The 56,968-nt window shown below is 65.4% G+C and carries 49 protein-coding genes and 1 pseudogene (1 of these 50 cut by a window edge); 38 read left to right on the top strand and 12 right to left on the bottom strand.

Annotation, left to right across the window (positions count from 1 at the left end; all coding sequences use genetic code 11):
* The 3 genes in view from gspF to gspD are tightly spaced (at most 5 nt apart) and all read right to left on the bottom strand, a layout consistent with a single transcriptional unit that may run on beyond the window.
* A protein-coding gene (gspF, locus tag OEJ37_RS32255) for a type II secretion system inner membrane protein GspF (RefSeq protein ID WP_034183807.1) crosses the window boundary here: on the bottom strand, window positions 1-1,197 show its 5' portion. It extends 21 nt beyond the left edge of the window; the window shows 1,197 of its 1,218 coding nt (coding positions 1-1,197); it begins with the start codon at window positions 1,195-1,197; the stop codon falls past the left edge of the window.
* Between the two features lie 4 nt (window positions 1,198-1,201).
* On the bottom strand, window positions 1,202-2,692 hold the full coding sequence (gene gspE, locus OEJ37_RS32250; RefSeq protein WP_321574827.1) for a type II secretion system ATPase GspE: 1,491 nt from the start codon (window positions 2,690-2,692) through the stop codon (window positions 1,202-1,204).
* Window positions 2,693-2,697: 5 nt separating this feature from the next.
* Window positions 2,698-5,022, bottom strand: a complete 2,325-nt coding sequence (gene gspD / locus OEJ37_RS32245; RefSeq protein ID WP_263349024.1) for a type II secretion system secretin GspD — start codon at window positions 5,020-5,022, stop codon at window positions 2,698-2,700.
* Window positions 5,023-5,389: 367 nt separating this feature from the next.
* Between gspD and OEJ37_RS32240 the strand changes: the two genes are divergently transcribed.
* Complete coding sequence (locus OEJ37_RS32240; RefSeq protein ID WP_263349023.1) at window positions 5,390-5,839, top strand: lytic transglycosylase domain-containing protein; 450 nt, start codon at window positions 5,390-5,392, stop codon at window positions 5,837-5,839.
* A gap of 146 nt (window positions 5,840-5,985) precedes the next feature.
* Window positions 5,986-7,299, top strand: coding sequence for a GTP-binding protein (locus tag OEJ37_RS32235; protein ID WP_317891544.1), 1,314 nt, complete (start codon window positions 5,986-5,988; stop codon window positions 7,297-7,299).
* A gap of 129 nt (window positions 7,300-7,428) precedes the next feature.
* Here OEJ37_RS32235 and OEJ37_RS32230 read toward each other — a convergent pair whose 3' ends face one another.
* Complete coding sequence (locus OEJ37_RS32230) at window positions 7,429-7,707, bottom strand: HU family DNA-binding protein (RefSeq protein ID WP_006401505.1); 279 nt, start codon at window positions 7,705-7,707, stop codon at window positions 7,429-7,431.
* Between the two features lie 388 nt (window positions 7,708-8,095).
* On the opposite strand from OEJ37_RS32230, the gene mnmC reads away from it, so the two are divergent.
* The 7 genes from mnmC to OEJ37_RS32195 all read left to right on the top strand — a co-directional run bounded on the left by mnmC (window position 8,096) and on the right by OEJ37_RS32195 (window position 16,989).
* A complete protein-coding gene (mnmC, locus tag OEJ37_RS32225) occupies window positions 8,096-10,051 on the top strand; it encodes a bifunctional tRNA (5-methylaminomethyl-2-thiouridine)(34)-methyltransferase MnmD/FAD-dependent 5-carboxymethylaminomethyl-2-thiouridine(34) oxidoreductase MnmC (RefSeq protein ID WP_263349018.1) in 1,956 nt (651 codons plus the stop codon).
* 673 nt (window positions 10,052-10,724) lie between these two features.
* Window positions 10,725-11,939 (top strand): cation:proton antiporter, encoded by a 1,215-nt coding sequence (locus OEJ37_RS32220; protein ID WP_152860504.1) that lies wholly within the window; start codon window positions 10,725-10,727, stop codon window positions 11,937-11,939.
* Between the two features lie 14 nt (window positions 11,940-11,953).
* Window positions 11,954-13,069: a YbdK family carboxylate-amine ligase gene (locus OEJ37_RS32215; RefSeq protein WP_174418321.1), complete on the top strand. Its 1,116-nt coding sequence runs from the start codon at window positions 11,954-11,956 to the stop codon at window positions 13,067-13,069.
* Window positions 13,070-13,576: 507 nt separating this feature from the next.
* Entirely contained in the window at window positions 13,577-14,215 is a 639-nt protein-coding gene (locus OEJ37_RS32210) for a MarR family winged helix-turn-helix transcriptional regulator (RefSeq protein WP_027788730.1), read from the top strand.
* A gap of 28 nt (window positions 14,216-14,243) precedes the next feature.
* Entirely contained in the window at window positions 14,244-14,954 is a 711-nt protein-coding gene (locus tag OEJ37_RS32205) for a glutamine amidotransferase (protein ID WP_263349015.1), read from the top strand.
* 213 nt (window positions 14,955-15,167) lie between these two features.
* Window positions 15,168-16,280, top strand: coding sequence for an NADH:flavin oxidoreductase/NADH oxidase (locus tag OEJ37_RS32200; protein WP_152860510.1), 1,113 nt, complete (start codon window positions 15,168-15,170; stop codon window positions 16,278-16,280).
* Between the two features lie 178 nt (window positions 16,281-16,458).
* Window positions 16,459-16,989, top strand: coding sequence for an SET domain-containing protein (locus OEJ37_RS32195; RefSeq protein ID WP_152860512.1), 531 nt, complete (start codon window positions 16,459-16,461; stop codon window positions 16,987-16,989).
* Window positions 16,990-17,120: 131 nt separating this feature from the next.
* Here OEJ37_RS32195 and OEJ37_RS32190 read toward each other — a convergent pair whose 3' ends face one another.
* Together OEJ37_RS32190 and OEJ37_RS32185 are read right to left on the bottom strand one after the other, a co-directional pair.
* The gene (locus tag OEJ37_RS32190) at window positions 17,121-18,605 is read right to left on the bottom strand and encodes a sensor histidine kinase (RefSeq protein WP_174418319.1); all 1,485 of its coding nucleotides are present in this window, start codon (window positions 18,603-18,605) and stop codon (window positions 17,121-17,123) included.
* A gap of 116 nt (window positions 18,606-18,721) precedes the next feature.
* Complete coding sequence (locus OEJ37_RS32185) at window positions 18,722-19,414, bottom strand: response regulator transcription factor (protein WP_006401494.1); 693 nt, start codon at window positions 19,412-19,414, stop codon at window positions 18,722-18,724.
* Between the two features lie 122 nt (window positions 19,415-19,536).
* Between OEJ37_RS32185 and OEJ37_RS32180 the strand changes: the two genes are divergently transcribed.
* A complete protein-coding gene (locus OEJ37_RS32180; protein ID WP_034183818.1) occupies window positions 19,537-19,767 on the top strand; it encodes a DUF3717 domain-containing protein in 231 nt (76 codons plus the stop codon).
* A gap of 92 nt (window positions 19,768-19,859) precedes the next feature.
* Here the strand turns inward: OEJ37_RS32180 and OEJ37_RS32175 are convergent, their stop codons facing one another.
* Both OEJ37_RS32175 and phhA read right to left on the bottom strand, forming a co-directional pair.
* Window positions 19,860-20,237 carry a 4a-hydroxytetrahydrobiopterin dehydratase gene (locus OEJ37_RS32175; protein WP_263349006.1) on the bottom strand — a complete coding sequence of 126 codons (378 nt, stop codon included), beginning with the start codon at window positions 20,235-20,237 and terminating at the stop codon, window positions 19,860-19,862.
* A gap of 65 nt (window positions 20,238-20,302) precedes the next feature.
* Window positions 20,303-21,229, bottom strand: a complete 927-nt coding sequence (gene phhA / locus OEJ37_RS32170) for a phenylalanine 4-monooxygenase (protein ID WP_263349005.1) — start codon at window positions 21,227-21,229, stop codon at window positions 20,303-20,305.
* 106 nt (window positions 21,230-21,335) lie between these two features.
* Here phhA and OEJ37_RS32165 point away from each other — a divergent pair, with 106 nt between their 5' ends.
* The gene (locus tag OEJ37_RS32165; RefSeq protein WP_006408082.1) at window positions 21,336-21,821 is read left to right on the top strand and encodes an Lrp/AsnC family transcriptional regulator; all 486 of its coding nucleotides are present in this window, start codon (window positions 21,336-21,338) and stop codon (window positions 21,819-21,821) included.
* 85 nt (window positions 21,822-21,906) lie between these two features.
* Here the strand turns inward: OEJ37_RS32165 and OEJ37_RS32160 are convergent, their stop codons facing one another.
* The gene (locus OEJ37_RS32160; RefSeq protein ID WP_175920661.1) at window positions 21,907-22,440 is read right to left on the bottom strand and encodes a class IV adenylate cyclase; all 534 of its coding nucleotides are present in this window, start codon (window positions 22,438-22,440) and stop codon (window positions 21,907-21,909) included.
* 159 nt (window positions 22,441-22,599) lie between these two features.
* The gene (locus OEJ37_RS32155) at window positions 22,600-23,499 is read right to left on the bottom strand and encodes a LysR family transcriptional regulator (RefSeq protein ID WP_174418316.1); all 900 of its coding nucleotides are present in this window, start codon (window positions 23,497-23,499) and stop codon (window positions 22,600-22,602) included.
* Between the two features lie 567 nt (window positions 23,500-24,066).
* Here OEJ37_RS32155 and OEJ37_RS32150 point away from each other — a divergent pair.
* The 6 genes from OEJ37_RS32150 to OEJ37_RS32125 all read left to right on the top strand — a co-directional run bounded on the left by OEJ37_RS32150 (window position 24,067) and on the right by OEJ37_RS32125 (window position 31,008).
* Window positions 24,067-25,752, top strand: a complete 1,686-nt coding sequence (locus OEJ37_RS32150) for a GMC family oxidoreductase (protein WP_263349002.1) — start codon at window positions 24,067-24,069, stop codon at window positions 25,750-25,752.
* 441 nt (window positions 25,753-26,193) lie between these two features.
* A complete protein-coding gene (locus tag OEJ37_RS32145) occupies window positions 26,194-26,973 on the top strand; it encodes an ABC transporter ATP-binding protein (RefSeq protein WP_006477266.1) in 780 nt (259 codons plus the stop codon).
* The gene (locus OEJ37_RS32140) at window positions 26,970-27,725 is read left to right on the top strand and encodes an ABC transporter ATP-binding protein (protein WP_263349000.1); all 756 of its coding nucleotides are present in this window, start codon (window positions 26,970-26,972) and stop codon (window positions 27,723-27,725) included. Before OEJ37_RS32145 ends, OEJ37_RS32140 begins: the two co-directional genes overlap by 4 nt.
* A 77-nt stretch (window positions 27,726-27,802) precedes the next feature.
* A complete protein-coding gene (locus OEJ37_RS32135) occupies window positions 27,803-29,002 on the top strand; it encodes an ABC transporter substrate-binding protein (protein ID WP_174418312.1) in 1,200 nt (399 codons plus the stop codon).
* Between the two features lie 147 nt (window positions 29,003-29,149).
* The gene (locus OEJ37_RS32130) at window positions 29,150-30,034 is read left to right on the top strand and encodes a branched-chain amino acid ABC transporter permease (RefSeq protein WP_175920665.1); all 885 of its coding nucleotides are present in this window, start codon (window positions 29,150-29,152) and stop codon (window positions 30,032-30,034) included.
* Window positions 30,034-31,008, top strand: coding sequence for a branched-chain amino acid ABC transporter permease (locus tag OEJ37_RS32125; protein WP_174418363.1), 975 nt, complete (start codon window positions 30,034-30,036; stop codon window positions 31,006-31,008). Before OEJ37_RS32130 ends, OEJ37_RS32125 begins: the two co-directional genes overlap by 1 nt.
* A gap of 491 nt (window positions 31,009-31,499) precedes the next feature.
* Here the strand turns inward: OEJ37_RS32125 and OEJ37_RS32120 are convergent, their stop codons facing one another.
* Window positions 31,500-31,898: a hypothetical protein gene (locus OEJ37_RS32120; protein WP_263348993.1), complete on the bottom strand. Its 399-nt coding sequence runs from the start codon at window positions 31,896-31,898 to the stop codon at window positions 31,500-31,502.
* 224 nt (window positions 31,899-32,122) lie between these two features.
* On the opposite strand from OEJ37_RS32120, the gene OEJ37_RS32115 reads away from it, so the two are divergent.
* The 19 genes from OEJ37_RS32115 to OEJ37_RS32025 all read left to right on the top strand — a co-directional run bounded on the left by OEJ37_RS32115 (window position 32,123) and on the right by OEJ37_RS32025 (window position 53,345).
* Entirely contained in the window at window positions 32,123-33,280 is a 1,158-nt protein-coding gene (locus tag OEJ37_RS32115) for an ABC transporter substrate-binding protein (protein WP_263348991.1), read from the top strand.
* Window positions 33,281-33,480: 200 nt separating this feature from the next.
* Complete coding sequence (locus tag OEJ37_RS32110; RefSeq protein WP_174418310.1) at window positions 33,481-34,536, top strand: branched-chain amino acid ABC transporter permease; 1,056 nt, start codon at window positions 33,481-33,483, stop codon at window positions 34,534-34,536.
* A gap of 4 nt (window positions 34,537-34,540) precedes the next feature.
* Window positions 34,541-36,325 (top strand): ABC transporter permease subunit, encoded by a 1,785-nt coding sequence (locus OEJ37_RS32105; RefSeq protein WP_174418309.1) that lies wholly within the window; start codon window positions 34,541-34,543, stop codon window positions 36,323-36,325.
* Complete coding sequence (locus tag OEJ37_RS32100) at window positions 36,325-37,080, top strand: ABC transporter ATP-binding protein (RefSeq protein ID WP_174418308.1); 756 nt, start codon at window positions 36,325-36,327, stop codon at window positions 37,078-37,080. Before OEJ37_RS32105 ends, OEJ37_RS32100 begins: the two co-directional genes overlap by 1 nt.
* A 623-nt stretch (window positions 37,081-37,703) precedes the next feature.
* Window positions 37,704-39,674: a tRNA uridine-5-carboxymethylaminomethyl(34) synthesis enzyme MnmG gene (gene mnmG, locus OEJ37_RS32095; protein ID WP_175920670.1), complete on the top strand. Its 1,971-nt coding sequence runs from the start codon at window positions 37,704-37,706 to the stop codon at window positions 39,672-39,674.
* Window positions 39,671-40,357, top strand: coding sequence for a 16S rRNA (guanine(527)-N(7))-methyltransferase RsmG (gene rsmG, locus OEJ37_RS32090; RefSeq protein ID WP_175920672.1), 687 nt, complete (start codon window positions 39,671-39,673; stop codon window positions 40,355-40,357). Before mnmG ends, rsmG begins: the two co-directional genes overlap by 4 nt.
* 50 nt (window positions 40,358-40,407) lie before the next feature.
* Window positions 40,408-41,187 (top strand): ParA family protein, encoded by a 780-nt coding sequence (locus OEJ37_RS32085; protein ID WP_152860542.1) that lies wholly within the window; start codon window positions 40,408-40,410, stop codon window positions 41,185-41,187.
* 31 nt (window positions 41,188-41,218) lie between these two features.
* Complete coding sequence (locus OEJ37_RS32080; RefSeq protein ID WP_174418305.1) at window positions 41,219-42,112, top strand: ParB/RepB/Spo0J family partition protein; 894 nt, start codon at window positions 41,219-41,221, stop codon at window positions 42,110-42,112.
* Window positions 42,113-42,122: 10 nt separating this feature from the next.
* Window positions 42,123-43,253: an SLC13 family permease gene (locus tag OEJ37_RS32075; RefSeq protein WP_174418304.1), complete on the top strand. Its 1,131-nt coding sequence runs from the start codon at window positions 42,123-42,125 to the stop codon at window positions 43,251-43,253.
* A 569-nt stretch (window positions 43,254-43,822) separates the two neighbouring features.
* A complete protein-coding gene (locus OEJ37_RS32070; RefSeq protein ID WP_034183833.1) occupies window positions 43,823-44,347 on the top strand; it encodes an ATP synthase subunit I in 525 nt (174 codons plus the stop codon).
* 109 nt (window positions 44,348-44,456) lie between these two features.
* On the top strand, window positions 44,457-45,308 hold the full coding sequence (gene atpB / locus OEJ37_RS32065; protein ID WP_039351439.1) for a F0F1 ATP synthase subunit A: 852 nt from the start codon (window positions 44,457-44,459) through the stop codon (window positions 45,306-45,308).
* Between the two features lie 75 nt (window positions 45,309-45,383).
* The gene (gene atpE, locus OEJ37_RS32060) at window positions 45,384-45,656 is read left to right on the top strand and encodes a F0F1 ATP synthase subunit C (RefSeq protein WP_021160442.1); all 273 of its coding nucleotides are present in this window, start codon (window positions 45,384-45,386) and stop codon (window positions 45,654-45,656) included.
* 129 nt (window positions 45,657-45,785) lie between these two features.
* Complete coding sequence (locus OEJ37_RS32055) at window positions 45,786-46,256, top strand: F0F1 ATP synthase subunit B (protein ID WP_006751767.1); 471 nt, start codon at window positions 45,786-45,788, stop codon at window positions 46,254-46,256.
* A 2-nt stretch (window positions 46,257-46,258) separates the two neighbouring features.
* On the top strand, window positions 46,259-46,798 hold the full coding sequence (locus OEJ37_RS32050) for a F0F1 ATP synthase subunit delta (RefSeq protein WP_034183835.1): 540 nt from the start codon (window positions 46,259-46,261) through the stop codon (window positions 46,796-46,798).
* Between the two features lie 44 nt (window positions 46,799-46,842).
* Complete coding sequence (atpA, locus tag OEJ37_RS32045; protein ID WP_034183836.1) at window positions 46,843-48,384, top strand: F0F1 ATP synthase subunit alpha; 1,542 nt, start codon at window positions 46,843-46,845, stop codon at window positions 48,382-48,384.
* Window positions 48,385-48,453: 69 nt separating this feature from the next.
* Complete coding sequence (gene atpG / locus OEJ37_RS32040; protein ID WP_034183837.1) at window positions 48,454-49,329, top strand: F0F1 ATP synthase subunit gamma; 876 nt, start codon at window positions 48,454-48,456, stop codon at window positions 49,327-49,329.
* A gap of 65 nt (window positions 49,330-49,394) precedes the next feature.
* Complete coding sequence (gene atpD / locus OEJ37_RS32035; protein ID WP_047899458.1) at window positions 49,395-50,789, top strand: F0F1 ATP synthase subunit beta; 1,395 nt, start codon at window positions 49,395-49,397, stop codon at window positions 50,787-50,789.
* A 161-nt stretch (window positions 50,790-50,950) separates the two neighbouring features.
* Complete coding sequence (locus tag OEJ37_RS32030) at window positions 50,951-51,376, top strand: F0F1 ATP synthase subunit epsilon (protein WP_006477288.1); 426 nt, start codon at window positions 50,951-50,953, stop codon at window positions 51,374-51,376.
* 241 nt (window positions 51,377-51,617) lie between these two features.
* Window positions 51,618-53,345, top strand: a complete 1,728-nt coding sequence (locus OEJ37_RS32025; protein WP_263348969.1) for an AMP-binding protein — start codon at window positions 51,618-51,620, stop codon at window positions 53,343-53,345.
* Between the two features lie 729 nt (window positions 53,346-54,074).
* On the opposite strand, the gene OEJ37_RS32020 is transcribed toward OEJ37_RS32025, so the two are convergent.
* Window positions 54,075-54,875, bottom strand: a complete 801-nt coding sequence (locus OEJ37_RS32020) for a transporter substrate-binding domain-containing protein (RefSeq protein ID WP_174418302.1) — start codon at window positions 54,873-54,875, stop codon at window positions 54,075-54,077.
* A 149-nt stretch (window positions 54,876-55,024) separates the two neighbouring features.
* On the opposite strand from OEJ37_RS32020, the gene hemE reads away from it, so the two are divergent.
* A complete protein-coding gene (gene hemE, locus OEJ37_RS32015) occupies window positions 55,025-56,119 on the top strand; it encodes a uroporphyrinogen decarboxylase (RefSeq protein ID WP_231944009.1) in 1,095 nt (364 codons plus the stop codon).
* Between the two features lie 448 nt (window positions 56,120-56,567).
* A pseudogene (locus tag OEJ37_RS32010) lies at window positions 56,568-56,968 on the top strand (primosomal protein N'); the annotation flags it as partial.

Genomic DNA, 56,968 nt, shown 5'->3' with positions numbered 1-56,968 from the left:
CTCGATGATCGGCAGCATCACGGCCAGCACGATCACGAGCACGATGCCGCCCATCGCCAGGATCAGCAGCGGCTCGAGCAGGCTCGTCAGGAACATCGTGCGGCGTTCGAGCTCGCGCGCTTCGCCTTCGGCCGCGCGATCCAGCATCGTCGTCACGTCGCCCGTCGCTTCGCCGGAACGGATCAGGTGCACGAGCACCGGCGGAAACGTCTTCACGTTGTTCAGCGCGCGCGACAGCGCGGAGCCTTCGCGCACGCGCACGATCGCGTCGTCGATGTTCGCGCGCATCGCGCGGTTCGACAGCGTCTCGCCAGCCGCCTGCAACGCGCGCAGGATCGGCACGCCGGCCGCAGTCAGGATGCCGAGCGTGCTCGCGAAGCGCACCGTGTTGTAGCCGCGCACGAGCTTGCCCGCGAGCGGCGCGGTCAGCACCCAGCGGTCGAACGCGAGCCGCGGCCCGTCGCGCGACAACGTCGCCTTCACGAACCACACGATCAGCGCGACCGCGATCAGGATCGCCCACCACCAGTGCCGCACGAATTCCGACAGCGCCATCATCACGACCGTGAGGATCGGCAACTGCTGCTTCGTGCTCGCAAACACGTTGACGACCTGCGGCACCACGTAGCTCAGCAGGAACGTCACGATGCCGAACGCGATCAGCGTGACGATGCCCGGATACGTGAAGGCCAGCAGGATCTTCTGCTTCAGCGCGTTGCTCTGCTCGATGTAGTCGGCCAGGCGCGACAGCACGATGCCGAGCTTGCCCGTATGCTCGCCCGCCGCGACGAGCGCGCGGTAGATTTCCGGAAAATCGCGCGGATGCTGGCCCAGCGCATTCGCGAGCGAATGGCCGCCGAGCACCTCGGCGCGGATCGCGGCCATCAGTTCGCGGATGTAGTCGCGTTCGGCCTGCTCGGTCAGCACGCCGAGCGCCTCGTCGAGCGGCAGCCCCGCGATCAGCAGGCTCGCGAGCTGGCGCGTGAGGATCGCCTGTTCGCGCTGCGACAGCTTGCGGCCGAACGCGAGCCGCTGCGTACGCGCGCCGCGCGTCGCGCTGGCGGCCGGCTCGACGACGAGCGGCGTGAGCCCCTGCGTGCGCAACTGGCCGCGCGCGGCACGCGCGCTGTCGGCATCGATGACGCCTTTCTGCGCGTGTCCCGCCGCATCGATCGCTTCGAAACGGAATGCCGGCATCGCGCTACGCGCCTCCCGTCACGCGCAGCACTTCCTCGAGCGACGTCGCGCCGGCGGCAAGCCAGCGCTCGGCGTCGTCGCGCAGCGTGCGCATCCCTTCCGCGCGGCCGGTGGCCAGGATCTCGGCATCGGCCGCGTTGCGATGGATCAGCGAGCGGATCGAATCGTCGACCAGCAGCAGTTCGTATACGCCGCGCCGGCCCGCGTAGCCCGAATGCCCGCACTTGTCGCAGCCGACCGGATGCCACAGCGTGCGGCCATCCTCGTGCCGCTCCTCCTTGCAGACGGGGCAGAGCTGCCGCACCAGGCGCTGCGCGAGCACGCCCAGCAGCGACGATGCGAGCAGGTACGGCTCGACGCCCATGTCGGTCAGACGCGTGACGGCCGATGCCGCATCGTTCGTGTGCAGCGTCGCGAGCACGAGGTGGCCCGTCAGCGACGCCTGCACCGCGATCTGCGCGGTTTCGAGGTCGCGGATTTCGCCGATCATGATCACGTCCGGATCCTGGCGCAGGATCGAGCGCAGCGCGCGGGCAAAGGTCATCCCGATCCGCTCGTTCACCTGCGTCTGGCCGATGCCGCCGAGGTCGTATTCGATCGGGTCCTCGACGGTCATGATGTTGGTCGTCGCGGTTTCGAGCCGCGACATCGACGCGTACAGCGTCGTCGTCTTGCCCGAGCCCGTCGGGCCCGTGACGAGCACGATGCCGTGCGGTCGCGCGATCAGCTTGTCGAACTGGACGAGCGTGTCGCGGCCCATCCCGAGCGCTTCGAGATTCAGGCGCTTCGCATCCTTTTCCAGCAGACGCAGCACCGCGCGCTCGCCGTGCCCGGTGGGCAGCGTCGACACGCGCACATCGACCGGCCGGCCGCCGACGCGCAGCGTGATGCGGCCGTCCTGCGGCAGCCGTTTCTCCGCGATGTCGAGCTGCGCCATGATCTTGATCCGCGAGATCAATGCGCCGTGCAGCGCCTTCTTCGGGCGCACGACGTCGCGCAGCGTGCCGTCGACGCGAAAACGCACGACGGACGAATTCTCGAACGGCTCGATGTGAATGTCCGACGCCTGTTCGCGCGCCGCTTGCGTGAGCAGCGCGTTGATCATCCGGATGATCGGCGCGTCGTCTTCCGACTCGAGCAGATCCTCGACTTCGGGGATGTCCTGCATCAGCCGCGACAGGTCGACTTCGCCTTCGACCTCGCCGACCACCTGCGCGGCGCTGCCGTCCTGGCGCGCGTATGCCTGGTTGATCGCCTGCGCGAGCTCGTCGGCCGGCACGCGGTGCACGGAAATCGAGCCGAAGTTGCGCGCGATCTCCGCAAGCGCGGCGTCGCTCGTGCGTTCGCTGATCCACACCTCGAGCGTGTCGTCGAGCTGGTGCGCGATCAGCACCTGGCCGCTCTTCGCGAAGCCGTACGGCAACAAGCGCGCGGCGAGCGGCGACGGCGGCTGCCGTTCGCCCGGCGCGCCGTCGTGGGCGGAAGACGCGAGCACGTCGCTCACTGCGAGGCTCCCGGGGCCGTCAGCGGCTGTTGCGGCACCGCCTGCTGCGGCACGCTTTGCGGCTGCGCGGGCGTCGCCTCCGGCAACGGCTGGGCCGGAACCGGCGCCACCTGGCGCTGCATCTGCTGGCGGCGCATCTTGTCGAGATCGAACAGGTTCCCGGCCGGCGTGCCGCCCTGGCTCGGGCCGAGCGGCATCGGCGGGACGATCGGGTCGTCCTTGTCGCGAATCACGTTGTTGTCCGACTTGTACGCGCCCGTCACGCCCTGGATGTAGTCGTAGCGGTTGGCCGTGACTTCCTGCGCGGTACTGCGGTCGGAGATGATCACGGGCCGCAGGAACACCATCAGGTTGGTTTTCGCGCGCTGCTTCGATTCCGAACGGAACAGCTGGCCGATCCACGGGATGTCGCCGAGCAGCGGCACCTTGCTGTTCGACACCTGATAGTTGTCCTGCATCAAGCCGCCGAGCACGATGATCTCGCCGTTGTCCGCGAGGATCGTCGACTGGATCGAGCGCTTCGTGAAGGTCGGGCCGGTCTGTGCGCTCGTGGTGCCGGCGACGACCGCCGAATCCTCGGTATAGAGCTGCAGCTTCAGGATCCCGCCGTCGGTGATCTGCGGCTTCACGTGCAGCGTCAGGCCGACGTCGCGCCGGTCGTAGGTATTGAACGCATTGCTCGTCGTGCCGCTTGTCAGGTTCGAATACGAACCGGTCGCGATCGGCACGTTCTGGCCGACGACGATCTTCGCTTCCTCGTTGTCGAGCGTGATCAGGTTCGGCGTCGACAGCACGTTCGCGTCGCTCACGCCCGCGAAATACTGCAGCAGCGCGCCGAGCCCCTGCACGCCGAACATGTTGTGCAGCCAGCCGATGTTGAGGCCCTGGGTCAGCGTCGAGAGGTTGGCCGCCAGCCCGGTGGTGGCTGCCGTGCCGCCGGTCGTCAGGTTGACGATGCTGTTGCCCAAACCTTGCGTGGGGTTCAGGTTCGTGCCGCCGAGAAACTGGCCGCTCGCCACCTGCCACTGGATGCCGAGGTTGCCTTGCGTCGTCGAATTCAGCTCGACGATCAGCGCTTCGATATAGACCTGCGCACGCCGCGCGTCGAGCTGGTCGATCACCGAGCGCAGGTTCCGGTAAACCGGATCGGACGCGGTGATGATCAGCGAGTTGGTCGCCGCATCGGCCTGGATCATCCCGCCCGGCTGGTTGTCGTCGCCCTTGTCCTTGTCGCCGCCGAGCAGGCCGGCGCTGCCGAGACCGCCGCCGCTGCCCGACGAGCCGCCATACCCCGACGACGAGGACGACGAACCGCCGAGGCCGCCCGACGGCAGCGGCGGGGTGCCGGACGACCCGGTCGAGAAGTTGCCGCTCGACGACGAGCCGCCGCTCTGGTTGAAGCTGTTCGCATCGTTGGACGACGCCGACGAGCCGCTGTCGCTGCCGCTCTTGCCGAGCATCCCGCGCAGCGTCTTCGCGAGCTTCACCGCATCGGCGTTGCGCAGCGGCACGACGTGCATGTTGCCGGGCACCGCGCTCGGTGCGTCGAGCTGCTGCACGAGACGCTTCGCGGCCGCGAGGCGCGATGCGCTCGACGCACGCAGCATCAGCGAGTTGGTGCGCGGGTCCGCCGTGACCGACACCTTCAGCGTTGCATCGCTGTTGCCGATCGCGCCCGGATCGAGCATTTTCTGCAACTGTGCGGCGAGGTCGATCGCGTTCGCGTTGCGCAGCGGAACGACCTGCACCTGCGCGCCCGCGGCGCTGTCGACGCCCGCGATGATCTGCGCGATGCGGCGCACGTTGTCCGCATAGTCGGTCACGACGATCGTGTTGTTCGCCGGGTAGGCCGTCACCGTGTTGTTCGGCGAGATCAGCGGCCGCAGCACGGGCAGCAGGTTGTTCGCCGATTCATTGTGCAGCTCGAACACCTGCGTGATCACCTGGTCGCCGCGCGCCTGCGGCGCGTTGCCGACATAGGTCGGCACGCCCTGCAGCTTCGCGTCGGCCTCGGGCACGACCTTCAGCACGCCGTGATCCTGCACGAGCGCGAAGCCCTGCATGCGCAGCGCCGACTGCAGCGTCTTCAGCGCCTGGTCTTCCGGCACCGGACGTTCGGCAACGAGGTTGAGCTGCCCCTTCACGCGGGGGTCGACGATGATGGTCTTGCCGGTTGCGGCGCCGATCGCCTTCGCGACCTGGTCGATATCCGCGTTCACGAAGTTGAGCGTGACCTGAGCGTAGGCGGCCTGCGAGACGATGATGCCGGCGACGACGAGGGTCGTGGCAATGCGCCGCATAACGAAGCGATTTCTTGTCATGGATGAATGGGTCGATGCCGGCTCAGGCCGCTTCCGGCGGTAGTGCTGGGATCCAAGTCCGAAAAAGGCGACATTAGCAGTTTTTCATGTCCGAAATATCACATTGATCCGAAGACTGTCTCACATACGACATGTATCGGGCGAGTCGTATGTGATATGTAAGATTCGGTGCTATACCGGCATGCCGGCCATCGCCCCCGTTTCGCGATGAATCGACACGGAAATGCGGTATAACCCGGCTGTCGTATTTCCGCATGTCGCAACCTGACGGACTGTCGGTATGATACGTGCGACGGGTTTCTCGCCGCACGAATAACAGGCACGGGTTTTCCCGACCTTCGCGCAATTCCTTTTCCTTTTTCGCACCATGAACAGACGGTTCGCTTCGGTTGCGTGGATCGCCGCCGGCGTGTGGTTCGCCAGCGCAAACGCTCGCGCGGATTGTTTCGATGAGGCCGCCAGATACCAGCAGGTCAATCCGCTGATCCTGCGCGCGATCGCATGGCAGGAATCGCGTAACCGGCCCGGCGCGCTGAACAAGAACACGAACGGCTCGATCGACTACGGCCTGATGCAGATCAACTCGGTCCACCTGTCGACGCTGTCGCGCTACGGGATCGACCGCGGCACGCTGATGGAGCCGTGCAAGAACGTCTACGTCGCCGCGTGGCATCTGAAGCAAAAGATGAACCGCTACGGCAACACGTGGCAGGCCGTCGGCGCTTACCATTCCGAAACGCCGTCGCAGCGCGACAAGTACGCGCGGCAGATCGCCGGCATCCTGACGCAGTGGAAGCTGCTGCCGCCCGCGCAATGACATCGCGCCGCATCGCGGCCTGACGCAGTGCCGGCCGGCCGGCGCGCGTTTGATGCACAATGCGGGCTCACGCCGCAGGTTCGCCCGCCCGCGGGCCGATCGCGCCCCGGAAGGGGGCGGCGGCCGCTTTTTCATCTTTTCCGTTGGTGTGTACCGCAATGAACCAGCCGTTGCCCGTCACCGTGCTGTCCGGCTTCCTTGGCGCCGGCAAGACCACGCTGCTCAATCACATCCTCGCAAACCGTGCGGGCCTGAAAGTCGCCGTGATCGTCAACGATCTCGCGGCGGTCAACATCGACGCGTCGCTCGTGCGCGACGCGCAAGCGCTGTCGCACGTCGAGGAACGCCTCGTCGAAATGTCGAACGGCTGCATCTGCTGCACGCTGCGCGACGACCTGCTCGTCGAGATCCGCAACCTCGCGTCCGAAGGACGCTTCGACGCGATCATGATCGAATCGACCGGTATCGCGGAGCCGATGCCGATCGCCGAAACCTTCACGTTCGTCGACGACGACGGCGAGTCGCTGTCGAAAATCGCGCGGCTCGACACGCTCGTCACCGTGGTCGACGCGTACAACTTCCTGCGCGACTACGGCTCCGACGACGCACTCGCGACGCGCGGCATCGCCGCGTCGGAAGAAGACGACCGCACGCTCGTCGAGCTGCTGATCGAGCAGATCGAATTCTGCGACGTGCTGGTGATCAACAAGGCCGACCTCGTCGGCGCGAACGAACTCGCTCGCCTGCAGCACATCCTCGCGCGGCTCAATCCGCGCGCGCACCAGGTCGTGTCGACGTTCGGCGACGTGCCGCTCGACGAAGTGCTGAACACGGGCCGCTTCGATTTCGACGAGGCCGCGAATGCACCGGGCTGGCTCGCGTCGCTCGATCACGATCACACGCATTGCGACGATCCCGACTGCCATGACGAACATCATGCGCACGTGCACGGCGAAGCCGACGAATTCGGGATCGGCAATTTTGTTTACCGCGCGCGCCGGCCGTTCCATCCGGCACGACTCTGGGCGCTGCTGCACCAGGAGTGGCCGGGCGTGCTGCGCAGCAAGGGCTTCTTCTGGCTCGCGACGCGCAACGACATCGCGGGCTCGCTGTCGCAGGCGGGCGGCGTATGCCGGCATGGCCCGGCAGGCCTCTGGTGGGCCGCGCAGGACCGCGCGGAATGGCCGGACGACGACGAGCTGCTCGATGAAATCCGTGCCGAATGGCACGGCGATCTCGACGATCGCACGGTCGGCGATCGCCGCCAGGAACTCGTGCTGATCGGCATCGCGCTCGACGCCGATGCATGGTGCGAGAAACTCGACGCGTGCCTGCTGACCGATGCGGAATTCGCCGTCGGCGCGGCGGGATGGAGCGCGTTCGACGATCCGTTCCCGGCGTGGGATGTCGATTCGCACGACGACGACGATCACGGCGACACGCAAATCGTGCATGCCTGACAGCGCGGTAACGGCTTGTAAAAACAACCGTTAAATCTTGCAAGAGCGGTGCGGACTGTGGCGAAAACGCCGCGCGCGCCCAACAAAAAACCCGCCGAAAGGCGGGTTTTTCCTGGAACAGGCGCTGGTTTAACGCTTGTTGACGGCGTCCTTGAACGCCTTGCCAGCCGTGAACTTGACCGTCTTGGCTGCCGGGATCTTGATGGTTTCGCCGGTCTTCGGGTTGCGGCCCGTACGTGCTGCGCGCTTGCCCGAACCGAAGCTGCCGAAGCCGATCAGCTGAACCGCATCACCCTTCGACACGGCCTTCTTGATGACTTCGAGCAGCGTGTCCAGCGTTTCGCCGGTTTGAGCCTTGCTGGCGCCCGTTTGGGCGGCGACGGCGTCGATCAGTTCCTGTTTGTTCATTAAGGTTCCTTTATCAGGTTAGGTTGACACGAACAGCGCGAACGCGCCGATTATACGTGCGCGAACCGTGCCGTCGAGAGTCAGACTCCGACGGCACAGCGCCGAATCCTGGCCCGCGCGACGCGCCCTCCGGCTTGCCGGCGGCCACCCCGCGGTACGGCGTTGCTATGATAGCGCAGCGCAAACCCAATAACGACAAGGGTTTCAAAGATTTTCATCGGTATTTCGCCGAATGAATCGTCGATTACCTGTTTTTTGACCTGCGCCAACCGAACAGGATACGCAGCGCGGTCCGCCCATGCGCCGCCCCGTTGGCTTTTTCCAACGGCCGGTCGGACGGCCCCGCGCAATCCCTTGCCAGGCTTGGCTGCCACGTTTTTTGTTTCGCATGCCCGACCGACTTGTTCCCGCCACACTCGCGCTTCGCGACGATGGCACGCTCGTTTCGCCCGAGTACGGCGACCTCCATCGCAGCGCATCAGGTGCGCTTGCGCATCACGTGTGCGTCTCCGGCAACGGGCTGCCGGCGCGCTGGCAAGGCCGCCGCACGTTCACGATCGTCGCGACGGGATTCGGCGCGGGCAGCCACTTCCTCGCGACATGGGCCGCGTGGCGCGACGATCCGGCGCGCTGCGAGCGGCTGCATTTCGTCGCAGTCGAGCCGCATCCGTTCTCGCGCGACGACCTGCGCCGCGCGGTTTCGCATATCGTTGCGAACACAACCATATCGGCCGACGTATGCGCACTGGTCGACGCATGGCCGATGCTCGTGCCGGGCCTGCACCGGCTCGAATTCGACGAAGGGCGCGTGGTGCTCACGCTCGCGTTCGGCGATGCAGTCGACATGCTGACGAAGCTCGTCGCGCGCGCCGATGCGTTTTATCTCGATGGCTTCACATCGACGGGCGACGCGGATCTCCGCGCGACGGACGTGGTTCGTGCGCTTGCGAAAATCGCCGGCGAAGGCGCGACGTTTGCAACGCATGCGAATTCCGGCGCCGCGAAACACGCACTCGGCGAATCGGGTTTCACGTATCGCGAAGTCGACGATTCGCTCGTCGGAGAATATGCGCCACGCTGGCGCGCGCGCCGGCACGAGCCACCGCGCGCACTGCCCGTTGCGGCACGCCGCGCAATCGTGATCGGCGCGGGCCTGGCCGGCTGCGCGGTCGTCGAACGCCTGGCCGCGCGCGGTTGGGACGTCACGCTGATCGAGCGGCACGAACGGATCGCGAGCGAAGCATCAGGCAATCCGGCCGGCGTATTCCATCCGCTGATGACACGCGACGACAACGTCGCAAGCCGACTCACGCGCAGCGGTTTCCTGCACGCGATCGCACGCTGGCGCGCACTCGAACGCGCGGGCCATGCGTTCGCGCGCAGCACGCACGGCATGATTCATCTCGCCGAATCGGCCGACGACTTCGCGCGGATGCGCGATGCATTCGATGCGTTCGGCGCGCCGTCCGACTATGTATCGCTGCTCGATACCGATGCCGCGCGCGCGCATCTGAACCTGCCGGTCGCGCATGGCGGCCTGCTGTTTCCGCACGGCGGCGCCGTCTGGCCGGCCGGGCTGTGCGCGGCGCAATGCGCGGCGGCCGGCGAACGCGTGCGCTTGCTCGCGTCCACCGGCGTCGCGCGGCTCGAGCGGCTCGAGCGGCGGGGCGACACATGGCATGCGCTCGATGCGGCGGGCGGCACGCTGGCCGAAGCGCCCGTCGTCGTGCTTGCGAACGCGGGCGATGCCGTGCGTCTCGCGGGGCTGCAGCATGTCGTGCTGCAGCCGGTGCGCGGCCAGCTCACGCTGCTGCCGCCGGGCAGTACGGCACCGCTGCCGTGCCCGGCGATCGGCGACGGTTACGCGGTGCCGCTCGACGACGGCACGCTGCTGATCGGCGCGACGTTCGAACCCGACGACGTCGATCCCGCGATGCGCGCGGCCGGCCACGTCGAAAACCTCGACCGCGTGCGGCACCTGCTGCCGGGCCTGATCGGCGACGTGCCGGATCTCGACACGCTGCGCGGCCGCGTTGCATTCCGCTGGGTCGTCGGCGATCGCCTGCCGCTGATCGGACCGCTCGCGGACGAAGCGCAGGCCGTCGCGAACGCACGCGCGCTGAGCGGCGCAAAGGCGCGCGATCTGCCGCGCACGCCCGGCCTCTACGGCGCATTCGGCTTTGGCTCGCGCGGCCTCGTGTGGGCCGCGCTCGGCGCCGAACTGATCGCATCGCAGCTCGAAGGCGAGCCGTGGCCGCTCGAGCGCGAACTCGCCGAAGCCGTCGATCCCGCCCGCTTCCTGATCCGCGCGCTGCGCGCGCGCCGCGTCGGCTCGGCCGGCTGATCGGCCAGGCCAATCGCTCACAGTTTCCCGATTTCCCCGCGCAAGGTTATCCACTCGACGTTGTGGATAACCTTGCGGAATCCGCGCGCGCTTCGTGTGTAATCACAGTGGACGTAAACTGGGTAACTCGGCACAGCTGTGAGGTGGCCCCAAAGTTGCTCATCTCAAACTACTGTGCACGAACAGCCTGTGCAACGGGTTATGGTTTCGCCAAGGTATTGATCTGTCGGCGTAAACCGAAGTTATCCACAGAACTGTGCGTCCTTTGTTAACTTCTACTACGTATATATACAGGTAAACCTTTGAAACCAAAGACCTGCGGTGCCGCACAGCGCCGCGAGTCGTATTCAATGGGTTCCAGACCGAAAAAGCTGTGGCACAATCGGTTTCCTTCGCGTTCGTTCGGCCAGGCGCCGGACGTGCTTCAATGGAACGGTCGGCACGATTTCGAATCTGAATCTTCGAGACTGCGCAGTCCGTTCACACACCAGGCCGACAATCCAGATCGGCAACCTGTGCGACTTTCCGCCGGATGGCGGAACAGGCGGACCCCATGTCCCGCCGTCGTCGACCACAACAATCACATTCGGGGCGATACCCAGCCGGCGCGCATCCATTTCTGACGCTTGACCCCGCGTCGCTGGCGGTTGCTTCCAAAGGAGAAGTCACCACGATGAAGTCGGCGTTCTCATTCCTGCCCAACTGGCCGCTCGCGCCGGATGCCGTGTTCTGGGCCGGGCTCGCGCTGTTCGCGGCCGGCCTGTGTGGCGAACTGTGCTATCGCGCATGGCGCCTGCCGCGCATCACCGGCTATGCGGTGATCGGTCTCGTCGCCGGTTCGTTCGGATTCGGCGTGATCGACGCGAGCACCGACGAAACCTCGCGGCTGCTGATCGACGTCGCGCTCGGCCTGCTGCTGTTCGAGCTCGGCAGCCGCCTCGACCTGCGCTGGATCCGGCGCAATCCGTGGCTCATCGCGTCGAGCCTCGCGGAAGCCACGCTGACGTTCGTGCTCGTGCTGTTCGTGATGCTTGCGCTCGGTGTTTCGGGGATGGTTGCGCTCGTGCTGTCGGCGATCGCGATCGCGACGTCGCCGTCGATGGTGATCCAGCTCAAGACCGAACTGCGCGCGGAAGGGCAGGTGTCGCAGCGCCTCATCACGCTGACCGCGCTCAACAGCGTGTACGCGATCGTGCTGACCAAGCTCGTCACCAGCTGGCTGCACCAGGAAGCGTACGGCAACGTGTTCGCGACGATCCTGCAACCCGTCTATCTGATCGCCGGCTCGTTCATCGTCGCGTACCTCGTCGCGCGTTCGTGCAATTTCCTGTTCCGTCACATGACGTCGACGATGCGCGACGAGCATTCGTTCGTCGCGCTGTTCGGGCTCGTGATGCTGGCGATCGCGGTGGCACAGGCGCTGAAGCTGTCGACGCTGCTTACGCTGCTGCTCGCGGGCATCATCGTGAAGAACCTCGAAGCGCGTCCGCAGCTGTGGCCCGAGCATTTCGGCACGGCCGGCTGGCTGCTGACGGTGGTCCTGTTCGTGCTGACGCTCACGTCGTTCACGTGGGGCGACATCGCGCTCGGCGGGCTGCTCGCGATCGTGCTGATCGTCACGCGGCTCGTCGCGAAGCTCGCCGGCGTCGCTGCGTTCGCGAAGCCGAGCGGCATCGGGATGAAGCAGGGCGTCGCGCTCGGCATCGCGCTGACGCCGATGTCCGCGCTGTCGTACCTGCTCGTCGACGATACCTACCAGCTCTATCCGAATTTCGACCCGCACCTGCGCGCGATCGTGATGTGCACGATCGTGGTCCTGCAGCTCATCAGCCCGTTCGTCGTCTACCGCTGCCTGTCGGCGGTCGGTGAACGCAGCGACAGCAACTGATTCCGGAACCTGCCATGGCACTCGAAACCTTCGTCAATTCCGAACCGTTCACGTTCGGCGTCGAACTGGAGATCCAGGTCGTCAACACGCACAACTACGACCTGACCAAGGCCGCATCCGACCTGATGCGCCTGATCCAGGGCGAGACCTTTCCGGGCAACATCACGCCGGAAATCACCGAGAGCATGATCGAGCTGTCGACCGGCATCTGCCATTCGCACGAGCAGGCGGTCAGCGAGCTGCATGCGATCCGCGACGTGCTCGTGAAGGCGGCCGACCAGCTCAACGTCGGGCTCGCCGGTGGCGGCACGCACGCGTTCCAGCAATGGAGCGACCGGCAGATCTACGATGCGCCGCGCTTCCAGTACATCTCCGAGCTGTACGGCTATCTGGCCAAACAGTTCACCGTGTTCGGCCAGCACGTGCATATCGGCTGTCCCGATCCGGACAGCGCGCTGTTCCTTCTGCACTCGATGTCGCGCTTCATTCCGCACTTCATCGCGCTGTCCGCGTCGTCGCCGTTCGTGCAGAACGTCGATACGGGCTTCCATTCGGCACGCCTGAATTCGGTGTTCGCGTTCCCGCTGTCGGGCCGCGCGCCGTTCGTGCTGACCTGGGACAGCTTCGAGGAGTACTTCATGAAGATGGTGAACACGGGTGTGGTCAACTCGATGAAGGACTTCTACTGGGACATCCGCCCGAAGCCCGGCTACGGGACGATCGAGGTGCGCGTGATGGATACGCCGCTGTCGGTCGACCGCGCGGCGGCGATCGCCTGCTACATCCAGACGCTCGCGCGCTACCTGCTGACCGATCGGCCGCTGAAGCTGTCGGAGGACGACTACCTCGTCTACACGTTCAACCGTTTCGAAGCGTGCCGCTTCGGGCTCGAGGGCACGTGCGTGAATCCTCAGACGGGTGAGCGCCGCACGATCGCCGAGGACATCCTCGACACGCTCGACAAAATCGCGCCGCATGCGGCCGCGCTCGGTTCGCGCGCGGCGCTCGACGAGATCGGTGCGCTTGCCAAGGCACGCGTGAACGACGCATCGTGGTTGAGAACCGTTTTCAAACAGGAAAAATCGCTGAACGAGACGGTCCGGCAGCAGTGCTTACGTTGGCGTGAATGAAAAAATGTTTTGCAGATTGCAGGCTCGACCGCGTCGCGATTCGCTGAACGACGGTCGGCGCCGTTTCGGGCCGAAATCGTCGCCAGTCGTCCTTAAAATCTGTGGATAACCCGATATTCCGCTGCAAAGTCAATGGTCTGCGGGTGGGATAACCCGGTGGATCATTGCCGTCCGCCCGATGGCCGATCGGAACAGGAAAATGCTGGCGCGCCCCGTTCCGCGGGCTCGGGGCATAACAGGCACAACGAAAAATTTCAGTTATCCAGCGATTTTCCACAGAATGCAGGGGATAACTTAGCTGTGCGATTTTCCGCTCTCGCTTAGAATGTCGGCTTTGCGGACACCGGAACGACGCGTGTCTCACCGGTCGCCGCGAACGCGACCGCCGCGTGTGCCTCGCGACGGCCGTGCTGATGCACTCGCAAGAGTGCGTCTGTTTTGAGATGGACATTCGATCTCCACACTACGGCCGCTCGGTAATCCGGGCGGCGGCAAAGCGAAAAGACTATGAGCGAAGGCGTTTACGGGAACCAGGCTTCGGGACGTGTCACCCACAGCCTGCTGCGGTTGAGTACGGCCATGCGAAGCCAGGCATGGGATTGGGCGGAAGGCGCGGGCCTCACGCCGACGCAGGGCGAGATCCTCGTGCTGCTGCTGCAGCGCAAGGGTCCGATGCGGCTCGGCGAGATCGCGCGCGAGACGCAGCTCACTGCGGCGACCACGAGCGATGCGGTCAGCACGCTCGAGACGAAGGGGCTCGTCGAGAAGCGCCGTGCGCTGGACGACGGCCGTGCGCTGGCCGTGCGCTTGTCGGCGCGTGGCCGCACGGCCGCGAAGAAGGCGCTGCAATGGCCTGAATTCCTGACGAAAGCGGTCGGCAAGCTCGGCGCGGACGAGCAGGGCGCACTGTATCGCGCGCTGCTGAAGACGCTGCGCGAGCTTCAGGTGGCCGGTGCGACGCCGCCGCAGCGCATGTGCCTGACGTGCGCCCACTTCCAGCCGGGCAAGCTGTCGAAGAAGACCGTGCATCACTGCGCGGCACTCGACATCTCGATGTCCGACAGCGACCTGCGTCTCGACTGCTCGGTGCAGGAAGAAGCCGACGCGGCGACGCAGAAGAAGACCTGGAAGATTTTCGCAGGCTGACGTCCGTCGATCGACCGGGAGGCCGATGATGAACGCTGAAGTCGTGGCGATCCGCCACGTGCATTTCGAGGATCTCGGGAGCTTCGAGCAGGTGCTCGGCGAACGGGGCCGGCGGGTGCGCTATGTAGACGTCGGATCGTCGCGGTTCGAGGTGCTCGATGTGCTCCAGCCGTCGCTGTTCGTCGTGCTCGGCGGGCCGCTCAGCGTGTATGACGATGCGCAGTATCCGACGATCGCGCCGCTCGCGGCGCTCGTGCGCCAGCGCATCGACGCGGGGCTGCCGATCCTCGGCATCTGCCTCGGCGCGCAGTTCATCGCCCGTGCACTCGGCGCGCGCGTCTATCCGGCTGCGCAGCACGAACTCGGCTGGGCGCCGCTGACGCTCACCGACGCCGGCCGCGCGTCGCCGTTGCTCCATCTCGATGGCGCGGCGACGTCGATGCTGCACTGGCACGGCGATACGTTCGACCTGCCGGGCGGTGCGATCCATCTCGCGTCGACGCCGGCCTGCCGCCACCAGGCATTCGCGTGGGGGCAGCACGTGCTGGCGCTGCAATGCCATCCGGAAATCCGCACCGACCGCTTCGAACCGTGGCTGATCGGGAACGCCGGCGAAATCGCGGCGACGCCCGGCGTCGACGCAAGTCAGTTGCGTGCCGATACCGCGCAGTACGGCCCCGCGCTCGAGACGGCCGCACGGCGAATGTTCGCGGAGTGGCTCGACAGCGTCGGGCTCTGACGCCGCGGGCGGCGTCGTTCGCCGCGAATCCTTGGCCCGGCCGGCATCCGTTGCAGGCCGGCGCGCCGCTGCATGCGACGCGTTTCCTGCCGCGCCGGCAACCTGCTGCCGGCCGTACCTGACCGTCCGCTTACTGCCGATCGCGCCATCTGCACGCTTCAAGCCTGCGTGCTACGCTCGTCCGCTCTTTCCCTTTCCAGGCGAGCGGCTTCCATGACTGCGCTGTTTTCTCCATTCACGCTGCGCGGCGTGACCCTTCCGAACCGGATCGTGATCTCCCCGATGTGCCAGTACTCGGCCGAACGCGGTGAAGCGACCGACTGGCACATGATTCACCTCGGCCATCTCGCGCTGTCGGGCGCGGGCCTGCTCTGCATCGAGGCGACCGCCGTGGAACCCGACGGGCGCATCACGCATGCCGACCTCGGCCTCTGGGACGACGTGACCGAAGCCGCGCTGAAGCCCGTGCTCGCCGCGATTCGCAAGCACTCGCCGGTTCGCATCGCGATGCAGTTGTCGCATGCGGGGCGCAAGGCGTCGAGCGAGGTGCCGTGGAACGGCGGCCAGCTCGTGTCGGTCGCCGACGGCGGCTGGCTGCCGCATGGGCCGTCGGCCGTGCCGCACAAGGAAGGCGAGACGCCGCCGCTCGCGCTCGACGCCGCGGGGCTGAACCGGATTCGCGACGCGTTCGCGGCCGCCGCGAAGCGTGCCGCGCGGCTCGGCATCGACGCGATCGAGGTGCACGCGGCGCACGGCTACCTGCTGCACCAGTTCCTGTCGCCGCTCGCGAACTGGCGCACCGACGAATACGGCGGCTCGCGCGAAAACCGGATGCGTTTTCCGCTCGAGATCTTCGAGATCGTGCGCGCGGCGTTTCCGGAAGACCGGCCGGTCGGCGTGCGCGTGTCCGCGACCGACTGGGTCGAAGGCGGCTGGGAACTCGACGACACGATCGCATTCGCGCACGAACTGAAGCGCCGAGGCTGCGACTGGATCGACGTGTCGTCCGGCGGCGTGTCGCCGCTGCAGAAGATTCCGCTGTCGCCGGGTTACCAGGTGCCGTTCGCGCAGGCGGTGAAGCGCGCGGTCGGCATGCCGACGATGGCGGTCGGCCTGATCAACGAGCCGGCACATGCGAACCGGCTCATCGAGGCCGGCGATGCCGATTTCGTCGCGATGGCGCGCGCGATGCTGTACGACCCGCGCTGGCCGTGGCACGCGGCGGCGGAGCTCGGCGCGCAGGTGACGGCGCCGCCGCAGTATTGGCGCTCGCAGCCGCGCGAGCACAAGGCGTTGTTCGGCGACATCGCGTTCGGCCAGCGTTGAGCGTCGAGCGCGCAATATTGCGCGCGATGTTGAACGAAGCAATATCGAACGTGTAGGATGCGGATGATTCGCCGCATGCCCCGACGCGGCACCGACCGGTGCCGCGTTTTCGTTTGGTGCGCGCCGGGCCGCGATCGCGGCCGTCTTCCATTCATTCGTCTTCACAAGGATTCGTTCGATGAGTTCACGCAGGATCGCGGTGCGCCGCTCGGGAGTACACGGCAAGGGCGTGTTCGCGGTGGCGCCGATCAAGGCCGGCGAACGCGTAGTGGAATACAAGGGCGAGCGAATCTCGTGGAAGGAAGCGCTGCGTCGCCATCCGCACGATCCGAGCGAGCCGAACCATACGTTCTACTTCGCACTGGACGAAGGCGGCGTGATCGACGGCAAGATCGACGGCAACAGCGCGCGCTGGATCAACCATTCGTGCGCGCCGAACTGCGAAGCCGAGGAAGTCAAAGGGCGCGTGTACATCCACGCGCTGCGCGACATCGGGCCGGAAGAGGAGCTGTTCTACGACTACGGCCTCGTGATCGACGCGAAGCTGACGAAGAAGCTCAAGCGCGAATACGCATGCCATTGCGGCGCGGCTTCGTGCCGCGGCACGCTGCTCGCGACGTCGGACGACGGCGAGAAGAAGAAAAAGAAGAAGGACAAGAAGGACGGCAAGTCCGAATCCAGCGCGAAGGACAAGAAAAACAGGAAGTGATGCAGGCGGCAGCGCATCGTGCGCTGCCGTTTCAGCAGACGGCTGCCGTGTCGCGCGGCAGTCCTTCCTGTTTCCTTATCCGTCGGGCCGTCCGCTCAACGGCCAGCCGACGCGAATCGCGTGGCGATCGCTCAATGCGCCGATGCGGCGGCCGGCGTTTCGCTGGCCGGTTTCTCCGTGCGCTGGGCGAGCGGCACCCGCACCACGAAGCGCGAACCGCCTTCCGGCGCATCCTCGTACGACACGGTGCCGCCATGCATCGCGATGATGTCGTGCACGATCGCGAGGCCGAGCCCGGCACCCGTCTCGACGCCGTTGCCGCTTTGCGCGTCGCCGCGGAAGAAGCGCTTGAACAGGTCGGCCTGCTGGTTCGCGGGCACGCCCGGGCCGTTGTCCTCGACGACGATCTCGGCGGCCGGCAGGCCGTCTTCGAGCGCACTGCGCGCGACGTTCACCGTGATCCGCGCGCCGTCCGGCCGCGCGAGCGGCACGTATTTCAGCGCATTGTCGAGCAGGTTCGCGATCACCTCGCGCAGCAGCACGGGGTTGCCGCGCACGAGCAGCTTCTCGTCGTCACCGGGGGCGTCGCTGCGCTGGAAGCCGAGGTCGACATGCGACGCGAGCGCGCGCGGGACCCATTCGGCACCCGTCTCGAACGCCATTGCGGCGAGGTCGACGTCGACGAACCGCGCGGCCTGTTCGCCCGGCTCCGCGCGGGCGAGCGACAGCAACTGGTTCGACAGCCGCACCGCGCGGTCGGCGGCCGCACGCAATTCGCGCACCGCGGCGAAGGTCTGGTGCGGGTCGCGCGCGACGGCCGCCTGTTCGGCATGCAGCTTCACGGCCGTGAGCGGCGTGCGCAACTGGTGCGCGGCATCGGCGATGAACTTGCGCTGCGCGTCGAGCGCGGTCTTCAGGCGGCCGAGCAGCGCGTTCATCGCGCTCGTCAGCGGCCGGATCTCCAGCGGCACCTCGGTTTCGTCGACCGGCTCCAGCGACGTGTGGGTCTGCCGGTTCAGCGAATCGGCGAGATGCGTGAGCGGGCCGAGCTGCTGGTTCACGACGCGCCACACGATGCCCCAGCCCGCGAGCAGCAGCAGCAGCAGCGGCATCATGATCGCAACGAGGAATTCGGCCGCGATCCGGTAGCGGTGCCGCACCGGTTGCGCGACCTCGACGACCATCGGCTTGCCGCCTTCGACATCGTCGACGCGTACCTGTGCGACGCGCACCGCGCGGTTGTCGTATTCGGCTTCGAACACATACGCGTGATGCATGCGGCGCACGTTGATGCCCTGCAGCGGCAGCTTCGGATCGCCAGCGAGCTCCTGTTCGCCGTCGCTGATCCGGTAGATCAGCGCTTCGGCGGGATCGGAGAACATCGCCTGCGCGAGCGGCGGCACCGTGAACGGCGCGTCGGGGCCGGCGATCTGGATCTGTTTCGAGATGGCGGTCGCGAGATCGGCGAGCGAACGGTCGATCACGTGCTGCGTGTATTGCCACGCGAGCCAGTAGGCGATCAGGCCGCTCATCAGCGCGAGCATCGACAGCGGTGCGGCGAGGCGCCGGAGCAGCGAGCGGCGCAGGCTGGTGGTCACAGCCGGATCAGGAGACATTTCGACGGGCAAATGGATAAGCGCCGCTCACGGGGAGCGGCGCGGTCGTGCGCCGGGCGGCGACGCGGAGCAGGGCACACACGCCGGCGGCACGCGGCCGGCGGGCGCGCGGCCGCTCAGACGCTCGCCGTCTGGCGGATTTCCTGCAGCAGGTAGCCGAAACCTCGCACCGTGACGATTTCGACACGGCACTGCTCGAGTTTCTTGCGCACGCGGTGCACATAGACTTCGATCGCGGTATCGCCGAGATCGCCGCCGAAGTGCGTGAGGTGATCCTGCAACTGGGCCTTGCTGACGACGCGGCCGTGACGCAGCAGCAGCATCTCGAGCACCGCGAATTCGCGCGGCGACAGTTCGAGCGGCTTGTCGTCGTTGAAGATGCGGCGGTCGACGCCCGACAGGCGGACGCCGCCGAGCGACACTTCCGGACGCGGCATGTCGCTGTGCGGGCCGCTGCGGCGCATCACCGCGCGGATGCGCGCTTCGAGCTCGGCCGGCTCGAACGGCTTGAGCATGTAGTCGTCGGCGCCCGAGTTCAGGCCCTGGATCCGGTCGTTCAGCTCGTCGCGTGCGGTCAGCACGATGACGGGCGTGTGGCGATTGGTCTGGCGGAAACGCGTGAGCAGCGTCATCCCGTCGATGCCCGGCAGGCCGAGGTCGAGGATCACGAGTTCGTGGCGGTTTTGTGCCAGCGCCTGTTCGGCAAAAATGCCGTCATGCACCATGTCGACGGTGAAGCCAGCCTGCTCGAGGCTGCTCTGGATACCGCGTGCGATGGGGCGGTCGTCTTCGATCAGAAGGAGTCGCATGAAGTTCGCTCAAGTACAATGGGTTGGCGGTTCAGGCACGCGGACAGCACGAAGCCGTTTCCACAGGGGCGCCGCATCGCGTGACATCAAGCATGGCGGCCAGCGAACGATTAAATCCAATCATGTCCGATATTTCGATCAACGACCTTGAAGCCGCGATCAATTTCTGGCGCGCCCGCTCGCCGTCGAGCGGCGACGAACTCAAACTCTGCGAAGAGGCCAGCGCGCTCTCCAAGCCGTATGCGCTGCTGATTGTACAGCGCGAAAGCGCGCTGCAACTGGAAGGTTTGGACCCCAAGGCGCGGAAAGCATACGAGACTTACGTGCGCCTTAAGGATGGCTTGGAAAGCTGAAGGCTTTCGCTGACTACATCGTAGAAAACGTTCATCGAAATGAAAAGTTGACGCACCGCGCACCGAAAGATGCGCGGTGGTGGAGGAAGGGCTCAGGCAGCGGGTTTCGCGTGCGCGCCGGCTCGGTCGATGAACAGCGCGAGTTCGATGTCGCGTTCGGTCAGGCCGTCGGCGTCGTGGGTCGACAGCGTGACGTCGACGCGGTTGTACACGTTGAACCATTCCGGATGGTGGTTCATTTCCTGCGCCTTGATCGCGACGCGCGTCATGAAGCCGAACGCTTCGTTGAAATCGGCGAAGCGCAGGCTGCGCTGGATCGCGTCGCGGCCCGGCATGGCCGTCCAGAGCGGCAGGCCTTCGAGCCGGGTCTTGCGTTCTTCGGATGTGAGCTTGTGGATCATCTTGCACCTCTCGTTCGGTAACGGCACCCGCGCGCGGCTGCGCCGCGCGGCGCAGCCGGCACCGGTCATTGTTTCATAGTTGCGGGACGGGCATCCGGGACGGGCGGCCGGCATCCGGCGCATGTCGGCGCGCGTCAGGCGTCGGCGTCGTCGGGCCAGCCTTCTCCCGTGCCGCGATGCAGCACGCGATCGCTATCGAGCACCGCGCCGGCCGCGAATTCGGGCAGCGCCGCGAGCCGGTCGGCCAGCGCGCGGCCGTCGACGTCGGCGAGCGCGAACAGTTGCGCGAAATCCTCGATCACGAAGTAGGTCTTCTGGAACGTGTCGATCCGGTACTTCGTGCGCATCACGCGCTCGAGGTCGAAGCCGAGCCGGTTCGGCGCCGCGCTTTCGAGGCTGTACAGGCTCTCGCCCTTGCTCGACACGATTCCGGCGCCGTAGATCGACAGCCCGTTCGTGCCGCACGGGTCGCGGATCAGCCCGAATTCCACCGTATACCAGTAGAGGCGAGCGAGCCGCGCAAGCGCCGCTTCGTCGTCGGCGACCGCGAGCGCGGTGCGGCCGTACGCCTGCATGTAGTCGGCGAAGACCGGATCGATCAGCAGCGGCACATGGCCGAACAGGTCGTGGAAGCAGTCGGGTTCCTGCAGGTAGTCGAGCTGGTCGGGACGGCGCATCCACCAGGTAACCGGAAAACGCCGGTTCGCGAGATGTCTGAAGAACACGCCGTCGGGCACGAGGCCCGGCACGGCGACGATCTCCCAGCCTGTCGCGGGCTTCAACTGGCGGTTCACGTCGGCGAACGACGGCACGCGGTCGGCCGGCAGGTCGATCTTGCCGAGCCCCGCGACGAACGCGTCGCAGGCGCGCCCGCGCAGCAGCGCCGACTGGCGTGCATAGAGCTGCTTCCACACCGCATGGTCGACCTGGCCGTAGCGTTCGAGCGGCTGGTCGATGGTGAAATCTGCGCGGGTTTCGAGGCCCGCGTCGAACTGCTCCTGCAGTTTTGCGGTGACGACGGTGGACATGATCAGGCTCTGCACGCTGTGGTTGGGAACCATGCAAGTGTAGAGCGGCCTGCGCGCGGAATGGGCGCAAAGTTGGCGTTGATTTGCTTGATGATGCGATAATCTCGCATTAAATTACGAATCAATGCGGAGAATGCTCATGCTGGAACTCGATCACTTCGATCTCGCGCTGCTGGACGTGCTGCAGCGCTTCGGTCGCGCGACGCATCAGCAGCTCGGCGAGGAGGTGCCGCTGTCGCCGTCGCAGATCGGCCGGCGGCTGCAGCGGCTCGAGGCGGCCGGCGTGATCGAAGGCTATCGCGTGATGCTGCGGCCCGAAAAGCTCGGGCTCGGCGTCACCGCGTTCACGAGCCTGAAGCTCAAGCATCACGGCGATTCGATCATCGAGCAGTTCCAGCAGCAGATCGACGTGCTGCCCGAAGTGCTCGAATGCCATGCGGTGGTGGGCGATGCGGACTACCTGCTGCGGATCGTCGCGCCCGACCTGAACGCGCTGTCGCAGTTCGTGATGAAGAAGCTGATGCGCGTGCCGGGCGTCGACAGCGTGCGCTCGAACATCGTGCTGACGACCTTCAAGCGCAACGGTGCGCTGCCGCTCGCGCATCTGGCGCCCGGCGCCGCGTGACGCGGCGGCAGGGCCAGCGCGAGCCCGTTATTGGCGGGAACCGGCCCCAGGCGGCGCGCGCCGCACCGCCGACGGCGGGGCCGGATCAGGTCGCTTCGTGCTGCGTGTCGGCGTTCAGCAGGTCGACGTACGCGACCGCGACCAGATCGTCCTGCGACACGCCGAGCTTCGTGAACACGTCGTGCGCTTCGGCTTCGCCGCCGGATTCGTCGTCGTCGGGGCCGAGCACGACTTCCAGTTCGATGAAGTCGCCGAGGCCGTCGACGCGGTCGAGGTGGATGCGCGTGCGGCCCGCGAGGTACACGTGCCGTTCCTTCGTCACGATCCCGCGCGTGGTCAGCGCGGTCGCGAGCAGCGCGTGCATCGCGTCGGGATTTGTCACGGGGCTGCGCGTGTAGTACGACGCCTTCGGGCCGTCGCGGTCGTCGCGCTGGTAGAAGATCAGTTCGGCCGGCGTGCCGTCCTCGAAGCGGCGCAGCTTCAGCCGGCCACGCGGCACGTCATAGAAGAAATCCTGCTGGCGGTAGAACAGCGGCGCTTCGGTCGCGAGCGTCGCCGCGCGTTCGCGCAGCTGGTCGAATTCGCGGGCGCGGGCTTTGATCTCGATGTTGCGGGCCATGCGGATCTCCTTCAATCGGGGTCTCGCGGTGTGCGAACGCACAATCTAGCAAAAAGGCAGTGGCGGTGGCGTGACGCCGGGCGGGGGGCGGCGAGATGACGCGTGTTGCGTGCGACGCCGGCGCCCGGCGCGTGGCGGCCGCGCCTTCATCAGCACCGCTCATATCGCCCACTGGGCTTCGATCAGCCGCAGCGCGGCTGCGATCGCCGGCTCGTCGCGCCGCTCGGCGAGCGTCACGAACGTCAGTTCGGTCGGCACCGTCACGCGTTCGACGATCGTCAGCGCGTGCGCGTGCGCTTCGGCCAGCGCGGTCGAGTCGCGCGCGAGCGTCAACCCGATGCCCGATTTGACGAGGTCGAGCATCGACTGCTCTTGGTCGACCTCGGCGACCTTCACCGGCTGCGCGCCCGCTTCCGCAAAGCGCCTCGACAGCAGCCGGTGATGCGCGGATGCCGGCGGCGTCCAGATCCACGGCAGCGCGGCGAGCGCGCGCCAGTCGTGCGCGCGCTGCACGCGCTCCTTCCAGCCGGCCGGCGCCAGCACGCGGTACTGGAAATGCGTGAGCGTGACGGTGTGGAACAGCGCGCCGTCGAGCGGATCGTCCTCGCCCGGCCGGCCGATGTAGTAGCCGACGTCGAGCGCTTGCGCGCGCACCTGATCGATCACCCAGCCCGACATCCCGTGCCGCAGTGCCGTCTCGATCTGCGGATGGGTCTCGACCAGCGCGCGCAGGAAACCGCCGAGCCGCAGGAAGCCCGGATCGAGGATCGTGCCGATCCGCAGCCGGCCGCGCACCTCGTGCCGCAGCGCAGCAGCGGCGCGCTGCACGTCGGCGGCCGCGGCGAGTGCGCGTTCCGCGTGCGGCAGCAGCGTCTGGCCGTCGCGCGTGAGCGCGAGCCCGCGCGACGTGCGCGTGAACAGCGCGACGCCGAGCGTTTCCTGCAGATGCTTGATCTGCAGGCTGACGGCCGGCTGCGTCAGGTGCAGTTGCGCGGCGGCGCGCGTCAGGTTGCCTTCGCGCGCGACCGTCGCGAACGCGCGGAGCAGGGTGAGATCCATCGTCGTGATATGAGCGCGGCTTATAACGCAGTTCAGCATAACTCATTGGATCGGCGGCCGGCAGCCGGAGTACGCTTCATCGGTCGCGTTGCCCGGCGCGTTCCGGCCGGTGCACCTGGCCGGGAGTACGGCAGGGCCGGCGGGCGCTGCCGCAGACACGCGCCGTGACGCACTATGCTGGAAATGATGCGCGGCATCGCAGCGCGCGGGATAAAACAACGAGATTGCATGGGACCAGCGTAAGTGCTAAAGCACGGACTCCGCCCAGTCACACCATGGGGCCCGAGTAAGCGCTAAGGCACTTGCGCGGCGCACAACAACGAACTTTGCATGGGAGCAGCGTAAGCGCTAAAGCGCTAACGTTGGTCGACAGCCGTGGGGATGGAGTAAGCGCTGAAGCACTAACTCCATCCAGCCACGCCATGGGACCAGCGTAAGTGCTAAAGCACTAACTCGGGTCGACCGCCGTGGGGATGGAGTAAGCGCTGAAGCGCTAACTCCATCCAGCCACGCCATGGGACCAGCGTAAGTGCTAAAGCACTAACGCTGGTCGACAGGAGACAAGCAGTGACTACTCAACGCACGCTCGAAGGCGAATTCGATTACGTGATCGTCGGCGCGGGCACCGCGGGCTGCGTGCTCGCGAACCGCCTGACCGAGGATCCCGACATCCACGTGCTGCTGCTCGAAGCGGGCGGCAAGGACGACTATCACTGGATCCATATACCGGTCGGCTATCTGTATTGCATCGGCAACCCGCGCACCGACTGGCTGTACAAGACGCAACCCGAAGCGGCGCTCAACGGCCGCGCGCTGTCGTATCCGCGCGGCCGCGTGCTGGGCGGCTGCTCGTCGATCAACGGCATGATCTACATGCGCGGCCAGCGCGAGGATTACGACAGCTGGGCGCAGGAAACCGGCGATGCGGGCTGGTCGTGGGACAGCGTGCTGCCGATCTTCAAGCGCAGCGAGGATCACCATGCGGGCGCGAGCGACGCGCACGGCGCGGGCGGCTACTGGCGCGTGGAGAAGCAGCGGCTGCGCTGGGAGATCCTCGAATCGTTCGCGCAGGCCGCGCAGCAGACGGGCATTCCGGCGACCGACGATTTCAACCGCGGTGACAATTCCGGGGTCGGCTATTTCGAGGTGAACCAGAAGCGCGGCGTGCGCTGGAATACGTCGAAGGCGTTCCTGCGGCCCGCGATGGCGCGCCCGAACCTGACCGTGATCACCGGCGCGCACGTGCAGCGCGTGATCTTCGAAGGGCGGCGCGCGGCGGGCGTCGAGTATCACGGCGGCGGCACCGATTATGTCGCGCGTGCGCGTGCGGAAGTCCTGCTGACGGCCGGCGCCGTGAATTCGCCGCAACTGCTCGAACTGTCGGGTATCGGTTGCGGCCGGCGGCTGCAGGCGCTCGGTATCGACGTCGTGCAGGATCTGCCGGGTGTCGGCGAAAACCTGCAGGATCACCTGCAGTTGCGGATGGCGTTTCGCGTCGAAGGCGTGCGCACGCTCAACACGCTGTCCGCGCACTGGTGGGGCAAGCTGATGATCGGCGCCGAATACGCGTTGCTGCAGCGCGGGCCGATGTCGATGGCGCCGTCGCAGCTCGGCGCGTTCGCGAAATCCGATCCAGACGATCCCGCGCTCACGCGCCCCGATCTCGAATACCACGTGCAGCCGCTGTCGCTCGAACGCTTCGGCGAGCCGTTGCACAGCTTCAACGCATTCACGGCATCGGTCTGCCATCTGCGGCCGACGTCGCGCGGCAGCGTGCATGTCACGAGCGCCGATCCGGGCATCGCGCCCGCGATCGCGCCGAACTATCTGTCGACCGACCATGATCGCCATGTCGCCGCGAACGCGCTGCGCCTCACGCGCAGGATCGCGTCCGCGCCGGCGCTTGCGCGCTATCGCCCCGAGGAAATCCTGCCGGGCGTGCAGTATCGGACCGAGGCAGAACTGATCGAAGCGGCCGGCGCCGTCGGCACGACGATCTTCCATCCGGTGGGCACCTGCCGGATGGGGCGTGCCGACGATGAACGCGCGGTGGTCGACAGCCGGCTGCGCGTGCGCGGCATCGCGGGGCTGCGGATCGTCGATGCATCGGTGATGCCGTTCATTACGTCGGGCAACACCAATTCGCCGACGCTGATGATCGCCGAGCGCGCGAGCGACATGATCCGTGCCGATCGCCGCGCGGCGCACGACGCGACGCCGGTGCGAACGGGGGCCACGGTGACGGCTGTATGACGGCACGCTGACACGCGCGACAGCGGGCCGTCATGCGGCCAAGCGCTGATTCGATATGCGAAACAAGCTGCCCTTGTATTAGCCATGCCGGTCGCAGCGGTTCGACCGGCAAGATCCATGCAAGGTGCGCGGTTTTTTCGTTGCGCGTATGCCGGGCCTTGCGAGCGATCATCAATCGATGATGCACATGTCAAAAAAGCGTGGCGAAAAACCGTGCATGGCCGCATGCGCGATGGCGGCCAGCCCTATAAGTGCAAATCCCGATGATTGCACTGCACCAACGGCGCGACAATGTTGCGCAATGTGCATACGCGTCGGCGCGGGAGACCACCCTCGAGGCGTACCACGGCGCCCGGGGGCAGCCGGCTGATCCGCTGACCTGTTCGCGGTCGCTTGCACCTCGCTTCCCGGTGCTTCGCCTGACTTCGTACGGAAGGGAACATGATTCTCGGCGACACGATTCTGGAAACACGCGGACTGACGAAGGAATTCAGGGGTTTCACCGCCGTGAACGGTGTCAACCTGCGTGTGCGGCGCGGCGCGATCCACGCGCTGATCGGGCCGAACGGCGCGGGCAAGACGACCTGCTTCAACCTCCTCACCAAGTTCCTGACACCGACGGCCGGCCAGATCGTCTTCAACGGGATCGACATCACCGACGAGCGGCCAGCGCAGGTTGCACGGCGCGGCATCATCCGTTCGTTCCAGATCTCGGCCGTGTTCCCGCACCTGACCGCGCTGCAGAACGTGCGCATCGGCCTGCAACGCGCGCTCGGCACCGAATTCCATTTCTGGCGCAGCGAACGCACGCTGAAGCGGCTCGACGACCGCGCGATGGATCTCCTCACGCAGGTCGGCCTCACCGATTTCGCGCACGTGCCGACCGTCGAGCTTGCATACGGCCGCAAGCGTGCGCTCGAGATCGCGACGACGCTCGCGATGGAACCCGAACTGATGCTGCTCGACGAGCCCACGCAGGGGATGGGCCACGAGGACGTCGACCGCGTGACCGCGCTGATCAAGAAGGTCGCGAGCGGCCGCACGATCCTGATGGTCGAGCACAACATGAACGTGATCGCGGGCATCTCCGACACGATCACCGTCCTGCAACGCGGCGAGGTGCTGGCCGAAGGCTCGTATGCGGAGGTGTCGAAGAATCCGCTCGTCATCGAAGCCTACATGGGCAGCGCCGACGCGGCGCTCGCGGGGGCGCACGCATGAAGCACAGCGAACGGGAGGAACGCGAATTGAGCGGCGTCGAGAGCGGTACGCCCGCGCTGGAGATCACGGGCCTGGAGGCCTGGTACGGGGAATCCCACATATTGCACGGTGTCGACCTGACGGTGCATCGCGGCGAGGTCGTCACGCTGCTCGGCCGCAACGGCGCGGGCCGCACGACGACGATGCGCGCGATCATGGGCCTCACGGGCCGCCGCAGCGGGTCGATCAAGGTCGCGGGCAACGAGACGATCGGCCTCGCGACGCACCGCATCGCGCATTTCGGCATCGGCTACTGCCCGGAGGAGCGCGGAATCTTCTCGAGTCTGTCGTGCGAGGAAAACCTGATGCTGCCGCCGCCGATCGGGTCGCGCGAGCATGCGATGTCGCTCGACGAGATCTACGCGATGTTCCCGAACCTCGCGTCGCGCCGGCAGAGCCAGGGCACGCGACTGTCCGGCGGCGAGCAGCAGATGCTCGCGGTCGCGCGGATCCTGCGCACCGGCGCGAACCTGTTGTTGCTCGACGAGATTTCCGAAGGCCTCGCACCGGTGATCGTGCAGACGCTCGCGCGGATGATCGTCGCACTGAAGGCGCGCGGCTACACGATCGTGATGGTCGAACAGAATTTCCGCTTCGCCGCGCCGCTTGCCGATCGCTTCTACGTGATGGAGCACGGCAGCATCGTCGAGCATTTCCGCGCGGCCGAACTGGAAAGCAAGATGCCGACGCTGCACGACCTGCTTGGGGTGTGACGCCGCCCCGTTTCCCTTGCCGCTAGCCGTGGCGGCCCTCGAATAACCACAACGCATCAGAACAACAGGAGACGTCAATGAAAATGAAGACCCTCGCACACGCCTGTCTCGCGCTCGCGACCGCCGCGTTCACTGCCGGCGCCGCGCATGCCGCGGATACCGTGAAGATCGGCTTCATCACCGACATGTCGGGGCTTTACGCGGACATCGACGGGCAGGGCGGCCTCGAGGCGATCCGCATGGCGGTCGCCGACTTCGGCGGCAAGGTGCTCGGCAAGCCGATCGAGGTCGTCTATGCCGATCACCAGAACAAGGCCGACATCGCCGCGTCGAAGGCGCGCGAGTGGATGGACCGCGGCGGGCTCGACCTGCTGGTCGGCGGCACGAACTCGGCCACCGCGCTGTCGATGAACCAGGTCGCGGCCGAGAAGAAGAAGGTCTACATCAACATCGGCGCGGGCGCCGACACGCTGACCAACGAGCAGTGCACGCCGTACACGGTCCACTACGCGTACGACACGATGGCGCTCGCGAAGGGCACCGGTTCGGCGGTGGTGAAGCAGGGCGGCAAGTCGTGGTTCTTCCTGACCGCCGACTACGCGTTCGGCAAGGCGCTCGAGAAGAACACGTCGGATGTCGTGAAGGCGAACGGCGGCCAGGTGCTCGGCTACGTGCGGCACCCGCTGTCCGCGTCGGACTTCTCGTCGTTCCTGCTGCAGGCGCAGTCGTCGAAGGCGCAGATCCTCGGTCTCGCGAATGCGGGCGGCGACACGATCAACGCGATCAAGGCCGCGAAGGAATTCGGCATCACGAAGACGATGAAGCTCGCCGCGCTGCTGATGTTCATCAACGACGTGCACAGCCTCGGCCTCGAGACGACGCAGGGCCTCGTGCTGACCGACAGCTGGTACTGGAACCGCGATGCGGCATCGCGCCAGTGGGCGCAGCGCTACTTCGGCAAGATGAAGAAGATGCCGTCGAGCCTGCAGGCGGCCGACTATTCGTCGGTGACGACCTACCTGAAGGCCGTGCAGGCCGCCGGCACGACCGACTCCGACAAGGTGATGGCCGAGCTGAAGAAGGCGAAGATCAGCGACTTCTACGCGAAGGGCTATATCCGCGCGGACGGCAGCATGATCCACGACATGTATCTGATGGAGGTGAAGAAGCCGTCCGAATCGAAGGAGCCCTGGGATTACTACAAGGTGCTCGCGACGATTCCGGGCGAACAGGCGTTCACGACCAAGCAGGAAACGCGCTGCGCGATGTGGAAGTAAGCGCGGCGCCGTGGCGCGCGGCCTGATGCGTGCCACGGCGGCGGGCCGGGCGGTGCGCCGGGCACGCACCTGCCGTGCGCCGCATGCGCGCGCAGTGCCTGACGGTTGCGCGCGCAACGAACCTCATTCTGACAGGCGGCAGATTCGATGGAAATCTTTGGCATTCCGTTGCCGGCGATGCTGAGCCAGCTGTTGCTCGGTCTCGTCAACGGCTCGTTCTACGCGATCCTGAGCCTCGGGCTCGCGGTGATCTTCGGCCTGCTCAACGTGATCAACTTCGCGCACGGCGCACTGTTCATGCTGGGCGCGATGCTCGCATGGATGGGCCTGTCGTATTTCGGGCTGCCGTACTGGGCGATGCTCGTGCTGGCGCCGCTGGTCGTCGGCGCGTTCGGGATCGCGATCGAGCGCTCGATGCTGCGCTGGCTGTACAAGCTCGATCACCTGTACGGGCTGCTGCTGACGTTCGGCCTGACGCTCGTCGTCGAGGGCGTGTTCCGCTCGATCTACGGCGCGTCGGGCCAGCCGTACGACGTGCCGTCGCAGCTTTCCGGCGCAACCAACCTCGGCTTCATGTTCCTGCCGAACTACCGCGCGTGGGTCGTCGTCGCGTCGCTCGCGGTGTGTCTCGCGACGTGGTTCGTGATCGAGAAGACACGCCTCGGCGCATACCTGCGCGCGGGCACCGAGAACCCGAAGCTCGTCGAGGCGTTCGGCGTGAACGTGCCGATGATGATCACGCTCACCTACGGCTTCGGCGTTGCACTCGCCGCATTCGCGGGCGTGCTGGCCGCGCCGGTGATCCAGGTGTCGCCGCTGATGGGCCAGCCGATGATCATCACCGTGTTCGCGGTGGTCGTGATCGGCGGGATGGGCTCGATCCTCGGCTCGATCGTCACGGGCCTGATGCTCGGCGTGATCGAGGGCTTCACGCGCGTGTTCTATCCCGAAGCGTCGGCCACCGTCGTGTTCGTGATCATGGCGATCGTGCTGCTGTTCCGCCCGGCGGGCCTCTTCGGCAAGGAAAAATGATGCAGAGAAAAGTGCTCTACGGCGTGCTGCTCGCCGCACTGCTCGCCGCGCCGTTCATCGGCGCGTATCCGGTGTTCGTGATGAAGGTGCTCACGTTCGCGCTGTTCGCGGCCGCGTTCAACCTGCTGATCGGCTATACGGGGCTGCTGTCGTTCGGCCATGCGATGTTCCTCGCGACCGCCGGCTACGCGACCGGCTATTCGATACAGACGCTCGGTTTCACGCCGGAACTCGGCGTGCTCGTCGGCACCGTCGCCGCGACGCTGCTCGGGCTCGTCGTCGGGCTGTTCGCGATCCGGCGGCAGGGCATCTACTTCGCGATGATCACGCTCGCGTTCGCGCAGATGGTCTACTTCATCTACCTGCAGGCGCCGTTCACGCACGGCGAGGACGGCCTGCAGGGCGTGCCGCGCGGCCACCTGTTCGGGCTGCTCGACCTGTCGAACGACGTCGCGCTGTACTACGTCGTGCTGGCGGTGGTCGTCGCCGCGTGCGCGTTCATCGTGCGGGTCGTGCATTCGCCGTTCGGCCAGGTGCTCGTCGCGATCAAGGAGAACGAGGCGCGCGCGATCTCGCTCGGCTACGACACCGATCGCTTCAAGCTGCTCGCGTTCATCCTGTCGGCCGGGCTCGCGGGGCTGGCCGGCTCGCTGAAGGTGCTCGTGCTCGGTTTCGAGACACTCTCCGACGCGTACTGGACGATGTCGGGCCTCGTCGTGCTGATGACGCTCGTCGGCGGGATGGGCACGCTGTTCGGGCCGCTGCTGGGCGCAGCGCTGATCGTTGCTTTGGAAGACCGGCTCGGCGACATCGGCGAATGGCTCGCGTCGACGACGGGCGTTGCATGGTTCCATTCGCTCGGCGAATCGGCGACGATCGTCACCGGGCTGATCTTCATCGCGTGCGTGCTGGCGTTCCGGCGCGGCATCGTCGGCGAGATGGTCGCGCGGATCAAGCCGCTGAGGGCGTCCTGAGCGCGTGCCGCGCGCGTCGCGGCACGTTGATGCGAAGCACCATCCGACGCCCTCGGGAAGGGCGTCGCGACGGGCTCGGGCCGGCGCTGCGCGGCAGACTGGTGCCCCATTTTCGTGCGGCGATGCACCATAGGGGTAAATGCTAAGTTGCCGTGGTGCTTAAGCCTCTTTAAGATTCGTTTCAGTTCTGATGCACCGCGAAACGAATTTGCAGGTGGAGAACGAGGAGACAATCGAGGCACAAAGTGCCCGGACCCCAAAGCGCTGTTGGACGGAATCCAACAGCGCTTTTTCATTTGCGTGCACGGATTTCCACCGATGGTGCATCGGCCTGCGCAATTGCAATATTCCGCGCTTGCATTCGCACCGCGCCTTTTCCGCGCTTCGCCGCGTCCCCCGTTTTTCCCTTTCCCGCAATCCGGTCGCAGACGGCGCGTTGCAATGCGCAGGCTGTCCGGGCTTACCCGGTTGGCGTGCGCGAAACGCGTCCGTTACACTTGGCTTTCGCCGACCGCGCGGTCGGGAAAATCGGTCGGCAGTTCTCCTACAAGCACAATGCAGAAGAGGGAGTACGGTTGGATGAGCAGCGCAGGACGATGGGTCGGGGCAGGAAGGGCGGCTGGCGCCGCTCGTTCGTCATTGGGTGCGCATCGGTACTTCCCGACCTTCCCGAGCCGTCCTGCGGCCGGTACGCGCGTTTCGGCGCGATTCGCCGGCATGGCGCCTTCGCCGGTCGTTGCGCTCGCACCCGTCTCGGCATGAGCTGCCGCTTTCCCGATCTTTCGCCGCCGGCGCGCGTGGCCGGGCCGAGCCAGGCCGGCGCACCTTCCGGCGATCGTTGCGCACGCATCGATCGCCCGCACGATCCCGCATTTCTTTGCCTTCTTCATCCTGACGACACTGCTGCTGCACATCGTGGCGATCGAGCGAACGTGTCGGCCGCGATGTACGCGCATGCGCCGTGCCGTCGGGATCCTGCTGCGGCGGCGGCGTTTCACGGGAAAACGAGCGTAGGCGTGGCAAGACGAGATAGTTAAATTATTAACTTGTTTGGGGAACGGGAGCCGCCCGAGCGACCCGCGAATTTTTCGAGCAGCGTTTGGAGACAACGTAAATGAAGATGAATCGATGGATGGAGGCCGTGCTTGCCGTGGGCCTCGTGTGCGCGGCGGCCACGGCGTCGGCGCAGGTGAAGATCGGCGTGACGCTGTCGGCCACCGGGCCGGCCGCTTCGCTCGGGATTCCGGAAAAGAACACGATCGCGCTGCTGCCGAAGGAAATCGCGGGCAAGAGCGTGCAGTACATCGTGCTCGACGACGCATCCGACACGAGCCGCGCGGTGCAGAACGTGCGCAAGCTGATCGACGAAGACCACGTCGACGCGATCATCGGATCGTCCGTCACGCCGAACTCGCTTGCGATGCTCGACCCCGTGTCGCAGGGCAAGACACCGACGATCTCGCTCGCGGCGAGCGCGCAGATCATCGCGCCGATGGACGCGAAGCGCGCGTGGATGTTCAAGGTGCCGCAGAACGACCAGCTGATGGCCGACGCGATCGCCGGCTACATGGCGAAGCACGGCGTGAAGACGGTCGGCTTCATCGGCTTCGCCGATGCGTACGGCGACAGCTGGTACAAGACGTTCAGCGCGGCGGCCGAGAAGAACGGCCTGAAGATCGTGTCGAACGAGCGCTTCAACCGCACCGATGCATCGGTGATGGGGCAGGTGCTAAAGCTGATGGGCTCGAATCCGGATGCGATGCTGATCGCTGGTTCGGGCACGCCGGCGGCGCTGCCGGCCAAGACGCTGAAGGAGCGTGGCTACAAGGGCAAGGTCTACCAGACGCACGGCGTCGCGAACAACGACTTCCTGCGCGTGTGCGGCAAGGATTGCGAAGGCGAGATCCTGCCGGCCGGCCCGGTGCTCGTGACCGACCAGCTCCCGGATTCGAACCCGGTGAAGAAGGCGGCGCTCGGCTACAAGGCCGCGTACGAGAAGGCCTACGGCGCGGGCTCGCTGGCGACGTTCGGCGGCCATGCGTGGGATGCGGGGCTGCTGCTGCAGCGCGCGATTCCCGAAGCGCTGAAGAAGGGCCAGCCGGGCACCGAGGCATTCCGCGAGGCGCTGCGCGCGTCGCTCGAGAGCGTGAAGGACCTGCCGGTGTCGCACGGTGTGATCAACACGACGGCGACCGATCACAACGGCTTCGACACGCGTGCGCGCGTGATGGTGCAGATCGTCGACGGCAAGTGGAAGCTGCAGGCCGAGTAAGCATCACGTGAAAGCGGCGTGCGCGGCGCGAACGGCGCCGTGCACGCCGTCGGCAGGGCGCCGGGCCTGACGGGCCGCGCCCGTGCCGCATGGAACCGCCGGGGCCCGCCGCATGGCGCCTGACGCGCCGATCTTGCCGTCCGTGCGCTCCGGCCGTTCCCGTCGCCGTTTTTCCGCAGCATTCTCGATACAAGACACGTATGGATCTCTCGATTGCGGCGATCCTCGCGCAAGACGGCATCACGACCGGCGCCATTTATGCATTGCTGTCGCTGGCGCTCGTGCTGGTGTTTTCCGTCACGCGGGTGATCTTCATTCCCCAGGGCGAATTCGTCGCCTACGGTGCGCTGACGCTTGCGGCGTTGCAGGCGCAGAAATTCCCCGCCACCTGCTGGCTGCTGTTCGTGATGGGCGTCGCGTGCTTCCTGCTCGAAGTCGGCGGCCTGATCCGGCATCGCGAACGCCGCCATCAACTCGGCCGCACGCTCGCGACGCTCGGCAGCCGCTACATCCTGCTGCCGCTCGCGGTGTTCGCGATCACGCGCAGTTTTGCCGCGCAGCCGATGCCGATGCTCGCACAGATCGCGCTGACGCTCGCGATCGTCGTGCCGATGGGGCCGTTCGTCTACCGGCTCGTGTACCAGCCGATCGCCGAAGGCACGACGCTGCTGCTGCTGATCGTGTCGGTCGCCGTCCATTTCGCGATGGTCGGCCTCGGGCTCGTGATGTTCGGCGCGGAAGGCTCGCGCACCAACGGGTTCTCGGATGCGTCGCTGTCGATCGGAAGCATGACGGTGTCGGTACAGAGCATCCTGGTCGTCGTCACGGCACTCGTGCTGATCGGTGCGCTGTACGTGTACTTCGGCCGCACGATCGCCGGCAAGGCGCTGCGCGCGACGTCGGTGAACCGGCTCGGCGCGCGGCTCGTCGGCATCGGCACGACCGAAGCAGGGCGGCTCGCGTTCACGTTCGCGGCAGGGCTCGGCGTGCTGTCCGGGATCCTCGTCGGCCCGCTGACGACGATCTACTACGACTCGGGCTTCCTGATCGGCCTGAAGGGCTTCGTCGGCGCGATCATCGGCGGCCTCGTCAGCTATCCGCTCGCGGCCGCCGGCTCGTTGCTCGTCGGCGTGCTCGAATCGTATTCGTCGTTCTGGGCGAGCGCATACAAGGAGGTGATCGTGTTCACGCTGATCATTCCGGTGCTGTTGTGGCGGAGCTTCGTGTCGCCGCACACGGAAGAGGAAGAGGAGTGACGCGATGAAGACGATGGTACGCAACAAGACCTTCTGGGTGTTTCTCGTGGTGCTGTTCGCGTTGCCGGTGCTGCCCGGCGTGCTGCAGGTGCCCGAGTACTGGATCACGCTGCTCAACTACATCGGCCTCTATGCGATCGTCGCGATCGGGCTCGTGCTGCTGACGGGCGTCGGCGGGATGACGAGCTTCGGGCAGGCCGCGTTCGTCGGGATCGGCGCGTATGCGACCGCGTTCCTGACGACGCGGTACGGCGTGTCGCCGTGGCTCGCGCTGATCGTCGGGGTCGTGCTGACGGCGCTCGTCGCGCTGGTGCTCGGCGCGGTCACGATGCGGCTGTCCGGGCACTTCCTGCCGCTCGGCACGATCGCGTGGGGCCTCGCGCTGTTCTACCTGTTCGGCAACCTCGAACTGCTCGGCAAGTACGACGGGATCAACGGGATTCCGGCGCTGAACCTGTTCGGCATCGCACTCGAAAGCGGCCGCAGCCTGTATTTCCTGATCTGGGCCGTCGTGCTGGCCGCGATCGTGTCGGTGCAGAACCTGCTGAACAGCCGGCCGGGCCGCGCGATCCGCGCGCTGCGCGGCGGCGGCGTGATGGCCGAGGCGATGGGCGTGAACACCGCGTGGATGCGCGTCGTGATCTTCGTCTACGCGGCCGTGCTGGCAGCCGTGTCGGGCTTTCTGTACGCGCACCTGCAGCGTGCGGTGAACCCGACCCCGTTCGGCCTGAACCACGGGATCGAATTTCTGTTCATGGCCGTGGTCGGCGGCGTGTCGCACGTATGGGGCGCGGTGCTCGGCGCGGCGATCCTCACCGTGTTGCAGGATTACCTGCAGACGCTGCTGCCGAAGCTGCTCGGCTCGGAAGGCAACTTCGAGATCATCGTGTTCGGCGTGCTGATGGTGCTGCTGCTGCAGTACGCGCGCCAGGGCGTGTGGCCGTTCGTCGCGAGGCTGTTCCCGCGCGGGCCGCGCGCGCATGTGCCCGAGCATGCCGATCCGTTGCCGCAGCGCGAGAAGCCCGCGGCCGGCGAGCCGCTGCTCGTCGTCGACAACGCACGCAAGCAGTTCGGCGGGCTCGTGGCTGTCAACGACGTGAGCTTCGATGTGAAAGCAGGGCAGATCATCGGACTGATCGGCCCGAACGGCGCCGGCAAGTCGACCACGTTCAACCTGGTGACGGGTGTGCTGAAGCCGACGGGCGGCACGATCACGTTCCGCGGCGAGCGCATCGACGGGCTCACGTCGCGCCAGATCGTCCGGCGCGGCATCGGCCGCACGTTCCAGCACGTGAAACTGCTGCCGGCGATGACGGTGCTCGAGAACGTCGCGATCGGCGCGCATCTGCGCGGCCAAACCGGTGTCTGGCGCAGCATCGCGCGGCTCAATGCACACGAGGAAGCGCAGTTGCTGGCCGAAGCCGCACGCCAGATCCGCCGCGTCGGGCTTGAAAAGCACATGTACGACGAAGCGGGCAGCCTTGCGCTCGGCCAGCAGCGGATTCTCGAAATCGCGCGTGCACTGTGCTGCGACCCGACGCTGCTGCTGCTCGACGAGCCGGCCGCCGGGCTGCGTTACCAGGAGAAGCAGCAGCTCGCCGACCTGTTGCGGCGGTTGAAGGCGGAAGGCATGAGCGTGTTGCTCGTGGAACATGACATGGATTTCGTGATGAACCTCACCGACCGGCTGGTGGTGATGGAATTCGGCACGCGGATCGCGGAAGGGCTGCCGCAGGACGTGCAGCAGGATCCGGCGGTGCTCGAAGCGTATCTGGGCGGGGTGGAGTGATGACGGACACGACGATGCCGATTCTCGAAGTGCGCGGGCTGGCGGTCCGATACGGGAAAGTGGAGGCGCTGCACAGCGCGGCGATCAAGGTCGGTGCGGGGCAGATCGTCAGCGTGATCGGCCCGAACGGCGCAGGCAAATCGACGCTGCTGAACGCGATCATGGGTGCGCTGCCGGTGAACGGGCATGCGTCGGGTGCAGTCGTGTATCGCGGCAACGACGTCGGCGCGTTGCCGGTCGAGCAGCGTGTCGCGCGCGGGATGTGCCTCGTGCCGGAAAAGCGCGAGTTGTTCAGCACGATGACGGTCGAGGACAACCTCGTGCTGGGCGCATATCGGCGCAAGCAGGCCGGTGAATCGAACTTCCTCGACCAGCTCGATCACGTGTTCGCGCTGTTTCCGCGGTTGAGGGAGCGGCGCAAACAGGCGGCCGGCACGCTGTCAGGCGGCGAGCGGCAGATGCTCGCGGTCGGCCGCGCACTGATGGGCAAGCCCGACCTGCTGATGCTCGACGAGCCGAGCCTCGGGCTCGCGCCGCTGATCGTGAAGGAGATCTTTCATATCATCAGTGCGTTGCGCGGCACGGGCGTTGCGACGCTGCTGATCGAGCAGAACGCACGGGCCGCGTTGCAGATCTCCGACTACGGTTATGTGCTGGAGACGGGCGAGTTTGCGCTGGAAGGGCCGGCGGCCGAACTTGCGCAGAATCCGCGCGTGATCGAAACGTACCTCGGATTGGCGAAGAAGACGGCTTGATAGTCGCGGCGGTTTGCGGGAAACGGACGGCGTGTTTCACGTGAAACACGCCGTTTTTGTTTGTGGGGTTGGAGCAGTGCTTGATGGCTCGGTGGTTCGTGGTCAGGGGATAAGTGTCCAGGGAACGGTCGGAAGTTCTGTGCGGCGGCGGGATAAGCTGTCCACAGTACGGGTGATGATCCGTCGTCTCGCTCGGCAGTTGATAGTGGCTTGGCCCACAGGCTGGATTCCTGGTGCGTGGATCTCTGCACAGGCTGGCGATGTGTCGAATCGCGGGGGGTAAGTGTCGGACCAACAACATGGAAGTCTGTGAGGAGGCGGGGGCACCGGATCTGGCGCCAAGGTTGTCGTGCCGGCCACAGGAATCGATGTCGGTCTGTCCTCTGCGGGCCATTCCCCGCTGATCTGTTTTTTGCACAGCCACAACGATGTGCGCCAAAGTGGCCGGGAGCCTTGCTGGAGAAGGCGCGACCCCAAGGATTCATCCCCCCGCAGTCGAAAAAACGACGAAATGAACGGACCCTACCATTCGGACGGCCTTCGGGTGAAAAGCGAACCCGCTATAATTCGGCCCATACATTTCTCTGATAGGTTCGTGCGCACTCCTGCGTACGGAATCCACCATGCTTTTTCCCACAGAATTTGACGTCATCGTCGTCGGTGGCGGTCATGCCGGCACGGAAGCGGCGCTGGCGTCCGCCCGAATGGGCGCGAAGACGCTGCTGCTGACTCACAATATCGAAACGCTCGGGCAGATGAGCTGCAATCCGTCGATCGGCGGCATTGGCAAGGGCCATCTGGTCAAGGAAGTCGACGCGCTGGGCGGCGCGATGGCCGCCGCGACGGACGAGAGCGGTATTCAGTTCCGGATCCTCAATTCGTCGAAGGGCCCGGCCGTACGTGCGACGCGTGCGCAGGCCGACCGCATCCTGTACAAGGCCGCGATTCGCCACCGGCTCGAGAACCAGCCGAATTTGTGGCTGTTCCAGCAGGCCGTCGACGACCTGATGGTCGAAGGCGACCACGTGGTGGGCGCCGTCACGCAGATTGGCATCCGCTTCCGCGCCCGCGCGGTCGTGCTGACGGCCGGTACGTTCCTCGACGGCAAGATCCATGTCGGCCTGAACAACTACACGGGCGGTCGCGCGGGCGATCCGGCGGCCGTATCGCTGTCGTCGCGCCTGAAGGAGCTGAAGCTTCCGCAGGGCCGCCTGAAGACCGGTACGCCGCCGCGTATCGACGGCCGCACGATCGACTTCTCGAAGCTGGACGAGCAGCCGGGTGACCTCGATCCGATCCCCGTGTTCTCGTTCCTGGGCCGTGCAGAGCAGCATCCGCAGCAGTTGCCGTGCTGGGTCACGCACACGAACGAACGCACGCACGACATCATTCGCGGCGGCCTCGACCGTTCGCCTATGTATACAGGCGTGATCGAGGGCGTCGGGCCGCGTTATTGCCCGTCGATCGAGGACAAGATCCACCGGTTCGCATCGAAGGAGTCGCACCAGATCTTCCTCGAGCCGGAAGGGCTGACGACTAACGAGTTCTACCCAAACGGGATTTCGACGAGCCTGCCGTTCGACGTCCAGCTCGAGCTCGTGCATTCGATGCGTGGCCTCGAGAACGCGCATATCCTGCGCCCCGGCTACGCGATCGAGTACGACTACTTCGACCCGCGCGCGCTGAAGGCATCGCTCGAGACGAAGGCGATCAACGGGCTGTTCTTTGCGGGCCAGATCAACGGCACGACCGGCTACGAAGAGGCGGCCGCGCAAGGCCTGCTGGCCGGCCTCAATGCGGGCCGCTACGTGCAGGAGAAGGACGCATGGTGCCCGCGCCGCGACCAGGCATACCTTGGCGTGCTGGTCGACGATCTCGTGACGCGCGGTGTGGCCGAGCCGTACCGGATGTTCACGAGCCGCGCCGAATATCGCTTGAGCCTGCGTGAAGACAACGCCGACATGCGCCTGACCGAGATCGGCCGCGAACTGGGCCTCGTCGACGACGTGCGTTGGGACGCATTCAGCCGGAAACGCGACGCTGTTTCACGTGAAACCGAACGCCTGAAATCGACGTGGGTCACGCCGAAGACGCTGCCGCCGGAAGAGGCGACCGCGCTGCTCGGCAAGGCGATCGATCACGAATACAGCCTCGCCGAGCTGCTGCGCCGTCCGGGCGTCGGCTACGACGGCGTGTGCGGCCTGAAGGGTGGCGAATGCGGCCCGGCCGAGCCGCTCGCCGACGATCCGGTGCTGCTCGAGCAGATCAAGGAGCAGGTCGAGATCGGCATCAAGTATCAGGGTTATATCGAGCGTCAGGCATCCGAGATCGAACGCAACGACGCGAACGAGAGCACGCGCCTGCCGGACGGTATCGATTACCGCGAAGTTCGCGGCCTGTCGTTCGAGGTGAGCCAGAAGCTCAACGAGTTCCGGCCGGAAACGATCGGGCAGGCGTCGCGCATTTCGGGCGTCACGCCGGCGGCGATCTCGCTGCTGATGGTGCACCTGAAGCGCCGCGGCCTGGGCCGCCGTAATGGCACTGCCGCAGAGGCGACGGAGCAGGGGGACGGCGCCGTCCCGACGCAACAATGACGGCGCGTCGCGCGCCGGCGGTTAATCGGGACGTACTGGAAGGGATGCTCGTCGACGGCACGACGGCGCTCGACCTCACGCTGACGGATACACAACGCAACCAGTTGCTCGACTATGTCGCGCTGCTCGGCAAGTGGAACGCGGTCTACAACCTGACCGCGATCCGCGACCCGAAGCAGATGCTGATCCAACACATCCTCGATTCGCTTTCGATCGTCCCGCATCTGCGTGGCCGTGCGACGGCCCGCGTGCTCGACGTCGGTTCGGGCGGCGGGTTGCCCGGGATCGTGCTGGCGGTCGTCGAGCCGGACTGGCAGGTCACGCTGAACGATATCGTGCAGAAGAAGTCTGCATTCCAGACGCAGATGCGCGCGGAGCTGAAGCTCGCGAACCTGTCGGTGGTCACCGGGCGGGTCGAATCGCTGCGGCCGGGCGTCGAAGTGCCGGAAAAATTCGACATGATCGTGTCTCGCGCCTTCGCTGATCTGTCCGACTTCGTTACACTTGCTCGACATCTGGTCGCGCCGGGCGGATCGATCTGGGCAATGAAGGGCGTACACCCGGACGACGAGATTGCGCGGTTGCCGGAAGGCAGCCGCGTGAAGCAGACGATGCGGCTGGCAGTGCCGATGCTCGATGCCGAGCGGCATCTGATCGAAGTGGCCGTCGACGAAGCGAAATGAAGGCGCGCGGTACGCGCCGTTTGTTTGAAGGTAAAGGGAACACACCAACGATGGCAAAGATCTTCTGCGTTGCGAACCAGAAGGGGGGCGTCGGCAAGACGACGACATCGGTCAATCTCGCCGCAAGCCTTGCAGCGCAGGAGCAACGAGTCCTGCTGATCGATCTCGACCCGCAGGGCAACGCGACGATGGGCAGCGGGATCGACAAGGCCGCGTGCGAATCGACCGTGTACGAAGTGCTGGTCGACGGCGTGTCGGTGACCGATGCACGCGTGCGTCCGGACGGCGTCACCTACGACGTGCTGCCCGCGAACCGCGAGCTGTCCGGTGCCGAGATCGAGCTGATCAGCATCGACAACCGCGAGCGCCGGCTGAAGGCCGCGCTCGAGCACGTGGCCGACGACTACGACTTCGTGCTGATCGATTGCCCGCCGACGCTGTCGCTGCTGACGCTGAACGGGCTATGCGCGGCGCATGGCGTCGTGATCCCGATGCAGTGCGAATACTTCGCACTGGAAGGGTTGTCGGACCTCGTCAATACGATCAAGCAGGTTCACGCGAACATGAACCGCGACCTGAAGATCATCGGCTTGCTGCGCGTGATGTTCGATCCGCGCATCACGCTGCAGCAGCAAGTCTCCGATCAACTGAAAGCGCACTTCGGCGACAAGGTGTTCGACGCGGTGATTCCGCGCAACGTGCGCCTGGCGGAAGCGCCGAGTTACGGGCTGCCGGGCGTCGTGTTCGACCGCAGCTCGCGCGGTGCGCAAGCGTATCTGCAGTTTGGTGCCGAGATGATCGAACGCGTTCGTGCGTTCGAGGTGTCGTGATCCGGACATGAGCGAAGCGAGGAAGAAAGACATGAACGCGGTACCAAAGAAGAAGGGCTTGGGACGTGGCCTCGAAGCGCTGCTCGGCGGCAGCGCCGATATCACCGAAGCGGTGAAGATCGAAGGCGCACCGAACACGCTCGCGCTTGGCAAGCTGCAGGCCGGCAAGTACCAGCCGCGGACGCGGATGGACGAAGGCAGCCTGCAGGAGCTGGCGGCAAGCATTCGCGCTCAGGGCGTGATGCAGCCGATCCTGGTACGGCCCATTTCATCAGACAAATACGAGATCATCGCGGGCGAGCGGCGTTTCCGCGCGGCGCGCCTGGCCGGACTCGACGAAGTGCCGGTGCTCGTGAAGGACGTCTCCGATCAGGCCGCCGCGGCGATGGCGCTGATCGAGAATATCCAGCGCGAGGATCTGAACCCGCTTGAAGAGGCGCACGGCATCCAGCGCCTGCTCGACGAGTTCGGGTTCACGCACGAACAGGCGGCCGAATCGGTCGGCCGTTCGCGCAGCGCGGTGTCGAACCTGCTGCGCCTGCTGAACCTCGCATCGCCGGTGCAGACGATGCTGCTGGCCGGCGACCTCGACATGGGGCACGCACGCGCGCTGCTCGCCGTCGACGCGGCAACGCAGATCACGCTAGCCCATCAGGTCGTCAACAAGCGCATGTCGGTGCGTGAGACCGAAAAGCTCGTCGCGCACACGACGAAGGAAGCGCCGACCGTGAAGGCGCGCGCGAAGGACGACGGCGGCCGCGACACGCGCCGTCTCGAGGAGGAGTTGTCTGACCTGCTCGCGTCGACGGTGAGGATCAAGCTCGGCCGCCGCGGGCGAGGGCAGGTGATGATCGACTTCGGTAACCTCGATGCACTCGAGGGCATTCTCGCGCGGCTGCGCGGCAACGTAGCGACCGAAGAGTAACGAGTTGACGATGGAGAAGACGGGCGCACCGGCGCCGCGCCGGTGGCTCGGATGGCTTGCGCAGGAGCCCGTACTGTCGGTGCTCGCGCTGGGCCTGATCGTGCTGCAATGGGTGCGTCCGCAACCATTTACCGTACTGGCCGGGCGCGTCGACTGGCAAACGGTCGCGACGCTCGCGGGCCTGCTGATGCTGACCAAGGCGCTCGAGTTGTCCGGCTGTCTGATGTGGCTCGCGCACCGCATCGTGCATCATGTGCATTCCGAACGCGGGCTCGCGATGCTGCTCGTCGTGTTCGCGGCGGTGCTGTCGATGTGGCTGACCAACGATGTCGCGCTGTTCGTCGTCGTGCCGTTGATGGTATCGCTGCGCGCGCTGACGCCGCTGCCGTTCCGGCGGCTCGTGATCGTCGTCGCGCTGGCCGTCAACGCGGGGTCCGTCGCGACGCCGCTCGGCAATCCCCAGAATCTTTTCCTGTGGCAATTGAGCGGCATGTCGTTCGGCCGCTTCGTGGTCACGCTCGGGCCGCTCGCGCTCGCACTGATGGCGCTGCTGCTTGCGCTGACCGCGTGCGCGTTTCGCGCGAAACCGCTCGACCTGTCCGGCGACGTCGTCGCATTGCCCGTGCAGCGCATGCACGCACTGATTGCAGCGGTGCTGTTCGCGGCATTCGTGCTGCTCGCCGATGCGCACCATCCGCTGCCGGGTCTGGTTGCTGTCGCGATCGTGCTGTTCGTCGTAAAACGTGACGCAGTCCTGAAGATCGACTGGCTGCTGCTGCTGATCTTCGTACTGATGTTCGTGGTGCTGCGCAGCGCGGCTGCGCTGCCCGTCGTGCACGATGCGATTGCGCATGCGCATCTCGATTCGCCGCTGCGCGTATTTGCGGCCGGCGCCGTACTGTCGCAAGGAATCAGCAACGTGCCGGCCGCGATCCTGCTATCGGAATTCACGCACGACTGGCGTGCGCTCGCGTTCGGCGTATCGGTCGGCGGCTTCGGTTTCGCGATCGGTTCGCTCGCGAACCTGATCGCGGTGCGTCTCGCGAAGGAGCCGCGCATGTGGCTGCCGTTCCACCTGGTCTCGATTCCGTTCGCGCTCGTGAGCGCGGCACTCGGCGCGTGGCTGCTCGTGCACGGTTGAGCGTTGCGGGTGCGTGCGGCACCGGCATGCCGTTCGAGTGGCGGGGAGGGGGCACGACGTTCGCGATGATTGCGAGGCTGTTGATAAGTGCTGCGATTCACAGTCGATTGCCTGTGGTGGTGCGACAACTGATTGGATGGTTCGACGCATCAGCATCCGATCGAATTTCGTGCATCGGGTGCGGCTGACCGGCCACAGTGTTTTGCCTGTCCCGGGGTGCCGGGCCGAGTCGTTCCGGGCGGCTGCTTCACAGCGGATTTTCGGCGGCGATCGTGCCGCTTCGTTCGAGCCCGCGTCGGGCATATCGCTTCCATGCCATCCACCATCACCGGACATTTTTCGGGCAAGAAATACCGGTGCAAAAATCCGACCTTACAACTGTCATCGTACGTCGTCGAATCGCGTGTTTTTCACATGATGAGGCGTCGTTTTACGCAGGTTTTTGTCGCGTCTAAAGCCTTGAATCACTTGCAACTATCGCTTACAATCGCCCGGATTTGTTAGCTAGGCACCCCTGAAAGCTTTCGGAAAGCTTGGGGCCGGGTTCAAGGATTTTGCGGAAGATTGCGATGGCGGGTCAGGCGCCGGACGACAGGCACGATGATCAGCGCACGCAACGCACCGCTTCGGCGGCCGGCGAGCGGCGCGAATCCGACGATGACTGGGATGCCGAGCAACAAGATAACAATATCGTTCCGCTCACGCGGGCAGAAGCCGAGAGGCTGTTCGGCCCGGACGTGAGCAAGCCCTCGCGCGTGACCCCCTACAAGGTGGTGATCGCGCAAGTGGTCTTGTCCCTGGTTGCAACGCTGGCGTGGTGGCTGTTTTCGAAGTCGCCGGGCGCCGCTGCGCAATCCGCGTTTCTGGGTGGAGCGATCGGCTGGGTACCAAGTGCGCTGTTCGTGGCACGACTGAAGGCAGGTGGTTCGGCCACCGTGATGAGCTGGGTGATGGGCGAAGCCCTGAAGCTCGGTCTGACGATCGGGATGTTCGCAGCAGTGGCGTTCGGCTGGGCCGGCGTGCACTGGGTGCCGTTCCTCGTCACGTACCTCGTCGTGCTGAAGACGTACTGGATCGCGCTGGCCTGGCGGTAAGCAACAAGCAGCGTGCGGTTTCGACAACGAACCGCACCGGCCCGTTCCCGCAATAGCGTGTTGCGGAACAGGCAAAACGATTTTCGACAATTTGGGTGGCATTAACGATATGGCAGCTAGCGAAGGCACGCGCGGTCCGGATCCGTCCGAGTACATTGCGCACCACTTGCAGAATTTCTCCACCTCGCATCAGACGTCGATTTTCGACATCCACGTCTGGAATCTCGACACGCTGTTCTGGTCGATCGTATGCGGCATCGTGACGATCCTCCTGCTGCGTCTGGCCGCCCGCAAGGCGACGTCGGGCGTGCCGGGCCGTTTCCAGTGCGCGATCGAGATGCTCGTCGAAATGGTCGAAGACCAGTCGAAGGCCATCGTCCACGGCAATCGCACCTTCATCGCTCCGCTCGCCCTCACGGTGTTCGTGTGGGTCGCGCTGATGAACTCCCTCGACTTCCTCCCGGTCGACCTGCCGGGCCGCGTGATCGGCCTGCTCGGTTTGTCGGACGTGATTTCCCACCATCGCATCGTCCCGACGGCCGACCTGAACGGCACGCTCGGCATCGCGCTCGGCGTGTTCGTCCTGATGATCTACTACAGCATCAAGATCAAGGGCGCGGGCGGCTTTGTGCATGAGCTGCTGTCGGCCCCGTTCGGCGCCCACCCGCTGCTGTGGATCCCGAACCTCGCGCTCAACATCGTCGAATATCTCGCGAAGACCGTCTCCCTCGGTATGCGGCTGTTCGGCAACATGTACGCGGGTGAGCTGTTGTTCCTGTTGATCGCCCTGCTCGGCAGCATGTGGAGCTTCGGTGGCGACGCAACGTTCCTCGGCTTCGTTGGTCACGTGATCGCGGGTAGCGTCTGGGCAATCTTCCACATCCTGATTGTTCTGTTGCAGGCATTCATTTTCATGATGCTGACGCTGGTGTATCTCGGCCAAGCGCACGACAAGCACTAAGCGCGGCGTGCAAGAAAGAGTCTTCGTTTTAGTTTTTTAAATCTCAGTTCCAAGTCTTTTCACAAAGGAGTGATCATGCAAGCTTACATCGCCAACATCCAGGGTCTGACCGCCATCGGTATCGGCATCATCATCGGCCTGGGTGCAATCGGCGCCTGTATCGGTATCGCGCTGATGGGTGGCAAGTACATCGAAGCCTGCGCACGTCAGCCGGAACTCATCAACCCGCTGCAAACGAAGATGTTCCTGCTGGCTGGTCTGATCGACGCTGCATTCCTGATCGGCGTTGGTGTCGCAATGCTGTTCGCGTTCGCGAACCCGCTCCTGTCGAAGCTCGTCGCAGGCTAAGGTTCCTCGGAAATATGCGTCCGGCGCAAGCCGGCGCAGGGCGGAACGGAGACTTGGGGCGCTGATCGAATGCAACTCGATGAGCGCCTTACCGTTTCATTTTTCCGGAATAGCAGATAAGGAAACACCGTGAATCTCAACGCAACTCTGTTTGCGCAAATGGTCGTGTTCCTGGTCCTCGCGTGGTTCACGATGAAGTTCGTGTGGCCGCCGTTGATCAACGCCCTCGACGAACGTTCGAAGAAGATCGCCGACGGCCTCGCCGCCGCGGAGAAGGGCAAGGCGGAACTCGACGCAGCGCACAAGCGCGTGGACCAGGAACTCGCGCAGGCCCGCAACGACGGCCAGCAGCGCATCGCCGACGCTGAAAAGCGTGCCCAGGCGGTCGCCGAGGAAATCAAGGCCAACGCCCAGGCTGAAGCCGCCCGCATCGTCGCCCAGGCGAAGGCGGAAGCAGAACAGCAAATCGTGAAGGCGCGCGAAGCGCTGCGTGGCGAAGTCGCCTCGCTGGCCGTGAAGGGCGCCGAGCAGATCCTGAAGCGCGAAGTCGATCAAACGGCCCACGCCCAACTGCTGAATCAACTGAAAGCCGAGCTCTGATCATGGCCGAACTTGCAACCATCGCCCGCCCTTACGCAGAAGCGCTGTTCCGCGTGGCCGAGGGCGGTGACATCGCCGCCTGGTCCACGCTCGTGCAAGAGCTGGCCCAGGTTGCGCGTCTGCCGGAAGTACTGTCGGTCGCGTCGAGCCCGAAGGTGACGCGCACGCAAGTAGCCGAGTTGCTGCTTGCTGCGGTGAAGTCGCCGCTCGTGGCCGGCGCCGAAGCGAAGAACTTCGTGCAGATGCTGGTCGACAATCATCGCATCGCGCTGCTGCCGGAAATTGCCGAGCAGTTCGAGGCGCTCAAGAACGAACGTGAAGGTGCTGCCGACGCCGAGATCGTGAGCGCGTTCCCGCTGAACGGCGCGGATCTCGAAAGTCTCGTCTCGGGCCTCGAACGCAAGTTCAAGCGCAAGCTGAAACCGACGGTCGAAGTCGATTCGTCGCTGATCGGCGGCGTGCGCGTGACGGTCGGCGACGAAGTGCTCGACACCTCGGTTCGCGCGCGCCTCGCATCGATGCAGGCTGCCTTGACCGCCTGAGCGCCACGCCGGCACGCAACAGAATTGACTATCAGGAGCGAATAATGCAACTCAATCCCTCTGAGATCAGCGAGCTGATCAAGAGCCGGATCCAGGGCCTTGAAGCGAGCGCAGACGTTCGCAACCAGGGCACCGTGATCTCCGTGACCGACGGTATCGTGCGTATCCACGGCCTGTCGGACGTGATGCAGGGCGAAATGCTCGAGTTTCCGGGCAACACGTTCGGCCTCGCGCTGAACCTCGAGCGCGACTCGGTCGGCGCGGTGATTCTCGGCGAATACGAACACATCTCGGAAGGCGATGTCGTCAAGACGACGGGTCGCATTCTGGAAGTCCCGGTCGGTCCGGAACTCGTCGGCCGCGTGGTCGATGCGCTCGGCAACCCGATCGACGGCAAGGGCCCGGTCAACGCGAAGCTGACCGACGCGATCGAAAAGATCGCCCCGGGCGTGATCTGGCGCAAGTCGGTGTCGCAGCCGGTGCAGACGGGCATCAAGTCGATCGACGCGATGGTGCCGATCGGCCGTGGCCAGCGTGAGCTGATCATCGGCGACCGTCAGTGCGGCAAGACCGCGGTGGCGCTCGACGCGATCATCAACCAGAAGGGCAAGGACCTGATCTGTATCTACGTCGCGATCGGCCAGAAGGCTTCGTCGATCATGAACGTGGTTCGCAAGCTCGAAGAAACGGGCGCGATGGAATACACGATCGTCGTCGCCGCCACGGCATCGGATTCCGCAGCAATGCAGTATCTGGCACCGTACGCCGGCTGCACGATGGGCGAATACTTCCGCGACCGCGGCCAGGACGCGCTGATCATTTATGACGACTTGACCAAGCAGGCTTGGGCATACCGTCAGATCTCGCTGCTGCTGCGCCGCCCGCCGGGCCGTGAAGCGTACCCGGGCGACGTGTTCTATCTGCACTCGCGTCTGCTGGAGCGTGCGGCTCGCGTGTCGGAAGAGTACGTCGAGAAGTTCACGAACGGCGAAGTGAAGGGCAAGAGCGGTTCGCTGACGGCACTGCCGGTCATCGAAACGCAGGCAGGCGACGTGACCGCATTCGTTCCGACGAACGTGATCTCGATTACCGACGGCCAGATCTTCCTGGAAACCGACCTGTTCAACGCAGGTATCCGCCCGGCAATCAACGCCGGCGTGTCGGTGTCGCGAGTCGGTGGCGCCGCGCAGACGAAGGTCGTGAAGAAGCTGTCGGGCGGTATCCGTACCGACCTCGCGCAGTACCGTGAACTGGCCGCATTCGCGCAGTTCGCATCGGATCTCGACGAAGCGACCCGCAAGCAGCTCGAGCGCGGCCGCCGCGTGACGGAACTGCTGAAGCAGCCGCAGTACCAGCCGCTGCAGGTGTGGGAACTGGCCGTGTCGCTGTACGCCGCGAACAACGGCTACCTCGACGACCTCGACGTGAAGCAAGTGCTGCCGTTCGAGAAGGGCCTGCGCGAAAGCCTGAAGACCAGCAACGCTGACCTCATCAAGCGCATCGAAGACACCAAGGATCTCTCGAAGGACGACGAAGGCGCGCTGCGCTCGGCGATCGAATCCTTCAAGAAGTCCGGTGCCTATTGATCCGCGAGTGACACACTGAGGCCGCGCGGGTGCTGATGCGCCCGCGCCGCTTCGGTCAAGGAGCAAGCTATGGCTGGAATGAAGGAAATTCGCGGCAAGATCAAGAGCGTGCAGAACACGCGCAAGATCACGAAGGCGATGGAGATGGTGGCCGCATCGAAGATGCGCCGCGCGCAGGAACGCATGCGCGCTGCTCGTCCGTATGCGGACAAGGTCCGTGCCATCGCCGCGCACATGAGCCGCGCGAACCCGGAGTACCGCCACCCGTTCATGGTGGCGAACGACGGCACGAACACGGCCGGCATCATCCTCGTCACGACGGACAAGGGTCTGTGCGGCGGGCTGAACACCAACGTGCTGCGTGCGACGGTGCAGAAGTTCAAGGAGCTGGAAGAGAAGGGCCAGAAGGTCGAAGCCACGGCGATCGGCAGCAAGGGCCTCGGTTTCCTGAACCGCTTCGGCGCGAAGGTGATGTCGCAGGTCGTGCACCTCGGCGACACCCCGCATCTGGACAAGCTGATCGGCGCGGTGAAGACGCAGCTCGACCTGTACTCGGAAGGCAAGCTGTCGGCGGTTTATATCGCTTACACGCGCTTCGTCAACACGATGAAGCAGGAAGCCGTGATCGAGCAGCTGCTGCCGCTGTCGTCGGAACACTTCGAAGCCGATGACGGTACGCCGGCCACGTCGTGGGACTACATCTACGAGCCGGACGCGCAGGCAGTCGTCGACGAACTGCTGGTGCGTTACGTCGAGGCGCTGGTGTACCAGGCCGTCGCGGAGAACATGGCGTCCGAGCAATCGGCGCGGATGGTCGCGATGAAGGCCGCGTCCGACAACGCGAAGACGGTGATCAGCGAACTGCAGCTCGTGTACAACAAGAGCCGTCAGGCCGCGATTACGAAAGAACTGTCGGAGATCGTCGGCGGCGCAGCCGCTGTTTAAGCGCGCGCCCGGACGACAACTGCGCCTTTGCGCGAGTAAAGAATCAGGTATTTAAAGGAAAAGCGATGAGTACTGCTGCTTTGGTAGAAGGCAAGATCGTACAGTGCATCGGCGCCGTTATCGACGTGGAATTCCCGCGCGACAGCATGCCGAAGATCTACGACGCGCTTATTCTCGATGGCTCGGAACTGACGCTCGAAGTCCAGCAGCAGCTGGGCGACGGCGTGGTCCGCACCATTTGTCTGGGTGCATCCGACGGCCTGCGCCGCGGTCTGACCGTGAAGAACACGGCAAATCCGATCTCGGTGCCGGTCGGCAAGCCGACCCTCGGCCGGATCATGGACGTGCTCGGCCGTCCGATCGACGAGGCTGGCCCGATCGTGAGCGAAACGACGCGTTCGATCCACCAGAAGGCCCCGGCGTTCGACGAACTGTCGCCGTCGACCGAACTGCTCGAAACGGGTATCAAGGTCATCGACCTGATCTGCCCGTTCGCAAAGGGCGGCAAGGTTGGCCTGTTCGGTGGTGCCGGCGTGGGCAAGACCGTCAACATGATGGAGCTCATCAACAACATCGCGAAGGAACACGGCGGTTATTCCGTGTTCGCGGGCGTGGGCGAGCGTACCCGTGAAGGGAACGACTTCTACCACGAAATGAAGGACTCGAACGTTCTCGACAAGGTCGCGCTGGTGTACGGCCAGATGAACGAGCCGCCGGGCAACCGTCTGCGTGTCGCGCTGACCGGCCTGACGATGGCCGAACACTTCCGTGACGAAGGCCTCGACGTGCTGTTCTTCGTCGACAACATCTACCGTTTCACGCTGGCCGGTACCGAAGTGTCGGCACTGCTCGGTCGTATGCCGTCGGCAGTGGGCTATCAGCCGACGCTGGCTGAAGAAATGGGCAAGCTGCAAGAGCGCATCACGTCGACCAAGAAGGGCTCGATTACGTCGGTCCAGGCCGTGTACGTCCCTGCGGACGACTTGACCGACCCGTCGCCGGCTACGACCTTCGGCCACCTTGACGCAACCGTCGTTCTGTCGCGTGACATCGCTTCGCTGGGTATCTACCCGGCGGTCGACCCGCTCGACTCGACGTCGCGCCAGATCGACCCGAACGTGATCGGTGAAGAGCACTACTCGATCACCCGTCGTGTTCAGCAGACGCTGCAGCGCTACAAGGAACTGCGCGACATCATCGCGATTCTGGGCATGGACGAACTGTCGCCGGAAGACAAGCTGTCGGTCGCGCGCGCACGTAAGATCCAGCGTTTCCTGTCGCAGCCGTTCCACGTTGCCGAAGTGTTCACGGGCTCGCCGGGCAAGTACGTGCCGCTGAAGGAAACGATCCGCGGCTTCAAGATGATCGTCGACGGCGAGTGCGACCACCTGCCGGAACAGGCGTTCTACATGGTCGGCACGATCGACGAAGCCTTCGAGAAGGCCAAGAAGATCCAGTAAAGGTCTGAGTGGTAGCAAGCTGGTGCGATCCGGCCTCGGTGCAGTGAATCGCTGTTGTCGATTTGCTTCACGGCCGGTCGCGCTGACCGCAACACGCTCAACCGCCGTGCATGGGACGGGAGTAAGCGCTGAAGCGCTAACTCCCGTCGACAGGAGTCGATATGGCAACCATCAAAGTAGACGTCGTCAGCGCGGAAGAGCAGATCTTCTCGGGCGAGGCGAAATTCGTCGCGCTGCCGGGCGAAACGGGTGAGCTGGGTATTCTGCCGGGCCACACGCCGCTGATCACGCGGATTCGTCCGGGTGCGGTGCGCATCGAAGTCGAGGGCGGCAACGACGAATTCGTGTTCGTCGCGGGCGGCATTCTCGAAGTGCAGCCGGGCGCCGTGACGGTGCTCGCCGATACCGCGATCCGCGGCAAGGACCTCGACGCGGCGAAAGCAGAGGAAGCGCGCAAGCGCGCCGAGGAAACGCTGCAGAACGCGAAGTCGGATCTCGACCTCGCGAAGGCGCAATCCGAGCTCGCGACCGCGATGGCGCAGCTCGAGGCGATCCAGCGTCTGGCGAAGATCCGCAGTCGGCACTGAGCCGCGCCGCGTATCCCGCGAAAGAAAGCAGCCTTCGGGCTGCTTTTTTTTCGTGTGCAGGTTGCGCGCCGGATCGTCCCGTCCGGTCGTGCTATTTCATCCGTCCGCCGCGATTCGATGTCAGAGTGTCGTCAGCGGAGCGCGTCATCATCCGCAGTGAGGCCGCCCGTCGCGAGTGCGGCGACGGAGGCGGGCGCAGCAAGCGCCCGCGGTCCGATCAGACAAAAAGACGGAGACATTCATGGCAGCAGACCTTGGCGTGGGGGCGCTGATCGCGCCCGAAAACGGACTGTCGTACGTGCGCGGCGCGACCGACGTGCCGCTATCCGAAGCGACGATCGGCCGGTTCCTGCGCGATACCGCCGGCCGCTTTCCCGAACGCCCGGCGGTCGTGTTCCGCGAGCAGCAGGTGCGTTGGACCTGGCGCGAATTCGCGGACGAGGTCGACGTGCTCGCGGCCGGCCTCGCCGCGCTCGGGATCGTGAAGGGCGACCGCGTCGGCATCTGGTCGCCGAACCGCAGCGAATGGCTGCTCACGCAGTTCGCGACCGCGCGTATCGGCGCGGTGCTCGTCAACATCAATCCGGCCTACCGGCTGTCGGAACTCGAATACGCGCTGAACAAGGTCGGCTGCAAGGCCGTGATCGCGGCCGAGCGCTTCAAGTCGTCGGCGTATGTCGAGATGCTGCAGACCATCGCGCCGGAGCTTGCGTCCGCGACGCCGGGCAACTTGCAGGCGGCACGCGTGCCGAGCCTGCGTACGGTCGTGTCGATGGGCGACGTCGCGCCGGCCGGCATGTTCCGTTTCGCCGACGTGATGGTGCGCGGCCGTCAGGCCGTCGACCCCGCGCTGCTCGATGCGATCGGCGCGACGCTCGAGTCCACCGACGCGATCAACATCCAGTTCACGAGCGGCACGACGGGCAGCCCGAAGGGCGCGACGCTCACGCACCGCAACGTCGTCAACAACGCGCGCTCGATCGCGATGGCGATGCGCTTCACCGAGCAGGATTCGCTTTGCATTCCCGTGCCGCTGTATCACTGCTTCGGGATGGTGCTTGCGGTACTCGCGTGCGTATCGAAGGGCGCGGCGATGGTGTTCCCGGGCGAAGCATTCGACCCGGTCGCGACGCTCGCGGCCGTGGCCGACGAACGCTGCACCGCGCTGCACGGCGTGCCGACGATGTTCATTGCCGAGCTCGATCATCCCGAGTTCCCGAAATTCGACCTGTCGACGCTGCGCACGGGGATCATGGCCGGCTCGCCGTGCCCGATCGAGACGATGAAGCGCGTCGTGTCGCAGATGCACCTGTCGGAGATCACGATCGCATACGGGATGACGGAGACGAGCCCCGTGTCGTTCCAGAGCTCGACCGACGATCCGCTCGAGAAGCGCACGACGACGGTCGGGCGCATCCAGCCGCATCTCGAAGTGAAGATCGTCGATCCGAGCGGCGACATCGCGCCGGTCGGCGCGACGGGCGAGCTGTGCACGAAGGGCTATTCGGTGATGCTCGGCTACTGGGACGACGACGCGAAGACGCGCGAGGTGCTGGTCGACGGCTGGATGCATACGGGCGACCTCGCGACGCTCGACGCGGACGGCTACTGCAACATCGTCGGCCGGCTGAAGGACATGGTGATTCGCGGCGGCGAGAACGTCTATCCGCGCGAGATCGAGGAATTCCTGTTTCGGCATCCGAAGATCCAGAGCGCGCAGGTGTTCGGCGTGCCCGATGCGAAATACGGCGAGGAGCTGTGCGCGTGGATCGTGCTGCGCGCGGACGAGCAGATGACCGAGGACGACGTGCGCGCGTTCTGCAACGGGCAGATCGCGCACTACAAGATTCCGCGCTACATCCGCTTCGTCGACGAGCTGCCGATGACGGTGACGGGCAAGGTGCAGAAATTCGTGATGCGCGACCGGATGATCGAGGAACTGAAGCTCGACGTGCAGAAGACCGCGTAAGTTGGCCTGGCGGTTCGGTGGCGGAAAAAACGCGGCGGCCTGCGGGCCGTTGCGTTTTCGATGGACGAAAAAAAGCGGGCTTATTAGCCCGCTAAAAACCACACGCTACGGGGTTAGCGCGAGGAGACCAAAGATGAAACCGAGTCCGGCGGGGGCCGGAAACGACTCCAACAGGGATGCCCCTGGGAAGGGCTTCGGTACGTGACCGACTGGCTCGCAGCGCTTCGCGTCCGCTCACACTTGGCACACGAGACCGCATCCGTGTTGAAACCGTTGAGGCCATTGTGGGCGAATTAATGACCCGTCGCGGTAACAAAGTGTTTCAGGTTGTAACGCCCGCCGGATAAGGCTTTCCGGGATTTTTTGCTGTTTTCGGGGTCCTGAAAAAGGTCATTTTTACCCATATTTTTCGCGGCGTTTTCATCGTATGCGTACGGCGCGTTTTTCATGCGTATCGGGCGCGATGAATTGCCGAATTACACGCGGGAAAGTGCGCCGCGCGGCAGATACCGCGCATGACGATTCATTCGTCAGAAAGATTTTGAAACGTGATTGGGATGTGTGGAAGTCGGCCGTTTGGCCGATTCGGGGTGATTTCGCGCGGCAGCGGCCCCAGGGCGAGGCGTCGATGTGTAACGGGGCGGCAGGCAGGCCGCCGCCGCGCAGCGATTTCTGCGCGCAGCGGCCACGGGGTCGGTGCCCGTCATCGGCCGCCGCAAACATGCGGGCCTACTTCAGCCACTTGTCCGAAATCGCCTGGTATTCGCCGGTCGACAGCGCGAGATGCAGCCACTGGTCGACGTACTGCTGGAACGCGACATCGCCGCGCGGCACCATGTACGCCTTCTCGCCGAACTGGAACGGCTTGTCCGGATGGACCGAGCACAGCCCCGGATTCAGCTTTTGCTGCAGCAGCGTCTCGGACGCATCCGTCACCATCACGTCCGCCTTGCCCGCGAGGATCTGCTTGAAGATCGTCACGTTGTCCGGATAGACGGTCAGGTTAGCGTGCGCGAAGTACTGCTTCGCGAAACGTTCGTTGGTGCCGCCCGGGTTCACGATCACGCGTGTTTCGGGCCGGTCGATCTGCGCGACGGTCTGGTATTTGTCGGCGTCCGCGCAGCGCGCGATCGGCGTCTTGCCGTCGACGACGTACGGCTGCGTGAAGAACACGCGCTTCTGGCGCTCGAGCGTCGTCGATATGCCGCCCACCGCGATGTCGCATTTCGCGACGAAATCGCCGGTCAGGTTCGACCAGCTCGTCTTCACATAGTCGGGCTTCACGCCGAGCGACTTCGCGAGCGATTCGGCCATGTCGATGTCGATGCCCTCGAAGCGGCCGTCCGCGCGGTAGTACGAATACGGCTTGTAGTCGCCTGTCGTGCAGACGCGCAGCGCGCCGCGCGCGAGCACGTCGTCGAGCCGCGAGCCGGCGCCTGGGGCGGCTGCGGCGGCACCCGCGCCGGTCTGCGCGTGCGCGGCGGCGCAGCAGAGCAATGCGGTCGCGGCGAGCGTGGCGAATGTCTTCATCGGTCTCCTCCTTCGTTCGGTTCGATATGAGCGTCCGATCATAACGGAGCCATCGCGCGCGTCATATGGCCGCCATCGCGTCGACATGCGCAGCCTGAAGGCGGCTGTCCGGTAAAATGCCGCTTTGCCTTCGCATCGTCGCTCCTACCGTGGCCCATAACCTGCTCAACGACACCTTCCTGCGTGCGCTTCTGCGCGAGCCGACCGACTACACGCCGATCTGGCTGATGCGCCAGGCCGGCCGCTACCTGCCCGAGTACAACGCGACGCGCGCGCGTGCCGGCAGCTTCCTCGGTCTCGCGAAGAATCCCGACTACGCGACCGAGGTGACGCTGCAACCGCTCGAGCGCTTCCCGCTCGACGCCGCGATCCTGTTCTCGGACATCCTGACGATTCCGGACGCGATGGGGCTCGGCCTCGACTTCCAGGTCGGCGAAGGCCCGAAGTTCGCGCATCCGGTGCGCACCGAGGCCGACGTCGCGAAGCTCGCGGTGCCGGACATCGAAGCCACGCTCGGCTACGTGACCGGCGCCGTGCGCGAGATCCGCCGCGCGCTGACCGACGGCCAGGGCCGCCAGCGCGTGCCGCTGATCGGCTTCTCGGGCAGCCCGTGGACGCTCGCGTGCTACATGGTCGAAGGCGGCGGGTCGGACGATTTCCGCACGGTGAAATCGATGGCGTATTCGCGCCCCGACCTGATGCACCGGATCCTCGACGTGAACGCGCAGGCGGTGGCCGCATACCTGAACGCGCAGATCGAAGCGGGCGCGCAGGCCGTGATGATTTTCGACACGTGGGGCGGCGCGCTGGCGGACGGTGCGTACCAGCGCTTTTCGCTGGACTACATCCGCCGGGTGGTCGCGCAGCTCAAGCGCGAGCACGACGGCGAGCGCGTGCCGGTGATTACGTTCACGAAGGGCGGCGGGCTGTGGCTGGAGGAAATCGCGGCGACCGGCGTCGACGCGGTCGGGCTCGACTGGACGGTCAACCTCGGCGCCGCGCGCGAGCGCGTCGCGGGGCGGGTCGCGCTGCAGGGCAACCTCGACCCGACGATCCTGTTTGCGCCGCCGGCCGCGGTGCGCGAACAGGCGCGCGCGGTGCTCGACAGCTATGGCAACCACCCGGGTCACGTATTCAACCTCGGGCACGGCATCTCGCAATTCACGTCGCCCGATCACGTCGCCGAACTCGTCGACGAAGTGCACAACCACAGCCGCGCAATTCGTAGCGGAGCCGCCGGCTGAACGCAAGCGCTGTCATGCTGCACTGCGGAGTGACAGCGTTTCGCTGCCGGCACTAAACAGGGCGCAACCCCGCACGGGTTGCCGATTCGTTGCTTGTCAAGACTTGACTTATACACATTTTCCACGTTGCAGCGCGGTAGAGCCCCGTGTCGGTCAAATTGTCTCGCTATGGTTTGGTAATTTGAATAGCAGCCTTATGGAATAAGGCTCCGCGGGGCACCGCCGCAAACGGCGAAAAACAGCGGAAAGCACGGCCCCGCGCGCGTTGCGGCCAGTGAGCGACGAGTTCTCAACAAAGTTATCCACAGGCTGGGCAGGGTATACGGCGATTCTTAATGCGAATCCAAAACTTAGCGCCGAATCTGAAGTTTTACATTAAGTTTGCCGACGCGATGCGGGCGCGGATGCAACCCTTCCACGCGGCGCGTGCCGCCGCCGGAGCGCCGTGATGGACGGCACCTACCTGCGCGTCGCGCTCGACCATCCGCTCGCGACCCTGTTCGACTACCGCTGCGATGCGCAGCCGGCGCCCGTGCCCGGCACGCTCGTGCAGGTGCCGTTCGGCAAGCGGCTGGCCGTCGGGCTCGTTTGCGAAGTGACGACTCACACCGACGTGCCGCCGTCCCGGCTGCGCGCGATCGACGCGATCTGCACCGACCTGCCGCCGCTGTCGGCGAACTGGCTCGCGCTCGTGTCGTTCGCGGCCGACTACTATCAGCGCGGTCGCGGCGAGGTCGCGCTGCCGGCGCTGCCGCAGGCGCTGCGCGACGCCGGGCGCTGGGGGCGGCTGCTGGCGCCCGAGGTGCGCTACCGGCCGACGGAAGCCGGCCGCGCGGCGCTGCCCGATGC

The sequence above is a fragment of the Burkholderia sp. BKH01 genome, assembly GCF_025685725.1.
Taxonomy (GTDB): Bacteria; Pseudomonadota; Gammaproteobacteria; order Burkholderiales; family Burkholderiaceae; genus Burkholderia; species Burkholderia pyrrocinia_C.
This window is presented reverse-complemented; position numbering and strand designations above follow the sequence as displayed.

Bases quoted from the DNA above. Each gene is read 5' to 3' on its own strand.
- OEJ37_RS32140 (WP_263349000.1), top strand. From the start codon at position 26,970: ATGAAGCACAGCGAACGGGAGGAACGCGAATTGAGCGGCGTCGAGAGC.
- OEJ37_RS32175 (WP_263349006.1), bottom strand. From the start codon at position 20,237: ATGACCGGTGCCGGCTGCGCCGCGCGGCGCAGCCGCGCGCGGGTGCCG.
- atpB (WP_039351439.1), top strand. From the start codon at position 44,457: ATGGCAGCTAGCGAAGGCACGCGCGGTCCGGATCCGTCCGAGTACATT.
- OEJ37_RS32160 (WP_175920661.1), bottom strand. From the start codon at position 22,440: ATGGCCCGCAACATCGAGATCAAAGCCCGCGCCCGCGAATTCGACCAG.
- OEJ37_RS32210 (WP_027788730.1), top strand. From the start codon at position 13,577: ATGAGCGAAGGCGTTTACGGGAACCAGGCTTCGGGACGTGTCACCCAC.
- OEJ37_RS32115 (WP_263348991.1), top strand. From the start codon at position 32,123: ATGAAGATGAATCGATGGATGGAGGCCGTGCTTGCCGTGGGCCTCGTG.
- OEJ37_RS32120 (WP_263348993.1), bottom strand. From the start codon at position 31,898: ATGAAGAAGGCAAAGAAATGCGGGATCGTGCGGGCGATCGATGCGTGC.
- gspD (WP_263349024.1), bottom strand. From the start codon at position 5,022: ATGACAAGAAATCGCTTCGTTATGCGGCGCATTGCCACGACCCTCGTC.
- OEJ37_RS32025 (WP_263348969.1), top strand. From the start codon at position 51,618: ATGGCAGCAGACCTTGGCGTGGGGGCGCTGATCGCGCCCGAAAACGGA.
- OEJ37_RS32200 (WP_152860510.1), top strand. From the start codon at position 15,168: ATGACTGCGCTGTTTTCTCCATTCACGCTGCGCGGCGTGACCCTTCCG.
- OEJ37_RS32030 (WP_006477288.1), top strand. From the start codon at position 50,951: ATGGCAACCATCAAAGTAGACGTCGTCAGCGCGGAAGAGCAGATCTTC.
- rsmG (WP_175920672.1), top strand. From the start codon at position 39,671: ATGACGGCGCGTCGCGCGCCGGCGGTTAATCGGGACGTACTGGAAGGG.
- OEJ37_RS32240 (WP_263349023.1), top strand. From the start codon at position 5,390: ATGAACAGACGGTTCGCTTCGGTTGCGTGGATCGCCGCCGGCGTGTGG.
- OEJ37_RS32100 (WP_174418308.1), top strand. From the start codon at position 36,325: ATGACGGACACGACGATGCCGATTCTCGAAGTGCGCGGGCTGGCGGTC.
- OEJ37_RS32205 (WP_263349015.1), top strand. From the start codon at position 14,244: ATGAACGCTGAAGTCGTGGCGATCCGCCACGTGCATTTCGAGGATCTC.
- phhA (WP_263349005.1), bottom strand. From the start codon at position 21,229: ATGGTTCCCAACCACAGCGTGCAGAGCCTGATCATGTCCACCGTCGTC.
- OEJ37_RS32155 (WP_174418316.1), bottom strand. From the start codon at position 23,499: ATGGATCTCACCCTGCTCCGCGCGTTCGCGACGGTCGCGCGCGAAGGC.
- atpE (WP_021160442.1), top strand. From the start codon at position 45,384: ATGCAAGCTTACATCGCCAACATCCAGGGTCTGACCGCCATCGGTATC.
- atpG (WP_034183837.1), top strand. From the start codon at position 48,454: ATGGCTGGAATGAAGGAAATTCGCGGCAAGATCAAGAGCGTGCAGAAC.
- OEJ37_RS32185 (WP_006401494.1), bottom strand. From the start codon at position 19,414: ATGCGACTCCTTCTGATCGAAGACGACCGCCCCATCGCACGCGGTATC.
- OEJ37_RS32135 (WP_174418312.1), top strand. From the start codon at position 27,803: ATGAAAATGAAGACCCTCGCACACGCCTGTCTCGCGCTCGCGACCGCC.
- OEJ37_RS32020 (WP_174418302.1), bottom strand. From the start codon at position 54,875: ATGAAGACATTCGCCACGCTCGCCGCGACCGCATTGCTCTGCTGCGCC.
- OEJ37_RS32215 (WP_174418321.1), top strand. From the start codon at position 11,954: ATGGCACTCGAAACCTTCGTCAATTCCGAACCGTTCACGTTCGGCGTC.
- OEJ37_RS32105 (WP_174418309.1), top strand. From the start codon at position 34,541: ATGAAGACGATGGTACGCAACAAGACCTTCTGGGTGTTTCTCGTGGTG.
- OEJ37_RS32190 (WP_174418319.1), bottom strand. From the start codon at position 18,605: ATGTCTCCTGATCCGGCTGTGACCACCAGCCTGCGCCGCTCGCTGCTC.
- OEJ37_RS32130 (WP_175920665.1), top strand. From the start codon at position 29,150: ATGGAAATCTTTGGCATTCCGTTGCCGGCGATGCTGAGCCAGCTGTTG.
- OEJ37_RS32110 (WP_174418310.1), top strand. From the start codon at position 33,481: ATGGATCTCTCGATTGCGGCGATCCTCGCGCAAGACGGCATCACGACC.
- OEJ37_RS32145 (WP_006477266.1), top strand. From the start codon at position 26,194: ATGATTCTCGGCGACACGATTCTGGAAACACGCGGACTGACGAAGGAA.
- OEJ37_RS32220 (WP_152860504.1), top strand. From the start codon at position 10,725: ATGAAGTCGGCGTTCTCATTCCTGCCCAACTGGCCGCTCGCGCCGGAT.
- OEJ37_RS32085 (WP_152860542.1), top strand. From the start codon at position 40,408: ATGGCAAAGATCTTCTGCGTTGCGAACCAGAAGGGGGGCGTCGGCAAG.
- OEJ37_RS32050 (WP_034183835.1), top strand. From the start codon at position 46,259: ATGGCCGAACTTGCAACCATCGCCCGCCCTTACGCAGAAGCGCTGTTC.
- atpD (WP_047899458.1), top strand. From the start codon at position 49,395: ATGAGTACTGCTGCTTTGGTAGAAGGCAAGATCGTACAGTGCATCGGC.
- OEJ37_RS32125 (WP_174418363.1), top strand. From the start codon at position 30,034: ATGCAGAGAAAAGTGCTCTACGGCGTGCTGCTCGCCGCACTGCTCGCC.
- OEJ37_RS32230 (WP_006401505.1), bottom strand. From the start codon at position 7,707: ATGAACAAACAGGAACTGATCGACGCCGTCGCCGCCCAAACGGGCGCC.
- OEJ37_RS32165 (WP_006408082.1), top strand. From the start codon at position 21,336: ATGCTGGAACTCGATCACTTCGATCTCGCGCTGCTGGACGTGCTGCAG.
- atpA (WP_034183836.1), top strand. From the start codon at position 46,843: ATGCAACTCAATCCCTCTGAGATCAGCGAGCTGATCAAGAGCCGGATC.
- OEJ37_RS32070 (WP_034183833.1), top strand. From the start codon at position 43,823: ATGGCGGGTCAGGCGCCGGACGACAGGCACGATGATCAGCGCACGCAA.
- OEJ37_RS32075 (WP_174418304.1), top strand. From the start codon at position 42,123: ATGGAGAAGACGGGCGCACCGGCGCCGCGCCGGTGGCTCGGATGGCTT.
- OEJ37_RS32180 (WP_034183818.1), top strand. From the start codon at position 19,537: ATGTCCGATATTTCGATCAACGACCTTGAAGCCGCGATCAATTTCTGG.
- mnmG (WP_175920670.1), top strand. From the start codon at position 37,704: ATGCTTTTTCCCACAGAATTTGACGTCATCGTCGTCGGTGGCGGTCAT.
- mnmC (WP_263349018.1), top strand. From the start codon at position 8,096: ATGCCCGACCGACTTGTTCCCGCCACACTCGCGCTTCGCGACGATGGC.
- OEJ37_RS32195 (WP_152860512.1), top strand. From the start codon at position 16,459: ATGAGTTCACGCAGGATCGCGGTGCGCCGCTCGGGAGTACACGGCAAG.
- OEJ37_RS32080 (WP_174418305.1), top strand. From the start codon at position 41,219: ATGAACGCGGTACCAAAGAAGAAGGGCTTGGGACGTGGCCTCGAAGCG.